This window comes from Pseudonocardia parietis, from assembly GCF_017876315.1.
Classification (GTDB): domain Bacteria; phylum Actinomycetota; class Actinomycetes; order Mycobacteriales; family Pseudonocardiaceae; genus Pseudonocardia; species Pseudonocardia parietis.
Genome location: NZ_JAGINU010000004.1, coordinates 342,095 through 396,679 on the forward strand (window position 1 = coordinate 342,095; position 54,585 = coordinate 396,679).

Sequence of the window (54,585 nt, forward strand, 5' to 3'; positions counted from 1 at the left end):
AGCCCAAGCCGGGGCCGTGGGCCGCCCCTCGCTGCTCCAACTCGCCGAGATCAACGCTGCCCACCACTGGTCATTCACTCTTTCCGGATGCCCGACCCTGCCCAGCGGATCCTCTGGCGGCTACTCGCCACGATCGCGCGGGCGCGACGATGAACCCTCTGCGACCCCATCGTTCCGTAGCCGGACCCCCGAATGGGTACCGGTGGCGTGTCCTGCCGTGGGGCGCCCGTTTGCCTCGGCGCCGCCTGCACTCGGAACGGGGGCAGGACGCGATGAGCGATGACGGTATGTGGGACCGCCGCGCCGTGCTCCGGGCGGCAGGCCTCGCCGCTTCGGGTCCGTTCCTGCTGGCCGGCTGCGGTGCGCAGGAGCCCGGCCTCCCGCACGGTGAACCCGGTCCGCCGGTGCCTCCCACTGAGGAGCTGATGCGCCAGCACGGGTTGCTGAACCGAATCTTGGTGATCTACGACGCGGTACGCCGACGGCTCGCGACCGATCAACCGGTACCCGCCACGCCGTTGAGCAGCAACTACGCCGTACGCCACGTCCCTGGACGCAACCGAGGGCGGTGACCGGCCCCGCTCACCTGAGGGTCTCAGCTACAGCCCGCGACCAATCGGTAGGAGCGCATCCGAGCCTCGTGCTCGAACACCGGTGTCGACACGATCAGCTCGTCAGCCTCGGTGCGCTCCTGCAGCGAGATAAGGGCTTGGCGAACCTCGCTCCCGGCGCCGATGACAAAGCCGGTGGTGGCCCCCTCGTACTCGCGGAGTAGCGCGGGGTCCGTCGGTCGCGCGCGAGCCGCGACGTCGGGCGAGGGCAGGTAGATACGGCGTTGGTGCACTCGGCGTTGCATTACCTTCATCCGGTGGGATTCGGCGAGGTGCTCGGCCTCGGCGCGAGTATCCGCAGCGATAACGCTGACCGAGACAGCGAGATACTTTCGTCCCGGGGTGTGCCCGGCCGCGTTGTGATAGGCCGCGATCCCGTCGTCGAGGTCGTTGTAGTTGAGGTGGCCTCCGAACGCGTAGGGCAGTCCTCGCTCTGCGGCGAGCGCTGCGCTGCTCGTGCTGGTGCCAAGAATCCAGAGTTGTGGTTCGTAGCCGTAGCCGGTCACGGACCGAACTCCGTCATGATACTCGTTGCGGAAGTACCCGGTGAGCGCGTCGATCTGGCGAGCGGCACCTGGCACCGAGTTGTCTCGGTCGTTTCTGATGGCATCGGCCGCGGTGCGCGGGCCCCCCAAGGAGCGCCCGACGGCGAGATCGATCCGGTCGGGGTAGATAGCTTCCAGCGTTCCGAAACGCTCCGAGACCAGCAACGGCGAGTGATTAGGCAGGAGTACCCCGGCTGCGCCGATTCGGACCCGCTGGGTAGTTCCGGCTGCCGCCGCGCAGATGACTTCGGGTGAACAGCTGGCAACGGCGCGCATTCCGTGCGTTTCTGCGGTCCAGTAGCGACCGTATCCGATTTCGTCGGCCAGCCGCGCCAGATCGATGGACCGCGATAATGTGTCGCGGACCGAGGCGCCGTCGACGATCGGGGCTGTGTCGTGGATGACCAGACTCTGCGGGGTGAGCTCCTTCATCAGTCAGACTTCGCTTGTGCTCTTGGGCAGCGAGCCCCGCTTGTCCAGTTCTCTCGTCAGGGCGGCCATCCAGTCCGCTCGTTCACGCCAGTTTCGAAACTCGGGCTCCCACTGCGGAAGAACCTCGATCGCGTGATCGGAATGTGCTGCGGCCTGGCGAGCCTGACCCGAGGAATGCTTGTTGGTCAGTGCAGCGGCTACCTCGTCCGGAACGGACGTGTCGTCCTCGGTGGACGACGAGGTGGCCCAGGGCGCGAGGTAGGCGAGGCCGTCTGAAACCTCGATCATCATGCGGTCGAGCTGGGGTCCAGGCGCGGAGATAGTCGACGCGGCCGGCAGAGCTACGTGCGGGAACTCGGCGGACAGCGTTCGCCAGAGGGGCCGGATCTTGCGAGCGAGGTCCCGCTTCTGTCGGCCCTGGGCCCTCTCGCGGATCGTGGTCGCGAGCGCGAGGAGTGGCGCGACGGACAGGGCGATAGCGAGGAGCGCCTGCCCGCCCAGCCGGCCGATGTTGTAGAGCGTAGTGAAGCCCGACCACCGCTCGCCCGCATTGAACAGGTACCACGCCTGGCGAGCGAGCGAGATGCCGTCGACTCCCCAAGCCATGAGGCCCGTTGCGATGACGACACCGACGACCGTCACGCGCGCCCAACGGTGAGTGAGCAGTTTGAGGTACCGAATGGCTCGCACCGTACCGACTCCCCAGAGGATCAGCACGAATCCGGCGTTGGTGAGGTAGTAGGCCCAGTTGCGAAACGATGCGTAGCGTTCGATCGACCGACTCGCCCACCACGATGAATCCACCCCACCGCGCAGCGCGATATAGCTGACAGCCACAAAGAATAGATAGATTGCGAACTCGATGCGAATACGGCGCCACACGGGGGCGGGGTCGAGCGAGGTGTCGGACAGCCGCGCCAGGAGGAAGAACACCGAGTAGCAGAAGAACAGAAATGCCCAGGTACCGTTGGTGATCTCGTTGGAGAAGGTGTGGATGTAGGTGAATGGTGGCGCGTCAATCCCGAGCGTGAGGAGCAGAGCGATCGCTGTCACGCCCAAAGCCAACGGACGGAGGGCGAGGTCCTTAGGGTGCCGGTAGAGCTGGCACCATTGCCAGATCGCGAGAGCCACCATGACGATCGTCGTGGCCGCCTCGAGCCAGAACTTCATGTCTGCCTCCACCGTCGCTGGACAAGCCCAAACGTCGCAGCGATCCCCTGCTCGGCGCTCCACGTGGCGCTCAGCTGGTACTCGTCTGGCTTTTGACGAGTGGCACCGAGACGTCCTAGCTCCGTCGCGGCGGCCTCGGCCTCCCATTCCATGTCGTCGTCGTTGCCCGGGGCACCTTCGCTCGGGTCTTCGTCTTCACCCAATAGAGCGCCGCAGGTGAGGGGCATGGCGCCGGGCTCGAGATGGCCGAGGGCAAGATGCGCGAGCTCGTGATAGATGACGGCTTCCTGCAGCGGCCGTGGGGCCCGTGAGTCGTGAAGGATGCGGTCCTGAGTCGGCAGTGTGACCAGATGCCCGATCGCGGTGACGCCACCGAGGTCGGTGGCCGTGATCCTGATTGGCCGGCCTCGCCGGACGGCGATCTGAGCGCACAGCTGCCAAGCAGTGAAGGGTGGCGTCACGCCGGCGTCATCGAGTAGCTCTGCGCAGATCCGACGGATTTCTGGCATGGTCCGGCGAGCTCTCAACTCCTGGTTCCCAACCTCGTGCCATCGCTGCCCGGGAGCGTGATCATCCCATCGACATGCCATGAAGATGGTCGCGGTCGGCTGCCTCAGCTCGTTCGGGTGATCGCGGTGCTGGCCCACGGCGACCTACTGCTGCCCAGCAGACCCCGGATCGTCCTCGTCGTCGTCGAGTAAGGCGCGCGCGAGGGCGCGCATCATGTTGGCGCGTTCTCGCGCGTTCCCCCCTGCTCCGCGGTGCGCCACCCTGGTGACACCGGAGTACCGCAGGGCCCGCTGCAGCTCTAGTGCGGCCTCGCGCTCCTGCTCCTGAGCTTCTTTCGCCTCTGCGATCAGCCGTTCCAGCCGTTCCGCTCGCTCGATCAGATGCTGCTCGATCTCCATGGCGAGCTCATCATCGAGGAACCAGCCCACTCGGACCTCGAAGAACCACGCCAGCGCATCGAGCGTCTTCCGTGTTGGGTTGCTCTTGATGCCTCGCCGCAGCTCGCTCAGATGAGACTCGGACAGATCGAGGCCAGCGGCGCGACAGGCGGCGACCACCTCACTGTTCCGCCACATGCGGGCAGGTGCGTGCGGCGGTCGAGACACCTCGAAGAGGCGCTCAATACGACCGCTCAGTGTCGGCGGCGGCGATGCCATCCGTCCCACCTCGCCCTCATCCATGTCGCTGGCCTCCGCCGCTTGCGTCTGCATGTGCATCCAGCACTCTGCCACAGCGAAGAACTCACATCTACTAGATCTCAGAGTCTTCGCTGTAGCGGCGGGGTTGTGATACACAGTGCGAGCGCTGCTTCGGCAGACGTGGAGAGGTCGACTTGACTCAGATGAGAGGGGACGGTGGCCGTGCCGGGAGCTTGGTCATACCCAGCAGTCAGTACGTCCTGGCGCTCTACCCTCCGTGGTCGCAGAGTTGCTAGCTGGCGCCGCCGAGTAGCGGCGTTCGCCTGGGACGGCCGCCGATGACCGAGTCGGGCGGCGCGCGGGCCGATTCACCTCCCGCTTCAGTGTCGAGAGCAGCCGGATCGCAGACGGCTCCGAACGCGGGAGAGGCCCCCTCGATCGGACGCGTATGCGCAGCCGACCCCCCGGAGGGGCAGCGGATGCGCAATGACGAGCAGGCTCGGCACCACAGCGAGCTGACACAGACCGGCGAGCAGGTATCGACGTTGGCGGCGGACCCGCCCGACGCCTTGTTCGTGGCGCTCGACGATGATCTGGCTGCGGTGGCCCGGAGCGCGGTGGGGGCGATGTCTGCTCTGCGCCGCAACGCCGCCGGCGAACTTGCTGGCCCGGCAGGGGCGGAGATCAGCAGTGCTCTCGGGGTTTACCTGACCGAGCTGGCGCGATTGACCCGCTCGGCTCTGGCTCTCCATCTGGCTGTGGAGTCACGTCTGAACGCAAATCGGGATTAGCGGCGGGGTGGGCGCCGGTGCTTGGCGTGCAGACGATGGAGGTCTTCGATGATCCGGGCGAGCGAGGCACGGGTCTCTTCGGGGAGCTCGCTGGCCATCTCGAGGAGAGTCTCCAGCTCGGCCTGCCGCACGAGCGTGAGGATGCGCCGGTCCTCCTCGGTGGTCTCGGCGTACTCGTCGGCGAACAGATTCCCGACCGGAACGCGGAAGAAGCGCACGATGCCTTCGATGGTGGCCATCGTCGGGTTGGTGCGGCGTCCGCGCCGCAGGTGGTTGAAGTAGGCCACCGACATCGACGGACCGCCGGCCTCTCGGATGCCGTTGACGATCTCCTCGTCGGTGTAGGGGCCTCGGTCAGCGGGGTGGATCGTCGCAACGAGCCGGTTGATCCGATCTTTGAGTGCCTCGGGTACGTCCCCGGACCGCTCTCCCGTCACCGTGCCCCTCCTTCTTCGGTTGCCACGGCGAACCGTTCGAGGAACGTCGCGCTGCCGGGACGGGGCGACGGTAGCCCCAACGATCACGTGGAGAGAGCTGAGGTCGGGGTTCACGCAGCCGATCTCCCATCCAGCTGACCGCCAGGGCCAACGAAACGTCACAAAGAGCCAGGTCAGGGCGCCATTGACACCACGTAAGCATCTCAGGATAGTTACCCGTGCTGATTACTACTAGGAGTAGACCCATGATGCTAGGTCTACTACTGGAAGGGGTGTGCGCCGTGCCGGAGCGATGGGAAGGGGCCGCGCACACGCTCGGCCGAGGGATGGGGCGGTAGCGATGCCCAAGGCGAAGACCCGGTCGGGTCCGCAGTGGCGCACAGCGCCTGGTCTCGGCACGGGCCCCACGTATGCGGAGGGGCCTACTGCACCGGAACAGCCCGAGACCGCGCAGCGTGTGCTCGCTCCGGCGCGCCGCCGACCGTCGCCCCGCCGGCCGCAGACGGCGCGGGACTCGGCGCCAGTGCCGGACCCGAACGGCCTTGAGGTCGGCGACGCGTCGGACCACGCCCGCGGCGAGCAGCCGCTGTACACCCACACCGACATCGGTCCAGTCGGCGGATCACCCGCCCGCGGCCCGTCGGTCGCCGCACTGTCGGAGCTGTCGTCCGCCGAACGAGCCGACAACCCGGCTGCGGACCTGAGCTCACCATCGCCGGTGTCACACGCGCACGATGGGGAGCCTGAGCTGGCTGCACCGCAGGTTCCGCTGCATGTGGAGCTGCCAGGGCAGCCGCAGGTCGACGGTCGTCGACCGCGCGGCGACGCACCCCGGACCGAGCCGCCCCGCACGGCGGTGACCCGGTACGGGGCGGTCGAGGAGACCTTCACCCGGACGGTCCGGTCGTTGGAGCCGATCTCGGACCTGGAGGCGGCCGCGTTCGCGGCACGGTTCGCCGCGGATTTCCAGTCCTTCGACCAGGACCGGCCTTCCCGTCGTGCAGAGGTGTTGCGGCCTCTGCTCGCCGACCCCCAGGCGTGCACCTGGGGGTGGTCGGGCGAGGGCAGGCAGCGCGCCGACGCGCCACAGCCGAACCGGATCTACCGGCGCTCGGATGTCGTGGTGTTCGTCGAGGTGATCGTGCGTGTCACGCCGTATGCGCGCGCCTGCCCATCGTCTGACCCATCCGATACCGGGCCGGAGCCGGTCGAGCCGCCGGGGGTGCTCGGCCCGTCGAGCGCGCCCGCACCCTCGGATCCGAACTGGATCGCCGGGGGTTCGAGCTGGGTGCGGATGACCGTGCCGATCACCCGTTCCGCCGACGACGGCCGCCTGGTTGTCGATCCCCACCTGGTCCCCGACCCGTCCGCCTGACACGCGAGGTAGCTGCTCATGACATCGACGAACCACACCCGACCGGAGACCAACAACCACACACCGTGGACACCGGACTCCGCCAGCCTCGCGTGGATGTCCACCCCCGCCCCGCCCTCATCCGGTAGCGGTGCGGGGCGCAGTGAGGAGCCAGCGGACGCAGTCACCTCGTCCTCCTCCGCAGCATCTGAGCCGTCTCAGCCGAGGAACACGGCTGCGGCCCCGCCGGCTCCCGCCCCCGCCGCGGCGTCTGGTAGCGGTTCGCCGGACGAGCGAACTGAGCGGGCTGGACCGCGCCCCGCCGCGCCCGAGACCACTGCGTCGCCGTCGGTGCCGATCAAGCCGCGCGATGCGCGGGTGGAGGCCCCGGATCTCCCCGACCTGGGCGACGCTGTCACCGTCGGGGCCCCGGAGCCGTTCATCAACGCGGTCCGATCCCGGGCCAGCGCGCCACGACAGGGCTGGCGAGCCGCCTTCTACAACCTCACCGGTGGGCGGTTCAACCCCGGGTTATCGCCCGCGGAGCAGCGGTTGATCGAGCAGCAGCGCAAGATCCGCACTCCGATGGACGGCCCGCATTCGGTGGTCGTCAGCTCGTTGAAGGGCGGGGTGGGCAAGACCACGGTGTCGGCGTTGTTGGGGTCGTTCCTGGCCGAGGGCCGTGGCGAGCGGGTGGTGGCCGTGGATGCCAACCCCGACGCCGGAACGCTCGGCGACCGCCTGGTCGGGGAGAAGGAAGCCGCCCAGCTCACGGTGCGCAAACTGCTCAACAACCTCGATCAGGTCCGGTCGTTCTCGGACCTGTCGCGCTATGTGCACCTGGTCGACCGGCTGCAGGTGGTGACCTCCGAGCAGGAACCCGAGGAGTCCGAGGCGTTCTCCCAGCACGACTACGAAGCCGTCCTGGACGTACTGAGTCGGTTCGCGCAGGTGCTGGTGACCGATTCGGGCACCGGGATCACGCACTCGGCGATGCAGGGCGGGCTCACCCGCTGCGACTCGCTGGTGATCGTGGGGTCGTTGACCCAGGACGCGGCCTCGCGGGCGGCCAAGACGTTGAACTGGCTGGCCGGGCGGCGCTGGCGCCGCCTGGCGGAGAACGCGGTCGTGGTGCTGTCGCAGGACCGCAGCAGCTCGTTCATCGACGAACGCCCGATCCTCGAACACTTCCAGTCCCGCTGCCGCGCAGTGCTGACCCTGCCCGCTGACCCGCACCTGCATGCCGGGGGCCAGATCGACGTGGAGGCGCTCAAACCCGCGACGCGCGACGCGGCACTGGAGATCGCCGCCACCGTGGCCGAGGGCTTCTACGGCTGCCCGACCTCGCTCGGGCGCCCTGCAGGGGAACGCCGTCCCGGCGTGGCCTGGTAATGCCCTCCCCGCTCTGGGCGCGGTTCGGGACCGCGCTGTCGCTGTCGGCGTCGCTGGCCGCATCCGCGTTGTCGCCGGCCGCGCCGGCCGACCAGGACGTCGAGTGTGGGTGGCGGATCACCGCCACCCACGTACTCGCCGAGCTCGACGGGGACAACTCTGAGCGCGCGCAAGAGCTGCGCGACGCCCTGCTCGAGGTCGGGGCCGACGAACCGGACTTCGTGCCGGAGTCCTGCACCGATACCTCCGGTGGATCCGGCGACGACGACTCCGGTTCCGGTAGCGGGTCCGGTTCGGGCTCGGGCGGCGGGTCCGGTTCGGGCTCGGGCGGCGATTCCGGTTCGGGCTCGGGCGGCGATTCCGGTTCGGGTTCGGATGGCGGTTCGGGCTCGGGTTCTGGGGAGCAGGGGGCGACCGCGGCCGAGGCGTTCGGCTGGGGCGAACCCGATGTCATCGACGACTTCGAGTCCGCCGAGCTCGAGGGCTGGAACCTCTACGACGGCCCGGGTCACGCCGGAAACGGCGTGCGTTCCCCGGATGCAGCGTCGGTGGCGGACGGCGTCCTCACCATCAACGGCACCGCGGATGGCACCACCGGTGGGATGGCCTGGGGCGACTCCCAGCAGTACGGCCGGTGGGAGGTGCGGATGAAGGCCCCGCAGGGCGATGAGGCCTACAACGCGCTGGCGCTGCTGTGGCCGACCGCGGAGAACTTCCCGGTCGGCGGCGAAGTTGACTTCGCCGAGATCATGGATTCGAGTCGGCAGAAGGTCGAGTTGTTCCTGCACTACGGCGAGGACAACTCCCAGGTGCACGGCGAGGTCGAGGTCGATGCCACCGAGTGGCACAACTACGCCGTCGAGTGGACCCCGGACGGGATCACCGCCTTCCTCGACGGGGAGGAGTGGTGGAAGACCACCGATACCTCGATCCTGCCGCCGGGGCCGATGCACCTGTGTCTGCAGTTGGACTGGTTCCCCGACAACGGCGGCGGCGGGGGCGGAGGCGAGGTCCACTACGACTGGGTCAAGCAGTGGTCACTCGGTGAGGGCGAGGGTTCGTCGACCGATTCCGACGGCAGCGCCGGATCCACCGATGCCGATTCCAGTACCTCGCTGACCGAGGAAGAGAACAGCAAGGGCGGGCGTATGGCCGCAGTCCGCTGATGCCCCGGCGCGCCGCGCCTGACCCCGGTTCCAGTGAGCATCCCCGATCACGTCGGAGTCCTGCTATGCCCCGTAAACGAACACGGCGCCCGTCCTGGGCCACTCATGTCTCCCGCCCCTCCCACGCACCGGCGCTGCGCCGCTCCACCGTCGCGATGCTCACCGCCGGTGCCATGCTCGGGCTGACCGCCTTCTCGATCAGCCCGCTCCCGGCCGAGCTGGGCTTGACCGCCGAGTCGTGCAACACCGGCAAGGCGATGCGCCAGCTCGACGCCGCCCGCGAGACTCGCTCCCAGACCCGCGCCCTGTTGACCGATCTGGCGGTGAGCACCGACCCGCGCGCGCAGGGCCTGGCCCGCGACATCGCAGGCTTGGGGTTCACCCCGGCCACCCACGAGCCGGGGTGGCGGCAGAAGGCCGTGGACGTCTCCGACCAGCTCAACGGCACCAGTGATCCGCAGCTGCGCGAGGTCGCGGTCCGGCTGGCCAAGGCCGGCTACGGGCCGACCCCGGCCGATCTGCTGCCCAAACAACCCCCACCCCCCGACACCGATGGTGGGCCTCTGGAAGGGATCGGCCAGTCCCTCGGTGGTGCCGCGGACAGCGCGGTCGGCGCGGTGGAGTCCGCGGGCGAGGCCGCCCAGAACGCAGCCACACCGCCCCCGGCGGCGGTGAGCAGCTCCGGCTCCGGCGGCGGCCCGGCCGCGGCGAACCCCGACCGCCGCCCCGAGCCGCCGCTGCCGCAAACCTGCATGGACCAGGCCGAGGCCACCACCGCCCCGGCCGTGCACGCGCCGGCCCCGGCCGCAGCCCCCGCAGCACCGGCCCCCGCCCCGGCGGCGCCCGCGCAAGAACCGCCCGAGGACGAGGACGACTCGCAGCCCACCAGCAGCGAACCACCGACCGACAACGAGCCGGGCGGCCGGGAGGACACCTCCAGCTCCGGCGAGGGTTCCTCCGGGCCCGGTGGCGAGTCCTCGTCGTCGGACCGGGAGTCCGAGAGCAGCGCCGCCTCCTCCGGTGAGGACGAGGACTCCGGCCCCGGTGACGAGCCCGGCGGCGGTGGCGGGCCGGGTGGGTCGCGGGATCCCGACAGCGACGCGTCCGCAGACGACGCCACGTCCGGTGAGGACGAGGCCGGCGCCGGCTCTGAGGGGCCCGGCTCGGGGGGCTCGGATCCAGGTAGTGATCGCGACACCGACACCACCGGTGGCGGCGGATCGGCCGCGGAACCGGGCAGCTCCGGCGGCGGCCCGAGCCGCGATTCCAGCTCGTCGAACTCGGCGGACTCGGCGGACTCGGCGAGCGACACCGGCTCGTCGTCGCAGGACATCGAAAAGGCCCGTGCCGCGATCGACCTGATCGGCGAGCTCATGCAGACCCTGGGCGCCAGCCAGGACACCGAAGCGGGCAGCGTGCGGGACTCGGTGCTGCAGGTGATGGACCGTGACCAGCTTGAAAAGCTCGGCGTCGACCCGGCCGACCTGGACAAACTCGACGACCTCAACCTCGGCGACGCCGGGGCCGGCGACACGGGGCCCGCGGACTCGGCGGACAGTTCCTCGAGCCCCGCCGAGTCCAGCTCGGCGGACGCGGACCGGTCCGACCCCAGCTCAGCGAGCCCGGGCAGTTCCGACAGCAGCTCGCCCGGCTCGGGATCGGGTTCATCCGGCTCGGACTCGATCAGCCGGGACTCCGATGCCAGCGATACCTCCGACGCGGACGACTCGCCCGAACCCGGGGCGTCGGGGTCCGGGTCGGGCCAGGCCGACACCAGCACGTCCTTTGACCGTGACTCGGGCTCCGGGGCGGGTGGCTCGGGTGAGGGCTGGGAGTCCGGTGCCGAGAAGCTCGCCGAGCAGGTCAAGGAGGCCGCCAACGTCGACCCCGTGGCCGAGCAGCTCTCCGAGAAGCTCGACGCGATCGACCTCGACGCCGACGACACCAGCTCCAGCTCCAGCTCCGATAGCACCGGGCCCGATGACAGCGGGTCCGACGCCGGCGGGACCGAGGACAACACGTCCTCCGACCGTGACTCGGCCGCCGGTCCGGACTCAGCCTCGGAGGAGTCGCGCACGCCCGATGAGGGGGGCGGCTCCGACGAGGGCACCAGCGCCGGTAGCGACTCCGACATCAGCCGCGACAGCGAACCGACCGACGACGGCCCCAGCGAGGGCGGTGACCCCGGTGGCGAGGAGGAGCCGCCGGGCAGTGAGCAGGGCGGTTCCGGGGCCCCGCCCGAGGACACCTCCTCGGGCGGCCCAGCCGCCCCGGACGAGCAGGCCAACCCGGAGCCGGCTCAGGGCGGCGAGGGTGAGCAGCCACGCGACCCCGAGGGCACCCAGGCGACCCCCGCGGCCGCGGGCGGTGCGACCGGCGGGACCGACACAGCCACTTGGGACAAGCTCGCGCAGTGCGAGAGCGGTGGCAACTGGAGCACCGACACCGGCAACGGCTACGAGGGTGGTCTGCAGTTCAGCCCGTCGACCTGGAAGGCCTTCGGTGGGGAGGGTTCGGCGGCTGAGGCGAGCAAGGAAGGGCAGATCGCCGTCGCCGAGAAGGTCCAAGCCGAGCAGGGCTGGGGAGCTTGGCCCGCCTGTTCCGAGAAGCTCGGCATCCGATAGGGCCTGGGCATTCACTGATGACGATCCGCAGGGTGGGCACGGTGCCGGTGGCCGCGGTGGTGGCCGCGGCGTTGGCGTGCGTGCTGCTGGTCTCCGACTCCCCGCCCGGGGCGGGGGTGGTGGGGCTCGGGTCGGCCGCGACGTGGGGCGCGGCCGACCCGACGCCACCGCACGACGACGGGCCACCGGTGCGCGGGCAGGCCGGCCCGATCGTGGGCGGGTTGTCGGCCTCCTCGGTCGGGGTGTTGGTCGTCGATGGCGGGCGCCATCAGTGCTCGGCGGCGGTGGTCGCGTCCCGGTCGCGGCGGCTGCTGGCCACCGCGGCGCACTGTGTGTGGCTCGACGGCGCGTGGCGGGTCGACGGGGCGATGTTCATCCCCGGCTGGGCATCGGGCGAACAACCGTATGGGCGGTGGGCGGTCGACACCGCGTATCTGCCCCCGGCCTGGCAACAGGCCAACTCCCCCATCACCGACGTCGCCGCGGACACCGATTTCGCGTTCGTGTCCCTGCTCCCGTGTGACGGGCGGCTGCCCGAGCAGGTCCTGGGCGCCCAGGGGATCCGCTTCTCGACCGGCGAGCAGCTCGAGGTGGCCGCGCTCGGCTATCCCGCGCTGGGGAGCTACGACGGCCAGAGCTTGCGCGGTTGTGTCGGCGACGCCGCGGTCGAGGACTTCGCCCGCGACCCCGACCAACCCGCAGGCCAGGTGCTGGCCCTGGACTGCGACATGACCGAGGGCGCCTCCGGCGGCCCGTGGTTGACCGGCCCGGACGCAGCCGCCGGGCGCGGGCAAATCGTCGGGGTGGTCTCCGGCGGCGATGACACCGCCCTGGTCTCGCCGGTGTTCGGGCCCGCCGCCCGGCAGATCTATGACGCCGCCGACTCGGCCTCGCTACTGACCGCACCGGAATCGAGCGCGCCATGACCGACCGGACGCACCCGCCACGACGAGGAGGTGGCTGCCGATGACCGCGGCACCCCAGCACGATCGGCCTGCGGCCCCGCGCACGCCGTACGAGCTCAACCACGCCCTCGGCACGGCGGCACGCGAGCGCGCCCCTCATCTGGGCCTGGCCGACAACGAGGCGATCGTCGATGTCACCAGCGCGGCCGCTGCCGCTGATCACCCCGGTGATCGGGACCCGGGCGAGGTGGCGGCCCAGCTCGGAGCGGCCACCGAGAACGTCCAACAGCGCGCCCGCCTGCTGTTCCCCGAGACCCGCCCGGTGCAGTGGTCGCCGTTCGGGGCGCTGATGCCGGTACTGGCCGGCTCGTCCGGCGCCGGGGCCTCGTCGATCGCCGCCGCGATCACCGATGCGCTGCAGCAGGACGAACGCTGTGTGCTGCTGGTCGATGCCGATGATCCGTCCCGTTCCGGGCTGGCGTGTGCGTTCACTGCGGAAGGGCCGTGGACCAAGCCGGTCGACGACCGGGTCTCGGTGCGCTACAGCTGGCGCGACGACGCGCTGGTCGCCCGGCTGGAGTCACAGCTGCCGACGATCACCCCGGGGATGGTCCCGGCCCCACCGGACTGGCTCCCGAACCCGCCACCGGATCCGTTGCACGCCACCGTGGTCGACCTCGGCCACGGCGGCTGGCGAGCCGGAGCGTCCCCGCTGTACGGGGCCGGGGGGTGGCTGCGCCGTGGCCTGCCCGCGCAGCGCCCGATCCTGGTGGTGCGCGCGACGCGCCCAGCACTGCGGCAGGCCGAGCAGCTGCTGGCCCGCCTGGACCCGTGGGTGGAGCGCGGTGTGGCCACTCCGGTGTTCCAGCTCGTGGTCAACGGCGTCCGTAAATGGCCTGCCGGGGTGGCCGGCGCGGCCGGGCCCCGGGTCGCCGAGCTGCTCGACGAGGCCCTGTTCGTGCCCCACCACGGCGGCTGGGGTTTGGCCGGAGTGACCGACGAGCCCAGCCCGGCGCGGGTGGTCGACGCGCTGCGCCCGCTGCTGGCGGCGTGGGGGCTCATCGCGTCTCCCCGCCGCCGCTGACCCCATCCCAACTCCAGGTTCTCGCTTCGCGCGGAGGTCGTCATGTCCCTGTCCCACCTGCTGCTTGAGCTGCAGCAGTCCTGGCCTGCCCAGGACATCCCGAACCCGGGCGCGGAGGCCCCGCCCGGGTCGGAGGCGATCCAGCGGGTGGTCGGCTACCTGCGGTGGATCGCCGGTATCTCGGTGCTCGGGTTGTTCTTCGGCGGCATCGTCGCCGCGACCGCGGGCCGGTTGTGGGATCACCACGGTTCCGGGCGCCTGGGCGCCCGGCTGATCGTGGGCAGCCTGGCGCTGGCGCTGCTGTTCGGGCTCGGCTACACCCTGGTCTCCCAGTTCGCGGGCGGAGCGGCCTGATGGGTGGGGCTGCGGGCTCGCCGCTGGCGCCGCGTGACGCGCCCTCGTCCGGTGGCCGGACCCGGGCGCTGGCGATCCTCGGCGGGGTTGCCGTGCTGGTGCTCGCGGCGATCGTCTGGGGCGTCATCTCGCTGATCGGGCTGTTTACCGCCGACGAACCCGGGCCTGTCGGCGACCCCGGCGCGGCCGCGACTGCGCCGCCCACCTCGGGGTCGGGCTCCGAGGCCGAAGCGGCGCTGGCTCGGGCCCCGATGCCGCCGGTGCCGGCGCAGGCGTCGATGCCGCACACGCTGTCCACGCGCAGCGCGGGCCCACCGATCACGCTGCCGCAGCCCACGCAGGTGTCCGGGGTCCCGGTACCGACCGGCTTCCCGGACACCCCGGAGGGGGCGCTGGCGCAATTGGCGGAGCTGACCAAAGCCGGGATGGCCGGGGCGGACCCACAGGTGTGGGCCCAGGCCTACACCGCGATGGCTGAACCGGGCGCCGCACCGCCGGAGGCGACACCGATCAACAACGAGCTGGTCGCGATGCGCCGCTCGGCGAACATGGCCCCGACCGGGCCCCGGGCCGGGATGAGCTTGTCCTGGTCACCGACCTCGGCGCTGGTCAAAGGCAGCACCGACGACGGCTCGTATGTCGTGGGCTGCGTGCTCGGCGAGATGGTCGCCGACTACAAGGGCCGGGTCGCCAACGCCGGATGGGGCAACTGCCTGCCGATGCGCCGGGTCGGTGACCAGTGGCGTGTCGCGTCCGGCCCGACAGCCTGGGCCGGCCCCTCTCTCTGGCCGGGCAGTGACGAGGCGGTCTCGGTCGGCTACCGGGACATCACCCGATGACCGGCCGCCTGGTGACCAGGGCCGCGGCAGCGTGGCCGGCACAGCCCACCCCACCCGGTGGCGGCGGCGGCGGTGGCGGCGGTCTGTTCGGCGACACGATCGGCTCGATGGCCGCGTCGGCGTTCGACGCCGCCATGCAGAAGGTCTGGGACGCCGGGGTCTGGGTGCTGCGCGGCGGGTTCACCCTGGCCGATGACATCTCCGGAGTCGATGCGAACTCGGTGATGGGCGGCGAAGGCGCCGGCGCGTTGTGGCCGTCGCTGCTGTGGCTCTCGGCGATGATCGCGCTGGGGCTGTTCTTCTACCAGCTCACCGCGGTCGCGCTGCGCGGCGGCCGCGGCATGTTCCGGGCCTTCACCGGCCCCGCCCAGTTCGGCATCGCGATCGCGGTCACCACCGGCACGGTGGCCACCCTGCTCACCGCCGCCGACGAACTGACCACCATGGTCCTCAACCAGGGCTTGGACGCGGCGAACTTCGCCACCGTGCTCGACAACCCCGACGTCGCCGCCCGGGTCGGGGAGAACCCCGAGCTCGGCGACGTCGAGGAAGGCGTGCGGTCGATGCTGCTCGGCCTGGCCGCGGTGTTCGGCATCATCCCCGCGGGGATCGGCTTCGCCCTGCAGATGATCTTCCGGCAGGCGGCGATCCTCGTCCTGGTCGCCACGATCCCGATCTGCGCGGCCGGCCTGGTCGCCGACAGCACCGCCTCCTGGTTCTGGAAAGCGACCCGCTGGATCATCGCCGCGATCGTGCTGAAACCGGCGCTCGCGCTGGTCCTGGTCATTGGGGTCAACATCATGGCCCGCTCCGAAGGCGTCGCCGGACTCCTGGCCGGCACCGCCGTGCTGTTGGTGGCGCTGTTCTGCCCTATGGCGCTCTACCGGCTACTGGCCTTCGTCGACCCGGGCACCGGCGCGGGGATGGCGATCCGCTCCGGTGGTGGATCGCGCGGATCCAGCGAGCCGGGCAGCGACAGCGGCACCAGCGAGGCCATGAACATCGCCCGCCAGAGCGAGCAGGCCTACCGGATGGGCAGTGGCGGCCAGAACAGCTCGGCCACCGGAGGTGGTGGCGAGCTGGGCGGGACCACCGCCAGCCCGGCCACGGCCGGGGGTGCCGGGGCGAGCAGCAGTGCAGCCGGCGGCGGCACCAGCGCCGGTGCCGGTGCCGGTGCCGGTGCCGGTGCGGGCGCGCTGGGCGCGGCTGGTGGTGTGGCCGCGGCCGCGGTGGTCGGTGGCTATCTCGCGACGAAGGCCGCTGGGCAGGCCGCCGGGGGGTTCGCCTCCGAGCAGATGGCCCAGATCGGGGTCGGTAACCCCGGCCCGGCCCCGGCCGCCGGGGCCAGTGCCGGGCAGATCAGCTCCTCGGCCGGAGCAGCGGCGGGGACGGTCCAGAACTGGGGCCGCTCCACCGAGAGCGGCTCGGGTGAGAGCGACTCGCCCCCTGCCGGTGACGGGCCCGATGCGCCCCCGGTCGACTCCGGCCCGCCGGAGGCCGGGCCTCCCGACAGCGGCCCCACCACACCCGGGGCGGACGGGCAGGAACCGCGCCGCCCTGAACAGGCCCCACCGGTCGCAGCCGGGCCGGACGGGGCCGACCCACCCACGGCAGCACCGGGCCCCAACGCCCAGCCACCACCGGATCCCGGACCACCGACCCGCCCTGACCACACAGGAGAGGAGTCTTGATGAGCGTCGAATCCGCCGCGCGGGGCCCGCGCGTGTATTGGGGACTCAACGACAAGGAGGGGATGGGCTGGATCGCCGGGATGACCCCGGCCCAGGCGTTCCTGATCATCGCCGCCTGCGCCCCGGCGATCCTGGCGATGTCGCGCAACCAGTGGTCTCAGACCCTCGGGTGGGGCGCGTTCGCCGCGCTGCTGGCCTTTCTGATTCTCGTCCCGATCCACGGCCGGCCCGCGTTTCGGTGGCTGGCCGACCTGGTCGTGTTCCAGACAGGAGTGCTGATGCGCTGGTCCCCGTGGCAATCCCGCGCCGCCGCCGGGTTGGCCGGGCCCCGCACCGAACCGGACCTGCCCGGCGTGCTCTCGCGCATGCAGTTCCCCGACGGCCCGGAGTTCCACGGCTCGCGGATCTGCCTGCTCCACGACACCGCCGAAGGGCGCTGGGGCGCCACCGCGAAACTGACCCATTCCGGGGTCGGGATGCTGGCCGACGACGAGTGCGAGCGCCTGGCCGCCCGCCTGGGCTCGATGCTGGTCGGGCTCGGGCACCGCGAGGTCATCGACCGGATCTCGCTGCTGGTGCGCACCGTGCCCGACGACGGCACCGAGTACGCGGTGTGGCGCGAACGCCACCAGCGCCCCGACGCCCCGCCACTGGCGCATCAGGTGACTGCCGAGATCGACCGCGACGTCGCCTCGGTCAGCGTGCGCACGGAGTTGTTCGTGACCGTGTCCGGCACCGAGGAATCACTGCGCCGCCCGGCCAAGGCCGCCGGCGGCGGCGTCGCCGGGCGCGCCTATGCCCTCTACCGGCTCCTCGAAGGAATCGCGGACGGGCTCAAGGCGCTCGACGTGCAGTCGGTGACCTGGCTGACCTCGACCGGGGTCGCCGAGGCCATCAAGACCGGGTTCAACCCGGCCACCGCGGCCTCACTCAAGCACCAGCACCTGGCCCACCCCGACGCCGACGGCACCGTCGGATTGCCGATCTCCCAAGCCGGCCCGGCTCTGGCGCCGACGCCGGCGGCGCGGGCGTATCACCACGACGGATTCTCCAGCGTCAGCTATGCGGTGCAGCCTCCCGAGTCCGGGACGATCTTCGGGTCGCTGGGGCCGCTGCTGGCCGTGCGCACTGCCGGGGAACGCCGGAGTCTGCAGATCCACTACGAGATCCTGTCCCAGGCCGCCGCGGCCCGGGAGGTGCGCTCCAACCGGTTCCGCAACAACGTGCTGATCGACGCCAAAGCCCAGCGCGGGTTCAACACCACCGCGATCGACACCCGCCGCCAGTCCGGGGCCCGCGACCAGGAGGCCGCGGTCGCCGCCGGGCATGCCCTGGTCCGGTTCACCGTTGCCTCCGCGCTCACGGTGCCCGCGGACTGGAACGTCGAGGACCACGCCGCCCGGCTGGAGAACGACTCCTCGGGCCGGTTCCGGCTGCTGCGCCTCGAGCTGGCCCAGGATTCGGCGTTCGTCGCTGCCGCTCTCCCGGTCGGGATCGGGCTGCCGCGGCTGACCAGGGCGTTCGACTCATGAGGCCCTTCGGGAAGCGGCGTCGTCCCGATCCGCGTGGGCCCGGTGAGCTGCTGAGTCAGTTCACCGACCTCGACGGCATCCCGGTGTCCACACCAGCCCCGGACAGCACGAACGACGGCCCCGACGACGGTGGCGGGCGTCGTCGTGGCCGCCGCGAGCGGGTCAACCGGTCCACCGCCGCCCGCCAGGGCCACCGCGAACCCGGCCGCGGCTGGGCCCCGGTCGAGGCATCCCGCCGGACCCCGGTCTACCGGGCCACGACCGCGGAGGTCGGCGGGCTGTTCCCGCTGCTGGCCTCCAACGGCGTCCCGGCGATCGGGGCCCGGTTGGGCTATGACACCCAGTCCGGGGGCGCGTTCTATGTCCATCCCACCGAGTGGGTGCTGCGCAAGATGGTCACCAACCCGAACCTGGCCATCTTCGGTGAACCCGGGCGCGGGAAGTCGTCCACGGTGCTGGCCACGATCCTGCGGCTGTCCCTGTTCGGGGTCCGCACCCTCATCAGTGGTGATGTGAAGGGTGAGTACACCCCGCTGCTGCGCGCGCTGGATATCACCCCGATCGCGCTCGGGCGGGGTAGCCCGCACCGGCTCAACGCTCTGGATCTCGGCCCGATCCGCGCCCACTGGCACATCTGGTCGACCGCGCGCCAGCGCGAGGAGCTCACCGGGATCCTGGCCCGCTGGACACGACTGCTGACCGCGCTGGCCGAAGCCCAGGGCTACGCCCCGACCGTGACTGATGAGCTGGTCCTCTCCACCGTGCTCAACCGACTGGTCGGCGCCGAGCACGGCGCCGATGAGCTGCGCCCGATCACCATTCCGCAGGTCGTGGCCCAGCTCGCCGACCCCGACGACGACCTGTGGCAGCAGACCCGCTTCGCCTCGTATCGCCAGTTCGTCGACCACACCCGTCAGATCACCGACGCCCTGTCGAACTTGGTCGTCGGCGCGCTGAGTGGCTTGTTCGATGAGCCCACCAATTTCGACCTCGACTGGCACGCACCGGTGCAGTCGATGGACCTGTCGCTGCTTTGCAGCAGGAGCGATCAGGCGATCGCGGTGGCGCTGACCTGCCTCGGCTCGTGGTCGTCGATGATCACCGACCTGCAGGACGACGGCGACGTCCGCCTGGTCGTGCGGGACGAGGTGTGGCGCCAGATGCGGCTCGGGCTACGCGCGGTCCAGGCCGTCGACTCCGACCTGCGGCTGTCGCGGGCCGAACGCAAGATTCAGCTGCTGGTCATGCACAAGCCTTCTGACCTTCTGTCGGTCGGCGCGGTCGGCTCCCAGGAGGTCTCGATCGCCAAGGACCTGCTCGCGCTGTGCAGCACGCGGATTCTGCTGGGCCAGTCCACCCGCGTCGGTGACGAGCTCGCCACCGAACTCGGCCTGTCCGACCGCGAGCAGGCCGTGCTGACCGGGTGGGCGATGGAAGGTCAGGGCCGGGCGCTGTGGAAGCTGGAGAACTCGCCGGGCATGAAGATCCAGACCGTGCTCTCGGCCACCGAACGGTCGATCTTCGACACCAACGCCGGCCTGCGAGAAAAAGTTCTGGAGTTCAGCAATCCTGAAGGGTCTGACGGCTCGAACCGACGGTTGCGGGCCGTATGACCCGGCTACCTCGACCCTTGGGTTCACGAACCCCATGGTGGCCGCGGCCAGGGGCTCGACGCGAAGCTCCGGCGCTTCTTGAGCTTCCGACAACGTCGGTTACCGCGCTTGACCCCGCCCCGAGAGTCGACCAGCAGCTACTGGACGACCCCGCGGAGCGGCGGACGGCGGACCGCTGCCGACGTCTGAAGCTGCCGGCTGGGACCGGCGTGGGCTCATGCCGCTCGACGGGCGAACAGGAGCGCCTGCGGGAACTCGCTGTCCGGGTTCAGGACCATGTGCGCTTCGACCTCGAACCCGGATTCGCGCAGCCATCTGGCGACGAGGTGGGGTTGGCGGCGGTAGACGGGCACGTTCATCGGGTGGCCGCCGTAGCCCTGCGTCTTCACCCAGGAGTCATTGCCGGCGTGGAACAGGAGCTGCGCCGGTCCGCCGGTGCGAAGCACCCGGCGGAAGTGCTCGAGCGCTACCGGGACGTCCTCGTCGGGCATGTGGATCAGCGACTGCCACGCGATGAGCCCTCCCATCGACGCATCGGGCAGCTCTGGGGCGGCGAGAGAGCCCACCTCGAAGTGCAGGCCAGGATGGTCACGGCGAGCGACCTCGATCATTCGAGGGGACAGGTCCACGCCGAAGGCGTCGACGCCGAGCTCGTTCAGGTGGGCCGTGATGTGGCCGGGCCCGCACCCCATGTCCGCGACTGGTCCGCCGCTCCGCCGCACGCTGTCCGCGAACAACGCCAGTGCGCTGCGCAAGTACGGCTGTTCTGCAAGCGCGTGTCGTACTTGGTCGGCGTAGCTGTCCGCGACCGTGTCGTACGACGTTCGGGTCTCGGCATTCCAGTCGGTGGTGCCGGTTTCCGTATGTGCGCTGCTCATGTCCCACCCCCAGGTTCACGACGAGCCGCGGACTCTAACCACGGCCGGGGTGATCAGATCCCACCGGTTGCCGGCGATGTCGCGGAACACGGCATATCGACCATGCGGTGCGGTACGGGGCTCCACGACGAACTCGACGTTCTGAGCACGCAGCCGCAGGTACTCCTGGTCCACATCGTCGACCTCGAGAAAGAAGCCGACTCGGCCGGCGACCTGGTGCCCGACGGCCGCGGACTGCTCGGGCCCGTCTGCACGAGCGAGCAGCAAGCCGGTCTGGCCATCCGTTGGCCGGACGACGACCCATCGCTTGGGGCGGCCGTCGTTGGTAGTAGCAGGAGAGTCCTCGACGAGCTCGAAGCCCAAGATGTCTCGGAAGAACTCGATGGCTGGGTCGTAATCCTCGACTACGACTGTCACAAGCTGCACGAACACCTTCGAGAGGATGGCTTCCGAAGCCGCACGACCGCCACCGCCCGAACTCCTGGCACCCAGTCATGCTGCTCCTCACCGGTCCTCAGGATCAGAGGTCGTGGAGCGGCCGGAGCTATCGTCGCCTTGAGCCCCGCCGTTCCCGGTCGCGCCCGGCTCGACATGTTCGCCGATGTACCGCATGGCTGCGCTGACGCTGAGTCCGAACAGCTCGCAGACGCGCCGGACGTCGCCGCCGGTCGCGAAGACCTCGTGCAGGATGCGGTCCTCGCGCAGCGAGCGGGAGTCGACGGTGAGCTTGTGCCATGGGTGGCGCGCGTCGACCGGCGCGGTGCGAGGCGCGGTGCGGCGGTTGACCAGCAGGTGTGGGTTGCGGGTCTGAGGCCACCGTCGTGCTCGCTCGTCCAGGTAGGCACGAAGCCGTACTCGCACGGGGCCCGCGAGTGGGATCGGGTGAACAACTGGCGCTGTTGGGGCTGCCGGAACTGGCGTAACCGCCACCCCGTTGGTCGCCGTGCCGAACACACCCTCACCCACCGCCGGCACGGCGTCAACGGGCCCCGGCGAGCCGGAACCGGCACGGGTGAACGGCACGGCCGCGCGGCGGTGAGCTCGAGGTGAACCAGCCCAAAGGCACGGTCGCGCTCGCCGCGGCGGCCGCGGTGGTGATGTTCGTGGCCGCGACGGTGACGATCGGGATGGCGATGCTGACCGCGGTCGTGTCCGGGGCGCTGCCCGGCGGAGGTTGTGGCGGCGACGGCGGTATCGGCGGCGGCTCGCAGTCGATCGGCGGCCAGGACTGGAACGCCGAGCAGACCGACAACGCCGCGACGATCGTGAGCCGGGTCGTCGAACGCGGCCTACCCAAGCGGGCCGCGGTGATCGCGATCTCCACGGTGATCGTCGAATCCCGGCTGGTCAACGTCGGCCACGGCGACCGCGACTCGCTCGGGCTCTTTCAACAGCGGCCCTCGCAGGGCTGGGGTACACCCGCGCAGGTGCTCAACCCCGGCGCGGCCACCGACACCTTCCTCGACCGGCTCGTCGCGCTGCCCGGCTGGGCCACCATGGCGCCGGGGACCGCGGCCCAGGCCGTGCAGCGCTCCGCGTTCCCGGACCGCTACGCCCCCCAGGAAGGCCCGGCCGCGGCGCTGGTCGACCGGTTCTGGGTCGGCCCGGACAACCCCATCCCCGCCCCCGCCGTACCGGGCGGGCCGAACGTGCAGCTGGCCTCATCGGTGTTCGCCTGCCCCGACCAGGGCGGCGCCGGCGTACCGCTGGCACCGTCGGACATCGACCCCGGCCAGGTCCCACCCGGATTCACCCCGCCCACGGACCCGGCACAGCGCGCCGCGGTCACCTACGCGCTCGCCCAGCTCGGCAAACCCTACGTCTGGGGCGGAAGAGGTCCCGACGGGTTCGACTGCTCCGGACTGATGCTCGCCGCGTGGTCCGCGGCCGGCGTGCCGATCCCCGCCGGAACGGTCAGCCAGAAAAGCGCCGGCAGCCCGGCCAGCACCGCGACCATCGCGCCGGGGGATCTGGTGTTCATTCCGGGCTCGCTTGGCTCGCCGGGCAACCCGCGCCACGTCGGCATGTATGTCGGGCACGGCATGGTCGTCAACGCCTACGACTCCTCCACCGGCGTCATCCTCCAGCCCCTCTCGGCCTGGGCCGACGAGATCACCCACATCCGTCATATTGCCGGGCCTCCTGGTCAGCCCGCACCGGATGCCGCGCTCGCGCAGTCCGCCTCGTGACCGGCTGCCGCGTCCACCCGCAATCTGTCAGGGGAGGTGCTCACCGGTGACCATGCCGGAGCCTGAGCGTGACCTGTATGCCGACCTCGGTGTCTGCTGCGACGCGAGCGCCGAACAAGTGCGTCGTGCCTACCGGGCGCTGGCCCGCCCGCGCCACCCCGACCTTAAACCCGAGCTGGGCGCCGCCGATCGGTTCGGCCGCGTGGCGGCCGCGTTCGCGGTGCTGTCCGACCCGGTGCGCCGCGCCGCCTACGACCTGTCCCGCACCGCGTCCGATATCCAGGACGGCGACACCGACGCGGCGGCCTCGGCCCGGGTCTACGGCGACTACGCGCCGGCCGGTGAGCCGGCGGCCTTTGACGACTACGCGCCCGTCCCCGACTACGCGCCCGATCCCCCGCCGCCCCTAGCACCACAGCCGGCGCCGCCGCGGCCCGCGCCACCACCCCGGTCGGCGGCTCCTGCGATGGGCCCGCCGTGGGCGGCGAGCCGGTATGTCTCGCGCACGGCCGCACCGTTTCCGGCGGGGTGGGCGGCCGGGCGGATCGACCACCGCCGCCTCGGTGGGCGGCTGCTGCTCAAGGTGTGGCGCCTCGCGCCCCTACCGGCCAACCGCGTCGGTATCGGGCGCACATCGTCGTCGACGGCCCGGCGCTCGGGTGCCGCGGGCGGGCAGGCCACGGGGTCGACGCGGACGTCTGAGACGACGGGCAGCACGAGGAGCACCGCATGACTCGCCCGCACGGCCCCCGCTCGATGTCCGCGGAGCTGGTCCTGCCGGTGACCGCGCTGGGACTGATCGGCTTCGCGATGGTGGTGGTCCAGGCCGCCGCCGCGCTGACCGGGTTGTTCACCGCCGGCCCGGGTGCCGTGCTGGGGTTCGACGACGTCGCGATGCTGACCCGGTCCTGGCTGGGTGCCCCGCTCCCGGCCGGGTCGGTCGCGGCGCACCTGAGCGAGCATGTCGCGGTGTTCGTGGGGTGGCTGGTGGCGGTGGCGGTGACGCTGCTCGTGGTCGGGGTTCTGGGCGCGCGGTGGTGGTGGCGGCGGTGGGGCCCGACCCCGTCCGGTCACGCCACCCGGGCACAGTTGTCCCGCGAGTTATCCCTGGACGCGGCGCGGCGCAGCGCAGAGCGGACCCGCCCGGGTCTGAGTTCGGCCGAGCGGCGCAGCGCGTTCGGCACCGAGGTCGGGATCCCGTTCTACCGCTATCGCGGAGCCGAGCTGTGGGCCTCGTTCTCTAATCTGACCGGCACCCTGGCTCCGACCCAGTCCGGGAAGTCGCGCATGGATCTGGTGCACAAGGTCCTCGGTGCACCCGGCGCGCTGCTGTGTTCGACCACGAAGCTCGATCTCGTCGAGTTCGCGGCGCTGGCGCGCTCGCGGCGCCCCACGGCCGGGCCGGTGGTGGTCTACGACACCACCGGCAGATTGGCGTGGCCGTCGCCGTTGCGCTGGTCGCTGATCGAGGGATGTGAGGATCAGCAGGAAGCCAGCCGCCGCGCGTTCACCTTGGTCGAGGCCGCCGCCGTGCGGGTCGAGGCCGGCGGCGTCGGCGGCGCCGGAAACGACCGGGTGTTCCGGGAACGCGCGGTGGTGGTGCTGACCGCCTACCTGGTCGCGGCCGCGGTGTCCGGGGCCGGTGTCGACGACATTCGCGCTTGGGCTACCGAGCCCCCTGCCGTCGACGACGACCCGGCCGTGGCCAACGCTGCAGGACCAAGGTCGGGTCAGGGCACCGTGCCCAGCGCTAAGCCACGCCGCCGGCTCCCGGCCGACCCGCGGCCGGTGAAGATCCTCCGCAACGCCGGGCGCACGGAGCTGGCCGCGAACCTCGGCGCGGAGATGGCGCTCGACCCGCGCACCGCCTCGGCGGTGTGGATGTCGGTGCGCCGCGTCGTCGGTGCCTGGACCGACCCGCGGCTACGGCAGATGCTCAGCCCGCCGCGGGGCCGCGGACTGGATGTGCGCCGGTTCATCGCCCAGGGCGGGTCGCTGTTTCTGATCGCCGATCAACAGCAGGCCGCTGAAGCCGTCCCGGTGCTGACTGCGCTGGCCGAGCACTGGATGCGCACCGCGCAGGAGATGGCGCTGGACTATCCGGCCCGCCGCGTCGACCCGCCGGTGAGCGTCGTGTTCGACGAGCTCGCCAACGGCACTCCTGTGCCCGGCCTCGCCCAAGTGGTCAGCGACGCTGCCGGGCGCGGGGTGGTCATCCACTGGGCGGCGCAATCGTTGGCCCAGCTCGAGCGCATCTTCGGCTCCGTCGGGTACCGGGAGGTCCTCGACAACACCACGAGCCTGAGCGTGTGGGGCGGCATCAAGGACGACCGCACGCTGCAGTGGATCTCCGAGCTGTGCGCGACCCACGAGCGCCCACGCCGCCAGGTCCAAGTCGACGGACTGTTCAGCCCGCAACGGCACAGCATCGGCACCGAGACCAGCCCGGTGATGCGGGTCGGAGACATCCGCAAACTTGCCCGCGGCAAGGTCCTGGTCCTGCATGGCGGGCTGCCCTGCTTCATCGCTGAGGTCCTCGACGTGTCCCGCCGCCTGGACAACGCCGAGATCAGCCACGACGTGAACACCGTCCGCGAGCACGGCTCGATCCCGATCGACGAGCGCGGCTACCGCACTCCGCCCGACGCTGTGGAGGCCGTCACCCGATGAGCACCCACCTCAGCACCACCACCGCGTGCGGTCGAGCGGTACCCCCTGGCTCGGTGGCGTCGGGCTCGAGACGAGCTGGCCGTGGGCCGGGCCGGGCCGGGCCGGTCTGGTCTGGTCCGGGTCGCGGTGGCGGTCGGTGCCGTGGTGGGGCTCGGGCTCGGCCTGCTGCACCCCCACGGCGACCGGGAGGTGGTTCGGGCCGCAGACCAGACGAGCACCACCTCGCAGGATCCGCTGTATCTGACGGCAGCCGGGTGGTTCCTCACCGCCGGCGGTGAGCCGCTCTTCTGGATGGCTGACACCGCGTGGGCGCTGCTCGGCAAGCTGGGCGAGGGCGAGGTCACCGAGTACCTCGATGTCCGCGCCGCGCAGGGGTTCACCGTCATCCAGACGGTGGCGATGTTCCCTCAGGCCGGCGCCGAGTCGCCGGGCGACACCGTGGAAGCCGCAGCGGAGAACGATGAATTCTGGGACCGGGTCGAGTTCGCGATCGATGCCGCGGCCGCGCGCGGCATGTATGTGGCGATCCACCCGGTCTGAGGAGACAAGCAGACCGGGTCTTTACTGCAGTTGATCTTGAGCTTCCGGGAGCCGGAGGGTGTTCCGGTCAGAGATCGGGGGCGGCGGTCAGCAGCGGCCCGGGGAGACTGTCGAGAAGCTGCTGGACCTGGTCGCGTTTGTCGCGCAGGTTCCGGACGGTGAGGTGGAGCTGTTCGACGTCGCCGAGCCAGGAGTTGCTCTCGGCCTCCGCGATGCGGGCGTGCAGGTTATCTTCGATGGCGTCGAGCTGCGTGATCTCACCGGGGTCGACTTGGAGGAAGTTGCATCGCAGGCAGGCGTGTTCGTGTGCGCAGTCGGAGCCATAGGGTCGGCGGCAGGAACCGAGGGCGATACGGCGGCGGGAGAAGTGCTCGTGGAATTCGCCCCACTCCTGCTGGGTAGGTTCGCGGTACTCAGCGGCCGGTCGTAGCTCGCGGCAGGCGGTGATGAACCGGTCGTAGGCGGCGAAGACTTCGTGCTGGTGCCCGGCGAGCTGGGCAGCTAGGTGGATGGGGAACCCCTCGGTGACCAGGTCGGTGATGAACAGGCGGCGGAAGTCGTGTGGGGTCAGCCGCAGTGGGGAGCCGTCGGTGTCGAGCAGGCCGGCGTCGGTGGCCAGGTCGGCGACGTAGTCCTGGATGGTGGCGCTGCTCATGGCACGGGGGCGGGGACCGCGCCGGATCTGGAACAGGAACGGCATCGGTGCCGAGTGCTCCCTCTCGTAGTGGTCGTAGCGCACGCTGAGCGGGATGGTGCCGTCGGTGCTGAGCAGGCGGGTGACGATCTGGGCGAGCACGGCGGTGAGCTGGGGACTGCAGGGGATGATCCGTTCGCAGTCAGTCTTGCTGGGCGCGATCTGCAGTAGTGGAACGGTCTCACCGTCGGGTTTGGTGAACTGGCGGATGCTCAGGTGGGTGAGCTCTTTGAGCTCCTCGAACCGCATCCCGGAGTGGCGCAGCGTCTCCACGATGGCCCAGGTCCAGAACGCGCGTTCCTCGTGCAGGATCGGATCGATCCGCTTGTCCTGACCGACGACGCTGACTCGGATGGCGCCGGGCTGCGCTTGCTTGGTGAGTCGGACGCGGCGATACCGGGTGTTGTCGTGGTCGAACTCGTCGCCGGGGACGGCCGCCCGGGCCTGGGCGAGCAGCCGCTCGGCTTGGTCGCGGCGGCGGCGGGCATGCTCGACCAACCGGGGCATGTGCGGTGCCAGGGTGCGGGTGCGGGCCTGCATCCGGGCCGTCGCTGCGCGCCGGGCGGGTGTGATTCCGTGCAAGTCTCGGGGGCTGATGGGGCACGGGACCGCCCAGGGCGTCCAGCGAGGCTGCTCGTGTGCCCAGGCGGCGATGTCGAGATAGAAGGTGCGGACGCTTCCCAGCACGGAGAAGTAGTCGCGGCGCACGCGACCCCCGCTCTTGGTCTTGACCCGCTGTTTCCAGCCGGCGGCTTGGTCGGTGCTCAGGGCGATCGTGTCGATCCCGGGATGGTGGTCCTCGAGGTCCTTCCAGAACACGTTGGCCAGCATCCGAGCCAGATTGTCCCGGGTGGCGTAGTCGTGGGTGGGCTCCAGCTCGGTCAGGTAGTCGATCAACAGAGCGCGCACCGGTGCGCTGGCTACCTGGTAGCGGTCGACGAGTTCGGTCGCAGACTGTTTCCCGGAGCGGAGCAGCACCTCGATGGTGTCCGGTTCCCCGGCCAGCAGGCCCGCTGCGCGGGCATGATGCCAGGCCATCGCACTCTGCCGCGGGAGGTGCTGCGGCCGGTGGCCTCGAGGAAGTCGCGGTGGTGCAGCATATGCTCGGCACGGATCTGTTCGACGCCGATACCGTGCCGGATACAGATTCGGACCAGCACTGTTGCGCTGGACCGCAGCAGCTGCTTCGACGCGTTCGTTGCGGCCCCGGCGGCGAAGAACCGCTCCCAGACCTGCCGATCGTGGCAGTCGGTCCAGTCCCACCAAAGCTTGGTCAGATGTGCGGTCAGCAACCATTCGTCGCTGGGACGAATCACCCCGAGCAGGATCAGCGCGCTGGCCGCGACGCGGATGCCCGGGCGTTGGCGCGGGTTGGACAGCCCCGGCGCCCAGTCCGGCCCACCCTGGTCCGCGCCGCTGGCCACCCACCGCTGCTGATAGGAGCTCCCGTGAAAGGAATCCAGCCAGTCCAGGAACAGCAGCACGTGCCGGCGTGCCGCCGCGACGGTGTCGGAACGGTGGTCCAGGCCGAGAAAGTTGCGGGAGAGCTCACCAGCGGCGACGGCGATCCGCTCGCGTTCCTGCTCGGTGGCTGGTCGATCAAACCAGAGGTGCGGCCGGTCGCGGTCCGGCACGCGGTGAGGAGCGCCAGCGGCACGATCCGCGGTGGCGGCCATCGTTCGCGTGCGCAGGCCGCCTGCGGCTACTCCGGCTTCGGTTCCGGTGTCGGCGTCGGTTCTGCTCATGCGTCGGGTCCGGTGACCGTGTCCTGGCCGAACAGAACCGCCAGATCGGCCGGGTCGTAGCCGGCGGCCGGACGTGGCGGTGGTGCGGGCGGACGCGCGTAATGCGCCAACAGCCGCTCGACCAGGTTTTCCATCCGGGTTCGCAGATAAACCTGCGTCGTGCTCAATGATGCGTGCCGCATCAGCTCCTGCACATCGGTGATCAACAGTGTCGGGTCGGCTGCTAACCGGTAGGCATACGTGTGCCGTAGGTCGTGGAAGGTGATGTTCGTGCCCAGTGCGGTGTTGGCGCGCTCGAGCACCTGCCGCAGCGACCAGTAGGTCATCGGGCGCGGTTGCCCGCGCAGGGTCAGCCACAGTGGATCTGCCGGGCCGAACCCGCCCGGGCGGTCCCCCAGGTACAGACTGATCCACATCAGTGAGTCCGGGGAGGTCCGGACCGGTTGGTACTCCCGACGGCCCTTACCGATCACTTCGATCGTGTGGGTATCGACCTGCACCCCACACGGGCGCATCGACAGCATCTCCGCCGCCCGTGCCCCGCTGGAGACCGAGGTCGACACGATTGCCCGGTCGCGCACCGTGGGGAGCTGGGCGAAGAACTCGTTGAACAACTCGTCCGGGATCGCGCGGGCGCGCGGGGCGCGCGCTGCTCGCGCTTCTGTCGATACGGCGCCCGGCGTTGCGGCTGCGGAGTCTCCATCGGGCCCTGCCGGGTCCGCAGCTCCCGCGCGCGCCGCGCCGGTGACCTGGGCACCGGATTGGTCAACGGCCCCAGCCCGGTTGCTACGGCGAACTCGTAGAACTCGCTGACCACCGACAACAGGTGATCAATCGTGGCCGGGGCGTACTCGTTCCGCAGGTAGGGCTTCGCGGTCCGGGGATTCACCGACCCGGCCGGCGGACGCGCCCCAGCCTGCCGGGCGCTCGACCGCCGCCGCTGCGGATTGTCGGCCATGCGGTACCACCGCACGACATCGCGGACGTCGGCGCGGGTGGCACCCGCCCAGCCGACGTGCATCGCATCCAGCAACCTGTACCAGGCAAGCAGGTCATAGGCATACGAGCGCAACGTCCCCGGCGAGTAGTCACTCGCCGCCAGCTCGGTCAGCCACCGCGACACCGCATCGATCTCGACACCGTCGGCGTCGAGGAGCGCCCACGCCTGGTCAGGCCTGCCCGTGGCCACCACCCGGCCGATTGGTAACACCACAAGATCAGTGGCCTTCCGAACCCGATCCCTGTCGCCCACTTCCGACCGCCCTCTCTGCCATGACCAGCCGATCCGGACCGTGGCGGCCCTGGCATAAGGGGTAACGAGCGCCAACGCGTCTTGTTATGCCCGTCACAGATGCCCCCTATGGTCGGCATGGAGTCGACCGAGACGTCCGAGCGGATCAGGCCGCCGGCGTCGGCCTAACGATCCTTGGTCGCTAGGGGTGTCGGCCGCCTTCTGACGGCGCCTCGATGATCTGGCAGACAACGGCGTTCTGGCCGTGCCGGCGCGCGCTGGTGGCAGTGGCGCGGGCACGGGAGAGTGACTGGCGCAAGCGATTGAGGTCGCGGAATCGTTGATCGATGTCGGCGAGGTGCGCATCGAGCAACGCCAGGACGCGGCCGCAGGGTTGCTCGCCGCCACGCTGGAGATCAAGAATTTCCTTGATCTCATCGAGATGCAGGCCGAGGGTCTTCGCTTGGCGTACGAAGCGCAGCACGTCGAGATCGTTCTCGGTGAAGACCCGGTATCCGGCCTCGGTCCGCTCGGCGGCGGGCAACAGCCCCTTGGCTTCCCACAGGCGGACCGCCTTGGCGCTCACACCGGCGGCGTCGGCCGCCGCGCCGACCGTCATTCGCATGACAGACCTCCTCGCATGATCACTCTTGACCTTACCCCTGGGGGAAGGTCCTAGCGTCCGGTCGGGCGTCGAGCCGTCCGACCCGACCGGAAGCGAAGTGCAGTGTTCGTTCAGTCAGAGGCCCTGATCGCCAGGGTGCTCGCCATCGCCCGCAGGAGGGTTCCTGCGCACCTCGCGTCGACCCCTGCAGGCGCCGCCGGGCCTCGGCAGCACCCCTCGGGCAGGTGCCGAGTGAGCGCTACGCCCCGCCGGGTCGGGATGCGCACGGTGTTCGCCCACCCCGGCTACCGGCGCTTGTGGTCGGCGCGCACGGTGTCGCAGTGCGGGGACATCTTCGCGACGGTGGCATTGGCCCTGTTGGTGTTCGACCTGACCGGCTCGGCGCTGGGCGTGAGCGCGGTGGTGTTTGCTGAGATCCTTCCGGTCCTGTTGCTCGCGCCGCTGGCGGGCACCCTGGTCGACCGGCTGCCCCGGATCCGGATCATGATCGCCGCGGACGTGTGGCGTGCCCTGCTGGCCGGGTCGCTGATCCTGCTCGGCGACCACGTCGTCGCGGTGTATGTGATCGCGTTCGGGCTCTCTGTCGGGGCAGTCCTGTTCAACCCCGCAGCCAACAGCGCCGTGCCCGCGCTGGTCGACGACAGCGAGCTCGTCGCGGCCAACAGCGGCATCTGGACCGCCGCAGTACTGAGCCAGATCGCCCTGGCCCCGCTCGCCGGGCTGCTCTACACCGCGCTCGGCCCCGCCCCGGCGTTCGGGATCAACGCGGCCAGCTTCGTGGCCAGTGCAGTCCTGCTCACCGGGCTGCGGTTACCGGCCACGCCCCGCTCGACCGCACGGCGCGGTTTCTTTGCCGACGCCGTGGACGGGGTGCGGGTACTGGCCTCGGACCGGTTGCTGCGGGCACTGGGCGCGGGCCAGCTCCTCGCGGCCCTGTCGGCCGGTGCAACGAGTGCCTTGCTGGTGGTGCTCGCCCGGGAGCACCTGGCCCTGCCGCCGTCGGGCTACGGGCTACTGCTGGGTGCGATCGGCGTCGGCGCAGTCCTGGGCCCGTTGGTGGTGAGCCGGCAGCTGAGCGATCCGCGACGCCCGGCGTTCGTGTTCGGCCCCTACGTGCTCCGCGGCCTGGTCGACCTTGTGCTCGCGACGTTCACCGCGTTCCCGGTCGCCCTGGTCGCCCTGGCGGTCTACGGGCTGGGCACCTCCACCGGCGCGGTCACCTTCAACTCCCTGCTGCAAGCCCACACCCCCGCACACCTGCGCGGACGGATCTTCGCCGGCTTCGACGTGTTCTGGCAGCTGGGCCGGCTCGTGTCCCTGCTCCTGGGTGGTCTGCTCGCCGCCGCGCTCGGTATCCAGGCCGTCTACCTCCTCGGTGGGCTCCTGCTCCTGGCGGCCGCGGTGATCGGCTGGTTCGGCATCCGAGGCAACGCCCTGAGCTCGCCGACCGGGTAGCTATGTCCGGCCCGAGCGGCTGGTGACGCTCGTTGCACGCGGACACGAGGCTCGTCCCAGCACGGCCATGCACCGGATGCAGGGGCTTACGACTGGGCTGGCGGCGCCGCGATGGTGAGCTGGCGCCGATGGTGGTCGAAGTGCTGGGTCCCGAAGTGGTAGACGTCGAGCACGCTCATCGTCGGGGTGAAATAGGGGTCCCAGTCCGTCGGCACATACATGCTCAGGGCCAGACTTTGTTCGGTCTCGGTGGCGAGGCGACGTCGCAGCGAGGCGATGACGGCGTCCAGCAGTACGATCATGACGCGCGAGGGCAGTAGCCGCGCGGTGACGCAGGGGCCGAGGTAGTTGACTAGGTGAAAGGGACGGCGGGCCGCGTTGAGGGCGGTGGCGAACCCTCGGCTGTAGCCGAGGCGGCCGAGGGTTCGGACCAGAGGAAGCAGCGTCCGGACGACCCCGTATCCGAGGACCATGTGGATCAGCAGCTGCCGGTTCGTCCAGCGCGTGCCGCGCGTCGAGCGATGCAGATCGTCGAGCGAGGCCGTGGCGATGAGCTGGTGGAACTCGGCCTGGGCTCGCTGCATCTCCTCGCCGATGTCGTACGGTTCCATGCGACCGCCTCCGGCAACCGATGCTACTGCCGCCGCGACGGGACGGGTGCATACTGGTGTGATGCGGGTGGAGCTGCTGGTGGTACCGAACTGCCCGCACGAGGACATCGCCTCCACACGTCTCCGCCAGGCCCTCGACGACACCGGAAATGCCGGTACCCCTGTCGAAGTCCGGACCGTGATCGCCGAGACCGTCGACGCAACCCCGCAGTTCGCGGGATCACCCACCATCCTGATCGACGGAGCAGACCCGTTCGCCGAGCAAGCCACCGGGCCAGGCGCATTCGCGTGCCGCGTCTATCGCTGCGAGGCCGGGTTATCGGGCGCCCCGTCGGTGGAGCAGCTGCGGAGGGTGTTGCGTCGCTGAGACCTGCCGTGGCAACGCGCTGCCGGCACGTTCATAGTTGCTTGGTCAGCTGCTCGCCGGTGCTCCGGCGCGCGCTTTCTCCTCGACGGAGGCGTTGACGACCTGAACCTTGTCGCCGTCGGCGAGGTCGTTGAAGAACGCTTCTGCCTCGGGTAGGTCGAGCTTCACGCACCCGGCCGAGGCGCGTTCGCGATCTCCGCCGTGGAAGGCGACTCCACCGTCGGCGAAGAAGACAGCCCACGGCATCGGTTCGGGGTTGCCGTCGGGGCCGGTGAACTCGCCACTGACATGGTCCTTGTTCTTGCGGTACACGCGGAACGAGTGCCCGAGCGGGGTTTCCTGCCCGGCTCCGCCCGAGGCGATCGGGACCGGGCCTCGGGTGACTCGGCCGTCGCGGATCAGCCATGCTCGCTGCGATTCGAGATCGACACACGCGCGGGCCGAGACCGAGCACGGAGTGCCGGGCGCCACCGGCTCGGCGTGCGCCTGGGCGGCGACGTCACTGTTCTCGGTATCGGCGAGCGCGGTACCGGCGAGGCCGATCCCGGCCGCCGTCACCAGGCCCGCCACCACGAGCCGGCCGAACCGGGTCCGCAGCGTCGCCGTGCTCCGCATTCGCACTCCTCATCTTTGGTCGCGCTACACCACCGGGCGTGACGGGGGCGAGCGCCCTCCTGTCACGTAAGACGTCCGGAAGCGTCCGAGGTTGTCACGCAGCGGTGCCGTCCCTGTCGCTGTCCGTGTCTCCACCGGAGAAGACGACATCCGGGCGCAGATCGACGACCTCGGCGCATGGCCGTTGCACGCGCTGGGCGATGTCGGCGCGGCCGGGGCGGATCTACGTGCCCGACCGCGTCCGCCGGCGACGGTCATCGTCGGCGAGTCCATCCGCACTCGGCGCCGTCACCGACAATGGCGAGCGGATCGTCGGGCACGCCCCCCGATGCCGCGCTCCGGCGTGCCGATCCCCGTTGGTACGGTCCGGTTACTGTGAGCGACACCGTCGGCGAGCTGAAAACCCGAGCACCGGGTTTCGCTATTCGCCGGTTCGTCCTTTTTGTCGCTCTGGCCGCAGTCGCGCTGATTTGTGGACTGCACCCGGTCGCGTCGGCGCACGGGCCTGAGCTCATGGTCGGAGGGCCACCGGCGCAGTCGGCGGATCAGCAGCTGTTCGCGAGTGCCGCGGTCGATCAGTCGTCGTCGCACCAACACGACGAAGCCGGGACCGAGGGCTCCGGTGCGCCGCATCCGGATCACGATGCTCCGGTCTGCCATGACGCCGGCAGCCATGACGAGTCGACTCTGACCGCTCGCGGGGATCGCCCCGTCCTGCCCGATGTCGTCGCGGGAGCGGGCATCGACGTCCGTGTGGTGGCTGCACCTCGTGCACCCCCGTGGATGGTCGGCGCGGTCGAGACCGCGCCCGCTCGCCCGGAAGGCGGGCGGCACCACCTGACGCTGGCACAGATCTCTCGGACGTAGAGGCCAGGCGACCTCGGACTCTCACCCCTGGTCGCCGTCTCCTCCCGTCCCATCACCGCTCCCTGGCGCGGCGTGTCGCCGCGCCTGAATGAGGTCTGTCGTCATGTCTCTACCCTTTACGACCCTCCCCCTCGATGGCCCAGGCGTCGCGCCCCGGCGCTGCGTGAACTTGACCGACGTCGTCGGTTCCACCCCGACGGTGTGGATCGACGCGCCGTTCGCCTCCGGCGGGCGGGGCTTCTGGGCCAAGCTCGAGGGCACCAACCCCGGCGGGATCAAGGACCGCCCCGCCCTGCACATGGTCGAGCGGGCACGCGAGCGCGGTGACCTGCAGCCGGGTGGCCGGATCGTCGAGTCGACCAGCGGAACCCTGGGGCTGGGCCTGGCCCTAGCCGGGATCGCCTACGGGCACCCGGTGACGCTGGTGTCCGACCCGGGAATGGAACCGCTGATGTACCGCCTGCTGTGTGCCTACGGCGCAGAAGTGGTGACCGTGCAGAGCCCGGCGGCGTGCGGTGGGTGGCAGCAGGCCCGCCGCGAGCGCGTCGCCGAGGTGCTCGACCAGCATCCCGACGCGTGGTGCCCGGACCAGTACAACAACCCCGACAACGTGTCCGCCTACGCCCCACTGGCTGACGAGCTGCGCAGCCAACTCGGCCACATCGACGTGCTGGTCTGCTCGGTCGGCACCGGAGGACACTCGGCGGGCATCTCCCGCGCGCTGCGCCGGCATCTGCCCGACCTCGAGGTCGTCGGCGTCGACACGGTGGGGTCGACGATCTTCGGACAGCCCGCGCGGCCGCGGCTGATGCGCGGGCTCGGTTCGAGCATCCATCCGCGCAACGTCGACCACAGCATCTTCAGCGAGGTGCACTGGATCGCCGCTCACGAGGCGGTGTCGGCGTGCCGGGCGATGGCGTGTGCCAGCTACTCCAGCGGAGGCTGGAGCGTCGGTGCAGTCGGCACGGTGGCCGGCTGGCTGGCCCGGACCCGACCGCAGGACACCCGGATCGCCGCGATCTTCCCCGACGGGCCGCAGCGCTACTTCGACACCGTCTACAACGACGAGTTCTGTGAGGCGCAGGGGCTCACGATCAGTGGCGCGCCCGTGCACGAGCCGGACGAGATCGACCGATCGGACGCGGTCGAGGTCCACCGCTGGACCCGCTGCACCAGCGTGTTCGCACCCACCGGACCGGAGAGCTGATGCGGGTGCTCGACAGGTACCGGTCGTTCGATCGGCCGGTCCAGCTGCTGCTGCTCAACCAGCTGACCATCAACCTCGGCTTCTACATGCTCATCCCGTACCTGGCCGATCACCTGTCCCAGGGCCTGGGGCTTTCGGTGCTGCTCGTCGGGGTGATCCTGGGGGTGCGCAACTTCTCCCAGCAGGGCATGTTCCTGGTGGGGGGCAGCCTGGCCGACCGGTTCGGCTACAAGCCGATGATCGTGGCCGGGTGCGCCTTGCGGACCGGCGGGTTCGCGCTGCTCGGTCTGGTCGACAACGTGACGACCCTGGTCGTGGCTTCGGCCGCGACCGGGTTCGCCGGGGCGCTGTTCAACCCGGCCGTGCGCGCCTACATCGCCCGCGATGCCGGGGAACGCCGGGTCGAGGCGTTCGCGCTGTTCAGCGTGTTCTACCAAGCGGGCATCGTGGTCGGCCCGCTCGTGGGTCTGCTGCTGACCGGGATCGACTTCACTGTGACCTGCCTGGTGGCGGCGGCGGTGTTCGCGGTGCTCACGGTGCTGCAGATCCGGGCGCTGCCGGCCCGTGGAGGCGACGCCGACGGGGGGACCGAAGCGGATCGGCGGCCGGTCCTAGGCCAGTGGCGCGACGTCGCCGCGACCCGCGGGTTCCTGCCGTTCTCGGTGGCGATGATCGGCACCTACGTCTTGTCCTACCAGGTGTATCTGGCGCTGCCGCTGCACGCCCGGACACTGGCCGGGCAGGGCGACCTGGGCACGGCGCTGGTGACCGCGCTCTACGTCGTCTCCGGCGGTGTCACCATCGCCGCGCAGATGAAGGTCACCGCGTGGTGTCGTGCGCGCTGGGGCCCGGCCGGTTCGCTCAGTCGTGGCCTCGTCGTGCTCGGTGCGGCGTTCGTGCCCCTGCTGCTCGCCGATGCCCTGCTCGTCGTGCTCCCCGAGGTCGGCGCGGTGGCCGCGACGGTGGTGGGGGTGGCGGCGTTGCTGGCGACGGCGGCGCTGCTCGCGATCGGGACCGCCGTGGTCCTGCCGTTCGAGATGGACACCATCGTCGGGCTCGCGCGCAACCGGCTCGTCGCGACCCACTACGGCTTCTACAACACCGTGTGCGGGGTGGGGATCCTGCTCGGGAACGCGGGGACGGGCTGGGCGATCGATCTCGCCCGCTCCGCCGGGGCCCCCTACGCGCCGTGGCTGGTGCTGCTGGTGATCGGGCTGCTGTGTGGGCTGGCCCTGGCCGTGCTGTATCGGCGTGGCCTGCTCACCGCCCCCGACGACGACAGTGGGGCGGCGCCCACCGGGTCGGCTGCCGATCCGGCGACCATCCGGCTGCGGGTGGTCGACCAGCACGACGACCGGCCGACGCACCCGCTGCCACGCGTCCGCCCGGGCGAACACGGAGCGGCTGCAGCGTCGACGCAGACACGCCCCCTGGCTGATCTGCCTGGCGCCGTCCGGCGTCGGTGACCACCTGCCGGGGGTGGGGTCCACGACCCCACCCCCGCAGAGTGACAGGACGACGACATCCCGTGGCGTCTCGCCGATGGGCGAATGCCGGTCAGGCGAGTCGCTGCAGTGTCGCGCCGCCGTCGGTGGACTGCTCGACGCCGTCGTCGGTCACGACCGTCAGTCGGCCTCCGGGCTCGGCGGTGATCGCCTGCGGTGGGCTCGCGGTGCCGCCACGACGCTGCCAGGTCACGCCCTGGTCGGTGCTGGCGTGCACCGTTCCGTCCGGTCCGATCCCGTACACGGTGCCGTCGTCGGCCCATGCCAGGTAGGCCAGCAGCGGGCTGTCGGCGACGGTGGTGAAGGTGGCGCCGCTGTCACGGCTGGCCACGACTCCGTCCTCGGTGGTGGCCAGGATCCGGGTGCCGTCCCCGGGGGCCAGGGCGACGTCAAGGGCGGCCAGCGGGGTGCGTTCCTGCCAGGTTCGTCCGCTGTCGCTGCTGGTCATCAGGAGCCCGCGGGTGGCGTCGAGGCCGACGACGGCCGTGCCGTCGACGTCGAGAGCGTGGAAGTCGACCTGGCCGTGCAGGCTGACCGGCTCCCACGTCGCACCGCCGTCGGTGCTGCGGACCAGGCCGAGCGGGTTCGGCGTGCTGGTGTCCTGGGGGGCGGGGTGGCCGCTGGCCAGATACGCCGCCGGCCCGGCGACGGTGAAGCCCATCAGATCCGGCCCGCCGGTCTGTGGCGAGTCCTGGCGCGGGGCCAGTGTCCCCTCGCCGGTGAGGCCGAACAGACCGTGGTGGCCTGCGATGACGATGCCGCCGTCGGCGGGGTCGACCCCGACCCCGTGGACGTGACCGACCTGGTCGAACAGGCTCGTGGTGTCGGCAGCGGCGGGGGAGGTGTCCGGCTGAGCCGGTCCGCCACAGCCGGCCAGCAGCACGGCGATGCCGGCGGTGAGCAGGGCATGGGCGGGGCGGTATCGAGTCCTGCGGCGGTGGGGGTTCGGGTGGGGTACGGGTTGTCTGTCGATCATCAGCAGCGGTGGTTCCTCTTCAGCCGGGTCGTGCTCCGGCAGCGCGGTGAGCTCGGCGGGCCGAGCCGTGAACAGGATGGGGAGACCGTCCTGGCTGCGCGGTCATCGACCGTCGCCACATGTCGTGCGGCGCTCGGCAGCGGGCGTGCGGGCAGACAGCGCTCGCACCGCGCACCCGAGCAGACAGCGCAGAACCGCACGACCGGGCTCGGACGTGGCGACCGCGATCACGGCAGACAGCGGACCTCGGGCAGCGGGCCGACTCGCGCTCTTCGCCATCGGACAGCCTCCATCGTCGATACGGGCGGGGGGTATGCTACGGCCCACGGTACATACCCCCCGCCCGTATCGGCCAGGGTGAGAGCGACCGTTCGGCGCCGGCTCACCCCGACCGGGTGTCAGCCGAGGAGCTCGCGCATCTCGGTGATCTCGGTTTCCTGGGCGTCGACGATCTGCTGGGCCAGTGCCGTCGCCTCGGGGTTGGCCCCGTTGGCGAGTTCGGTCTGGGCCATCTGCACCGCACCCTCGTGGTGGGCGATCATCATCTCGAGGAACATGCGGTCGAAGGCGGCGCCGTTGGCCTGCTTGAGCTGGCCCATCTGCTCGGGGGTCATCATCCCGGCCATGCCGCCCTGCCCCATGCCGTTCTGGTCGGGGCCGTGGCCCATCGACTCGTGGTCCATCCCGGGCATGGCGCCGGGTGCGGGTGCGCCCCAGGCGGTGAGGAAGGCCTGCATCTGGGCGATCTCCGGGCCTTGGGCCTGCTCGATCTCGGTGGCGAGGCGGCGGACGTCGTCGCTGCCGGCGCGGTCGGTGGCCAGCTTCGACATCTCCACGGCCTGCTGGTGGTGCGGGATCATGCCCTGGGCGAAGGCGATGTCGGCCTGGTTGTGCTCGGCCGAGATCGCCGCGCTGGGAGCGGCGGCGGCGCTGGTGGGGGCGGGTGCCGGGTTTGCGGGCGCGGCGCTGCCGGCGGGATCCGGACCGCCGCAGGCGGTCAGGACGAGGGCAGCAGTCAGTGTCGTGGCCGCGGCGGCCACGTTGTTGATCTTCATGTGTGGTTCTGGCTCTCCGTGTCGGTGTGATCGGGCCGGATCCGGCGCTCTGTCGCGCCGGGGGCCGATCAGGTCCGCATCACGCAGAGCTGGGCGAGTCTTCGGGGGACGGGCGGTGGCCGCTGGGCCGGCATGCCGTGGGCCAGCTGCCGGGCCGGGGTGACCGAGACCGGGAGCGCCAGGCGTCCGAGGAACAGCCACGCCGCGAGCAGAGCGAGCCCGGCGGCGGCCAGCACCGCCAGGCACAGGTGCAGCAGGTGGGCGTCGTGCTCGCCGTGGTCGGCCGGCATCGGGCCGTGGTCGGCCGCGGCCGACACCGGAGCAGACGGCGGCGCGGAGGCCGCGTCGGCTCGGAGGTCGGTGTGTCCGACTACGGACGTAGCGACCGCAACCTGATGCCCGGTGCCCGTTGCGGGGGCGGCAGCCGGGGCGACGAGCGCGTGCATCCCCACGAGCCCGAGCAGGACAGGCAGGACCAGCAGCACCAGCCGCAGTCCGTGTCGCCTGTTGCCCATGCCGGCCACGGTACCGGCGTGACTGCGGGCACTGTGCGGTCAGTAGGACGACGGTGCCTGGGCGCCACGGAAATGGCAGTGCTTCCCGGGCTGGCGCGCGGGTGCATCACCCCGGCCCGCCTGGAAGCCGTTACCGGCCGAGGCAGAGTGGTCTGCGGACCTGTTGAGCGTCGAGGATGGTCAGCTCAGTGAGTCGAGGGCGGTGCGTAGCCGTTTGCCGGCGTCGGCCGCGGTGTCGGCGAGTTCGGCTTGGCCGCCGGCGGCGATGCCGAGCAGGGCGCCGGGATCGACGGCTTGGACGATGGTGCGGCCCTCGGCTCGTCGGATGGTGACATTGCAGGGCAACAATAAGCCGACCTCTGGGCTGGCCGAGAGCGCGGCATGGGCGAGGCTCGGATTGCAGGCGCCGAGGATGGTGTAGTCGTCGACTTGCTCGCCGAGCTTTGCGGCGAGGGTGGCCTTGATGTCGATGGTGGTCAGCACCCCGAAGCCCTGCTCGGCGAGGGCGGCGGTGACGGCGTCGATGGCCTGTTGGTGGTCGAGATCGACCTCGACGGTGTGGGCGATCTGCATCGCTACTGACTCCCTGTCATGTGCGGGTGCGAGCCCGGGTGGACGGGCTCACGACACTCCGGAATACCCCGGGGGGTACGGTCGTTGTGCGGACGGCGAGCCCACGGACCCACCGTGGGATGCCCGGGAACGGAGACCGCCATGCAGGTTCAGGCCAAGGAACTCAGTGATGTGGTGAGCCGGCTGCGCCGTGTGGAGGGTCAGATCAGCGGGATCATCCGCATGATCGAGGACGGGCGTGAGTGCAAGGACGTGGTCACCCAGCTCGCCGCCGCGGCCCGGGCACTGGACAAGGCCGGCTTCAAGATCATCGCGACCGGCTTGCGGCACTGCATGACCGAGAACGACGAGGGGGAGCGCGCGGTCGACGTGGCCGAGATGGAGCGACTCTTCCTGTCCCTGGCCTGAGCGCGCCGGCCCCCGCGCCCCGGCCGGACCGACGTCAGGAGCGGCGAGAACGCTGCTCCTGACGGACCATCGAGAAGAACGACGACCGATCACACGGTAGGGCATACCCTACCGGGTAGGGAATCTGATGATCGACATTCGAACGATTGCGACGTCCGGCCTCGGTGATCGCAGCTACCTGGCCACCGACGGCGAGGTGGCCGTGGTGATCGACCCGCAGCGTGACATCGACCGGGTCCTGGACCTGGCCGCCGACCTCGGCGTGGCGGTGACCCACGTTGCCGAGACCCACATCCACAACGACTACGTCACCGGCGGGCTCGACCTCGCGCAGCGCACCGGCGCGGCGTATCTGGTCAACGCCGCGGACGAGGTCGGTTTCGACCGCACCCCGATCGCCGACGGCGAGCAGGTCACGACCGGGACGATGGGTCTGCGGGCGATCGCCACGCCGGGACATACCCACCATCACCTGTCCTACGCCCTGCTCGACACCACCGCCGACACAGGTGGCGAGGTGTTGGCGGTGTTCACCGGCGGGTCGATGCTCTACGGCACCACTGGGCGCACCGACCTCGTCTCGCCCGAGGACACCGTCGCGCTGACCCACGCCCAGTTCCACTCGGTGCGCCGGCTGGTCGCCGAGCTGCCCGCCGAGGCCGCGGTCTACCCGACCCACGGATTCGGCAGCTTCTGCGCCAGCACCCCGGCCAGCGGCGCCGACGGCTCCACCGTCGGACAGGAGGCCACCACCAACCCGGCACTGACCCAGGACGAGCAGGACTACGTCGACACGCTGATCGCCGGACTGGGGGCATTCCCGACCTACTACGCCCGTATGAGCCCGGCGAACACCGCCGGCCCCGCCCCGGTCGACCTGTCGGCCCCGGAACCGGTCGACCCCGCCGAGCTGCGACGCCGCCTCGAGGCCGGCCAGTGGGTGGTCGACCTGCGTGAGCGCACCGCGTTCGCCGCCGGTCACCTGCCGGGCTCGCTGGGCTACGAACTCGCGACACCGTTCGTCACCTACTTCGGCTGGACATTCGAATTCGACGCCGAGCTGACCCTGATCGGCGACGACCCGCAGCAGGTCGCCGACGCCCAACGGGAACTGGTCCGGATCGGCATCGACCGCTTCGCCGGCGCCGCGACCGGCCCGATCGAGTCCCTCGATGCCGGGCAGGGATTGCGTTCCTACCCGGTCTCGGACTTCACCGGCCTGGCCGCGGCCCGCGCCGAGCGCGGCCAGGATGCACTGTTCGTCGTCGATGCCCGCCGCGACGAGGAACGCGCCGCCGGTGGGGTGCAGGGATCAGTGCACATTCCGCTGCACGAGCTGCCGGGCCGCCGCGACGAGGTCCCCGACGGCCAGGTGTGGGTCTACTGCGGCTCGGGCTACCGCGCCTCGATCGCCGCCTCGATGCTCGACCGCCCCGGCCGCGACCTGGTCCTGATCAACGATGACTGGCCGCGGGCCGCCGCGGCCGGGCTGCCCATCACCGACCAGTCCACCACCGGCAACTGACCCCTGCCCCCGGCGCCACGCACGGGCACCTCTTCAGGAGCCCGTCCAACAGCCGGCACAGCTCCACGGAGGCCATCGCCTCGACATAGAACGAGAGGACCCCTTCTCCCATGACCACGACCTCCCCGCCCGAAACCTCCCCGACCGGGCACACCGCCGACGCCGACACCGTCATCGCCTGGCACCAGGCCGCCGCGCGCGGCGGGTCCGATACACCGGTGGTCGTCGACGTCCGGAGCGCGGCCGAATACCGGGCCTCCCACATCCGCGGCTCCTACCACGTGCCGCTGGCCACACTGGCCGCACACACCCGTGACATCGCCGCCCACATCGAGGGCCCGGTGGTGCTGGTGTGCCAGTCCGGGATCCGCGCCGAGCAGGCCCGACGCCACCTCGCCGCGACGGGTCTGGAACACGCCCACGTCCTCGACGGCGGCCTGGCCGCCTACACCGCCGCCGGCGGTGACATCGTCGTCGGCCGCCAGAGCTGGGCGCTGGAGCGCCAGGTCCGGCTCGTCGCCGGAGCCCTCGTGCTCGCCGGGCTGACCGCGGGGCGGCTCGTCTCACCGAAGGCCCGACTGCTGGCCGGCGGGATCGGCGCCGGGCTCACCTTCTCCGCGCTGAGCAACACCTGCGCCATGGGCGCCGCCCTGGCCCGGCTCCCACTCAACCGCGACGTCGCCGAGCCCGAGGTCAGCCAGACCCTCGCCGCACTGCGAGCCCGCCGGCACGAACGCCCCCGGGACACGCAACGGTGATAGTTCTCGCGGCAGGGTTCGGGCTGCTCATCGGCGCCCTGCTCGGCCTCGTGGGCGGCGGTGGCGGCATCCTCGCCGTGCCCGCCCTCGTCTACGGGCTCGGGCTCCCCCTGGCCGAGGCGGTCCCCGCATCGCTGGTGGTGATCGGGTTGGCCTCGGCGGTCGCGGTCGCCCCGCGCGCCCGCCGCGAGGTCGACTGGCGCCTCGCCGCGATCATCGGCGCCGCGGGCATCCCCACCTCTGTGGCCGGCGGGATCGTCCACCAGCAACTCGACGGCCGATGGCTGATGCTCGTGTTCGCCGCACTCATGGTCACCGCCGGACTGCGGATGCTGCGCGACACCGACGAGACCGGCGGGGTATGCGAGCTTCCCGGCGGCGGCGTCGCCTGGCGCCACTGCCTGCCCCGCGCCGTCGCGACCGGGCTGCTGGTCGGGTTCCTGACCGGGCTGCTCGGCGTCGGTGGCGGTTTCCTGCTCGTGCCCGCCCTCGTCGTCGCCCTCGGGCTACGGACCCCGAACGCGGTGGCCACCTCGCTGGTCGTCATCGTCATCAACTCGATCGCCGCGCTGCTGCCCTACCTCACCGCTGCCAGCGCTGCCGGCACCGCAGGCGGGCTCGAGTGGTGGATCATCGGCGCGTTCGCCGCCGCCGCGATCCTCGCCTCGCTCCCGGCCGGCCGCCTCGCCCACCGGTTGTCCGCGAGGACGCTGAGCCGCGGCTTCGCCACGCTGGTCCTGCTCGTCGCCGCCGGCGTGACCGCCCAGACCGTCGTCGCCCTCGCCACCACCTGACTTGCAGCGAAACGACACGAAGGAGCACACCGTATGACCGTCCGTGAGATCTCCGTCGACGACCTCGCCGCCGCCCGCGACACCGGCGAGGCGACCGTGATCGACGTCCGCAACCCCGACGAGTACGCCGAGGGCCACATCCCCGGGGCCCGCCTGATTCCGTTGCCCGAACTCGGTGACCGCCTCACCGAGGTCCCCACCGACCGTCCGGTGCACCTCGTGTGCCAGTCCGGCGGACGCAGCACCCAAGGCGCCGAACTGCTCACTGCGGCCGGACTCGACGCGGTATCGGTCACCGGCGGCACCCAGGGCTGGATCGCCTCCGGGCACCCCACCACTACCGGATAGCGCGCCACCCCACCGGGTAGCCGAGCCGGATCACTGCACTGCACGAGAGCGACACCCGACGCCCCCCTGCACCGAGCAGGGCGCCGGGGCGAGGAGGTCATGACCATGATGGGTGGATCGATGATGGGCTGGGCCTGGGTATGGCCGGTCCTGGTGCTGATCGGGCTGATATTGCTGGGCTATGTCGTGTTCCGGCTCGCCCAGAGCCGCGCACGTGCCGGCGCGGCACCGGGCGAGGGAACCCGGTCGGAGGGATCGCCGCAGGCTCGCCCGTCGGCACGGCAGATCCTCGACGAGCGCTACGCCCGCGGCGAGATCGACGAGGACGAGTACCACCACCGCCGCGACATGCTGGGATGAACCCCGATCAGCCGGCGCCGCGTTGGGGCTGGCCGGGCGGCTTGGCACCGCCGCTGTTGTGGCCTGGGACACCGACAGGCTGGCTGAAGTGAATCGAGCGCAGCGGGGCTACGCGGGCCGGTCCAGGGTGACCCGGTTGTTGCTGGTTGACACGCTTGAGGGTGTGGGTCGTCGGCGGAGGCCGCGTCGATCCTGGCGGCCGTGTTCTGCTTCGCCGTCGTCGGCCATGCGGCCTCTCGACCGGCGTGGCCGGGGTTTGGTCCACCGCTTCCTCGACGCACGCCGGCTCGTGCTCGGCTTTGTCGCGCTCATGGGCAGCTGGCCAGGAGCTGTCCGACGTGCGGTTACTCAGGGGGCGGCTGCTCGGATCAGCGTGTCGATCGCGTGGACGGTCCGGCCCTCCTGCTCGACCGGGCGGCGGATCCGCTCCGCTGTCGTGACCCGCAGACCGCCGAGTGCCCCGGCCACCTGGGTGGGTGTCTGTAGGACCGCGGGGTCCTGCGGTCCGCCCGCCCCTTCTGCGAGGTTGGTGAGGTCGTGGGCGACCAGGAGGAACACCCCGCCTGGGGCTACCGCCGCCGCGGCCGTGGCCAGTACCGGGCCCAGCTGTTCCCACGGGAGCTGGAGGTAGGCCACCAGCACCAGGTCGAAGGACCGCTGCGGCCGGTAGGTGGTGACGTCGGCGGTGACCGCGTCGATCGTGACTGCTCGCGCGCGGGCGGCGGCTAGCGCCTTGTCCGTGGCGACGCGGGAGAAGTCCACGGCCGTGACCATCCATCCCTGTTCGGCGAGCCACACGGCGTTGCGCCCCTCCCCCGATCCGAGATCGAGCGCTGTACCCGGTTCCAGACCGGACACCTGCTCGGCGACCGTCGCGTTGGGACCGGCGGACCACACCAGCTCGGTCGCCTCGTACCGTTCGTCCCAGTGGCGTGCGTCCACGCTCGTCCGCCTCGTTGAGATCGCTGACCGGCTGGTCACCGCGTCCCATCCATCCTGCCCGCCAGGGCGAACTGCCGGACGTTCGTCGCTGACGTCCGCGGGGCTGCGGGCCCCGGTGGGGCCGTCCCGGGGGAAGGCCGGCCCCACCGGGTGGGCCGGGCGGCGATGGTGCAGCAATCCCGCCCGGCCCGGTCACTACTGCGGCGCGTGTTCGCCGCGGACCTGGACCTGGTCGCCGACCCCGAGCGCGTCGAAGAAGGCGATCGCGTCCGGGCGTTGCAGGTGCACGCAGCCGGCCGACAGGTTGTCCAGGGAGCCTTCGTGGAAGGCGATGCCGCCGGGGGCGAAGAACACCGAGAACGGCATCGGGGCGTCGTACTCGCGGCTGTGGTAGTTCTGCGCCTTCCAGTCGACGGCGAAGGTGCCGGGCGGGGTGGGAGTGCGGGGGTCGCCGTCGAGAAACGGGACGGTGCGGGTGATCTGCCCGTCGTCCAGGAGCCAGGCGGTGTGCGAGGTCAAGTCGACGCAGGCGTCGGCCGAGGTCGTGCACGGTGTGCCGGGGACCGGGACGCCGGACGGGGTGGCCGTACTCGCCGGAGGTGGGGTCTGCGGCGAGTCGGTGTCGGCGAGCCCGAGGCCGGCGCCGCCGAGCAGCGCGCCGGCGAGCGCGAGGGCCACCACTCCGGGGCGTCGCCAGCGTGCTGGGATGGTTGTCACGAGTCCTCCCTGACCGGGTGTGGTCCTGTTGCGTCGAAGGCGCGCGGCGTGGCGGTGCGCCTGGTATCGGTGGATCCGCTGTCGCTGGAGGTGCCGGGTAAGGGGCAAGCGGTGGCGCCGCGCAGCCGGGCCCGCAGTGCGGCGGCGAGCCCGACCACGGCCAGTACGGCCAGGACCGGCTGCACGGGTTCGAACCAGGTGATGGCGCCGGTGTAGCCGAGGACGAGCAGGACGAGTTTGTTGCAGACCGGGCAGCCGACGGCGAGGAAGCCCAGCAGTGCCCCGGCCGAGGCGCGGCGCCCGCCCGGCCCGTCGGGTGCGCGGACGTAGGTGGCCGCGACCAGGCCGGACAGGATGGCGACGAGTCCGAGTACCGGATAGGCCCAGCCCGGGGTGGGGATTTCGCGCCAGAACCACGGAGTCGGTAGCACCGCGGTGGGGACCGCGACGAACACGACCGTGGCCAGGGTGGTCAGTACCGCGACCGTCCAGTGCCGACCTGTCCAGGCCCGCAGCGCGTCGAGGGCGGTCACCGGGCGTCCTCCTGCTCGCGTTCGCCGTCCCGGGTTCGGGTGGCCCGGCGGCGCAGCAGCCGTACCGCCATCGCGGCCAGGGCGAGCAGCACGACCCCCAGCAGGACCGCCGTATCAGACACCCCGCCGAACAGGCCGGTGATCGCGCTCTGCGCGTCGGCCTGCTGGTCGACCGTGGTCGGCGCGATGATCCCGGCGGTGCCGTCGGTGAGCAGGAACAGCAGCCCGATCCCGATGAACAACACCCCGGAGATCAGGCTGGTGGAGTGGGTACGCAGCGGCCCGAGGTGTACCTCGCGCCCGCGCAGCCACGGCTTACGTGAGAGCCCGAAGCGGTCCCACAGCAGGGCGAGCACGAACAGCGGGGCGGCCATCCCGACCGCGTAGGCGCCCAGCAGCACGGCGCCGTAGCCGGGGTCCGAGCCGACCGCGGCGACGGTCAGGATGCTGCCCAGCAGCGGCCCCGAGCAGAACCCGGCCAGGCCGTAGACCGTGCCCAGGGCGTAGGTCGACACGGGCCCGGAGATCCGGACCCGACCGGCGAGCCGGCCCGCGGTGGCACTGCCGAACCCGATGCCCAGCACGCTGAGGACACCGAACCCGATCAGTAGCAGCCCGCCCGCGGTGGTCACGACACCGCGGTACTGGGTGATCAGCGCGCCGACCAGCGCCACGCCGGCGCCGAGGGGCACCAGCACGGTCAGCAGGCCGGCGAGGAAGGTCAGCGTGCGTCCGATAAGGGTGCCGACCCGGTCGAAGGCGTAGGCGAAGAACGAGGGCAGCAGCAGCGCCGCGCACGGGCTGAGCAGCGACAGCAACCCACCGAGGAACGCCGTGAGCAGGCCGGCCCCGCTCACGGCGCGGTCTCCAGCGCCTGGTCGATCTGAGCGCGGAACGCCTCGACCGGCTGCGCACCCATGATCGGGTAGCCGTTCACCACGAACGCCGGGGTGCTCGGCACCCCGAGCGCGCTGCCCTCGGCCAGATCGGCCGCGACCGCCTCGGCGACCTCGGGTGAGTCCATGTCGGCCCGGAACCGCGCCGTGTCGGCGATGCCGGCCTGCTCGGCGTAGGCGAGCAGCGTGTCCTCGGGCAGGTCGGGCTTGGTGCGCTCGGGGGTGTCGGCGTAGACGGTGCGGTTGTACTCCCAGAACTTGCCCTGCAGCGCCGCGGCCCGCCCGGCGTGCGCGGCGACGGTGGATTCCGGCCCGAAGATCGGATAGTCGCGCCACTCCAACCGCAGCCGTCCGTCGTCGACGTACTCGTCGATCAGCTGCTGTTCGGTCTCCCGGGAGAACTTCGCACAGAACGGACACCGGTAGTCCGAAAAGATCGTCATGATGACCGGTGCATCAGTGCGGCCGAGCGCGAGCGGGTCGCCTTCCTGGCGACGAGCGAGATCGCCCAACGGCCCGATCGCGGCGGTCTCCCCCGCCGACGGAGTCCCGGCGGCTTCCCCGTCCCGGCCCGAGCCGACCGCACCGGCGATCAGATACCCGACCAGACCAACGGCCACGACCGCCAAGGCGACGACGATCGCCACGTCCCGGCGCCGACCCCGCCGTTCGAGCGTTCCCGCTGTGCGTCCCACCCCAACCCCTTCTACTAACGTCATAGTAGTGATCTACGACGACGGTAGTAGACGGGTGTGAAGGGCCGGTCAACCGGGGGGCGGCGCCCGAGGGAGCGGGTCGCTCAGGCCGACAGGCAGACCGCGAGCACCAGCATGGTTGCGCCGGTCGCGGGCAGCAGCGCGGGCACCAGCGCGAGCGCACCGGTCGCGGCTCGGGCGAGCACACTGTCGCCGCGCACCAGCGCCGGGCGCGGCGAGCTCAGCCAGGATTGGCGGGCCTCTGGGAACGCGTCGAAGCCGACGGCGCCGCGCGGGGCGCCCTGCCCGGCCGCGATCTCCTGCAGGGCCCGGGTCAGCGCCTCCGGGCCGCACCGGCGCACGGCGGCCGCGTCGGCGGCGAGCTCGCACAGCACCCCGACCGCACCCGGTGCCTGCCGGCACAGCGGCACCCGCGGCAGCGCCGCCGCCGCCGCGCGGGCGAGCGCGACGGCCAGGTGGTGACGTCCGCGCAGGTGCGCCCGCTCGTGGGCGAGCACCGCCTCGACCACGCCGACATCGAGCCCGTGCAGACCTGTGGAGGCGACGACGATCCCGCGCCGGCCTCCGCCGATGGAGAACGCGATCGGGTCGGCACACGGGATCCACCAGACACCGTCACGGACTGCGGCGACCGCGCGCAGCGCCCCTACTCGTTCGATCCGGTGCCGGCGCTCGGCTCGCAGCGAGCCGGTGAACAGCACCGCGACCCGGGCCAGCAGCACCAGCAGGGTGGTTCCGACGACGAGCCGGACCAGGAGCAGCCACGGCAGGTCGGTGCCGCGTGCCACGGCCTGCCAGCACACCACCGCGATCCCGAGCATGCCGTCGGGTACCGACGGGTCGGGCAGCACCAGCACCGCGGCGGCGGTGACCGCTGCCGCGGCAGCGGCGAGCAGTGTCACCACCCAGGCCGAGAGCGCGAGTGCCGGATGCACCCCCGGTCGCCCGACCGGGCGCAGGTAGGTCGGCCCGATCACCCCGAGCGCGACCGCGGCGAACAACAGCGCGACCGCGACCGTCACTCGCCGTCCCTCGACAGCGCCCGGCGCAGGAACTCGCTCTCCCGTTCGTCCATACCGCGGGCGAAGTGCAGCAGCACACCCTCCGGGTCCCCGAGCGAATCGAGAACCTCCCGCAGCATCTCCGCGCCGGCCTCCTCCCGCTCCCGCGCCGGGACGTACGCCCAGGCCCGGCCGACCCGCTCGCGGTGCACCCACCCCTTGCCGTGCAAGTTGTCCAACACGGTCATGACGGTGGTGTAGGCCAGCGACCGCTCCCCGGACAGCGCCGAGTGCACCTCCCGCACGGTGCGCGGGCCGTCCGCGTCCCACAATGCGGCCATCACCCGACTTTGCAGCTCGCCCAGACCCGCCACCGGCACCTCCCTACTCGCAGAGCGAGGGTACGCACGGTCAACAACGAGGCCACCGCGCCCAGGGCGATGCGTGAAGCGCGTTCGGTTCGCGGAGGTGCTGGGTGTGTCCAGACAGGCCGTACACAAGAGGCTCAGTCGCCGCTTATCGGCCCGACCTCGCTGAGCACGCGGTCGGTGGCGGTGAAGGCATCGGAGAGCAGCCGGCGCTCGTCGAGGGTCAACGTGTTGGCGGTCCGGACCATGTCGCGCAGCTCGTCCTCGCTGACCTGGTCGTCGGGGGTGCGCGGGTCGATGCCCAGCAGCCGGACCACCGCGCGCGACAGCAGCCAGATCAGCGGCCGGGCCGCGGTGGCGAGCCGGTCGAGGGGCCCGGCGGTGGCCTGGGCGACGGCCTCGGGTCTCTGCAGGGCCAGGCGTTTGGGCACGAGTTCGCCGACGACCAGCGACAGGCAGGACACCAGGGCGGTGACCAGGATTAGCGCGGCGGTGGAGGCGATCGCCAGGGGCAGTCCCCAGCCGGCCAGGACCGGCTCGAGGCGCACGGCGATGATGGCGCCGCCGTAGCTGGAGGCGAAGAACCCGGCAAAGGTGACCCCGATCTGGACCGCGGACAGGGACCGGTTGGAGTCGCTGCGCAGCCGCGCCACCCGTGCGCCGCGCCGGCCGCGTTCGGCCATCGCGGACACCTGCCCGGCCCGCAGGGTGACCAGCGCGATCTCGGCGGCGGCGAAGAAGCCCCGATGAGCACGAACACCAGCACCAGGGCCAGGTTCAGCGCGACGTCCACCCCGACGACTCTGGCAGTACGGGTATTTCGGCCCCGGGCGCGGCCGTCTCCGATGGCGGTGAACGCGGCCGGGCTGGTGCTGGCCGACCAGGCGTCGTAGGTCACCACCGGCCGTCACGATCTCGCTGCGTAGGGTTACCGTTCCTGCGGGCTCGCTCGGCGGCAGCCCACTGGCTGCGTCCCTGCCCATCCCCCTCGGGGCGGGGGCGTAGCCCGCCGGCGCAGGGTCTGCCCGACCGGCTCGCCGACGCCGAACTCGCTGAGACACCCCGGGGCACCACAGGCACAGCGGTCGGTCGTTTCCACTTCATCGAGCGTTGTCGCTCCAGGCTCTGTCGAGCAACGTTGATCCGTTGCTTGGCGCGGAGCACGAGTACGCCGTCGCCGAGACTGCAGTGGGTTCAGCTCTGCAGGGCGTCGTCCATTTCGCGGAGGCCCTGGGCGGCGCGCCAGAGGTGGTCCTCGGGATCGACGCCGAGTCCCTTGTGGGCTGCGCGCCAGTCCCGGTCGTGGTAACGATCGATCACCTCGCGCAGATGGCGGCGGGCCAGGGCCCGTTCCTCGTACAGCTGGGCGTGCCACTCCGGCACCGACGGCTCCAGGACGGGGACGGCGTCGTTCGCGCAGCGCATCGAGAACAGCGGCTTCTGTGAAGCGACGGTAGGACGACAGCGGCGCCGCGCCACGAGGAGGAGCGTCCGCCATAGCGATCTTGGTGGCGTGCTCACGCCCATCGACCATCCGCCGCCAGCGGCGCCTGTTAGCCCGGGGTGAGCTCGGGGCGCAGGTAGGGGTCGAGGTTGCGCATCGCGCGGGCGATGTACTCGTCCTTCTCCCCGACCGGGGCGACGTAGTGCAGGGCGCTCTCGGCGGCCTCGAGGCCCTCGAGCCGGGCGATGGCCCAGGCGCCGAGGTAGTGCGCGGCGAGGCACCCGCCACCGGTGGCGACGTTGCCCTTGGCGAAGAACGGCTGGTTGAGCACCGTGATATCGGCAGCCTGAACCCACGGCCTGGTGGTGAGGTCGGTGCAGGCTGGCACGTCATCGAGCAGCCCCAGTTTGGCGAGCACCAGGGTGCCCGAGCACTGCGCGGCCAGCAGCTGACGCGCGGGGTCCAGCGAGCGCAGCGTGCCCATGATGGTGGGGTCCTCGACCACCTCACGGGTGGCGATCCCGCTGCCGACGATCACCGCGTCGGCGGTGACGGCCTCCTCAAGGGTGCACATCTGTTCGATGACCACCCCGTTCATGACCATGATCGTTCAGTTCGTCATGTCCTGAGCCGACACCGCACACGTGAGCTCACCGGCCGGCCGTCGACGGCGGTAGGACGTGCGCTCGGACTCCTGCGGAAGGGGCATACACCGATGCAGACCACACAGCAGGCTCGGCACCCGGTAGGGCCCGGCGACTGGGCTACCGGTGTCATCTACGTCGGCACCATCGCCGCCGCTCACCGCTAGCAACTCAGCTGTGGAGCGACGGCAGGACGACAGCGCTGGCGCGCCACCAAGATGTCAGCGCCCTCGGACCGACCCGGACGCAGCCCAACCGGGGCATTGGCCTTCTGGCTCCGCGACGGCACAGCCCGCCGGTCTGCCGACCGCGTCGAGTCCTCTGGCCGATCACGTTCGTGTTGGGTCCACGGAGGTGGAGTCGTCGTGTCCGGTCGTGCGGATCAGCCGGTCCGCGACCTCGACGAATGCGGCGAGCTGGGTCGGGTCGACCTCTCCCAGCAGTGCCTGCGCTGCCCGGTCGCGGTGGGTCTCCATCCATTCGGTGTGCTGGCGGCCCTGTGGTGTCAGTTCCACCATCGTGGCGCGCCGGTCTGCGGGGTGGCGTTGTCGTTCGGCCCAGCCGTGCTGCTCCATGGTGTCGACCAGGGCGGTGACGTGTCGGGGGCTGCAGCGCAGGTAGGTGGCCAGCTGCCGCTGCACCAGCGGCCCGTGGCGGTGCAGCATCAGCAACGCCTCCGCCCGGCCGGGCGTGAGACCACGTTCCTCCAGTGCGGTGCTCATCAGCGTCGACACGTGATCGGCCAGCTCGAACGCCTTGTCCAGCACCGCGCGCGCATCCACGAGGGCACTGTACTTCACCATGAGTCGTAAACATGGTGAACTACGTTCACGGCTTCATGGAGAGGGGCAGGGATGGCAGCGGAGAACGTCAGCGGTGTGCAGGACCGTCCTCGGGGACTGTTCAGTCGCTTCTACGCGTCGATGAGTCCACGGTTGGATGAGGAGGGGCTGGCCGAGCTGCGCGAGGAGTTGCTCGCACCGCTGGCCGGCGCTGTTGTCGAGGTCGGTGCGGGGCCGGGTGGCAACTTCGCCCGCTACCCGTCGGGTGTGGTGTCGGTGATCGCGGTGGAGCCGGAGCCCTACCTGCGCGGGCTCGCCGGTGCGGCGGCCGGGGACGCCTCGGTTCCGACGACGGTGCACGCCGGGGTCGCCGAGGCTCTGCCGCTCCCGGATTCCTGTGCCGACGGGGTCGTCTTCTGCCTGGTCCTGTGCTCGGTTCCGGATCAGATCGCGGCCGCGACGGAGGCCGCGCGGGTGCTGCGCCCCGGCGGCATCGTCCGGTTCCTCGAACACACCCGGGCTGAGATGCGCGGGCTGCGCACGGTGCAGCGCGTCGCCGACGCAACCGTCTGGCCGCTGCTCACCGGGGGCTGTCACACCTGCACCGACCCGGTCGCGGCGCTGCGCGAGGCCGGCTTCGTGGTCGACGACGTCCGTCGGCTGCGGTTCCCCGCCGACCGCTTCACCCAGCCGTCCACTCCGCACGTTCTGGGCACTGCGCGCCTACCCGGCTGAGCGCCACGTCGAGGACAGTCCGCCGGGCCGATCAGCGGCTTCCGCGGGGCTTGCCCGCCGGGCGCGCCGCGCGGCACTCGGATTGATCCGAATTCGACGCGAGTTCGGCCCGCCCGTCTGCTCCCGTGCGCAAGCACCGCCTGCTGGGCTGGGTGTGGTCAGGATGCGGCTGCGGCGACGACGGGTTCACCGGCCAGTCGCCACTCGAGGATGCCGTCTTCGAGTCGCCGGGCGCGGTGGCCGCGCGCCCGGAGCAGCCGTACCGCGTCGTGGGAGAACACGCAGAATGCGCCGCGGCAGTAGGCGACGATCTCCAGGTCGTGGGGCAGTTCGTCGAGCCGCTCGGCCAGCTCGTCGAGGGGGATCGACACAGCGCCGGGGATATGGCCTGCGGCGAACTCGGTGCCGGGGCGCACGTCGATGACGACCGCGTCGCCGTGTGCGACCCGGCTGAGTAGCTCCTCGCGGCTGACCTGCTCGGTGTCGGCGGGGCCGAGGTAGTCCCGTGCTGCCGGGGCGACGTCGGCGACCCGGGTCGCCGCCACGTCGCGCAGGTGGGCATACAGCGCGGCGATGTCGTCACCGGCCAGGTCGTAGAAGATCGTCGTGCCGGCGCGCGTGGCGCGGACCAGGCCGGCGTGCTTGAGCACCTGCAGGTGCGCCGAGGTCGTCGTCACACCCGCCCGGGCAGCTTCGGCGAGTTCGGCGACCGAGCGCGGGCCCTGGGCCAGCAGGTCGATGAGCTCCAGGCGTTTCCCGTTGCCCAACGCCTTACCCACCCGCGCGAGGTGCGTGAACAGCTGTTCCTTCGTGCTCTCGCCCATCACCTGGTCCTCCACAATATGATGGAATACGGTATCACGGACGGTGGCGCCACCTCCGAACCCAGCCTGCACCGCGAGAGCCGATGCCTGTGTCGTCGTCGCTGGGGAACTTCCGCCCATGCTATCCTCCAAAATAGCATGGAATAGTCGAAGACTGTTGCTGGTGTGGTTGGGAGGTCGAGATGAACACGTCCGCGTCCGCTGCCGTGGCACCGATGACGATCGTCGACGAGGGGCTGGGTAACACCTGCTATCTGGTGGATCTCGGTGACGGGTCGGCGCTGGTGGTCGATCCCCCGCGGGATCTGCGCACGGTGCTGGCCACCGCCGGCGAGCACGGGCTGCGGATCCGCTTCGCCGCCGATACCCATCTGCATGCCGACTTCCTCTCCGGCGCCGTCCAGCTCGCCCACGAGTTCGACACGACCGTGCTGGCCTCTGCCGCGGGCGAGCGCACCTTCCCGCACCGGGGGCTGGGCGAGGGGGATCAGGTCGACCTCGGGGGGCTGCGGTTGACCGCGCTGGCCACGCCGGGACACACCGACGAGCATCTGAGTTTTCTGCTCGGCGACGGTGAGCGGCCGGTCGGCGTGTTCACCGGCGGGTCGCTGATCGTCGGATCGGCCGCGCGGACCGACCTGCTCGGCCCGGACCGCACCGACGCGCTGACCCGTGCTCAGTTCCACTCGCTGCACCGGCTGGGGCAGCTGCCCGCCCGCACCGCCGTGTGGCCCACCCACGGTGCGGGCTCGTTCTGCTCGGCGCCACCCGGGACGGCCCGGAC

General features: G+C 71.1%; 60 protein-coding genes and 1 pseudogene (2 of these 61 only partly in view). 30 read left to right on the forward strand and 31 right to left on the reverse strand.

Annotated features, from left to right (window positions below):
• Nucleotides 1–283: the 3' end of a cupin domain-containing protein gene (locus tag JOF36_RS41575; RefSeq protein ID WP_210037013.1), read on the forward strand. Its footprint begins 314 nt before the window's first position; the window shows 283 of its 597 coding nt (coding positions 315–597); its start codon lies off the left edge, out of view; it ends in the stop codon at nucleotides 281–283.
• Nucleotides 284–595: 312 nt separating this feature from the next.
• Here the strand turns inward: JOF36_RS41575 and JOF36_RS37805 are convergent, their stop codons facing one another.
• From JOF36_RS37805 to JOF36_RS37820, 4 genes are all read right to left on the reverse strand, one after another.
• Entirely contained in the window at nucleotides 596–1,588 is a 993-nt protein-coding gene (locus tag JOF36_RS37805; protein ID WP_210037014.1) for an MsnO8 family LLM class oxidoreductase, read from the reverse strand.
• Between the two features lie 3 nt (nucleotides 1,589–1,591).
• Nucleotides 1,592–2,758 carry a DUF6545 domain-containing protein gene (locus JOF36_RS37810; RefSeq protein WP_210037015.1) on the reverse strand — a complete coding sequence of 389 codons (1,167 nt, stop codon included), beginning with the start codon at nucleotides 2,756–2,758 and terminating at the stop codon, nucleotides 1,592–1,594.
• Nucleotides 2,755–3,219 carry an ImmA/IrrE family metallo-endopeptidase gene (locus tag JOF36_RS37815; protein ID WP_210037016.1) on the reverse strand — a complete coding sequence of 155 codons (465 nt, stop codon included), beginning with the start codon at nucleotides 3,217–3,219 and terminating at the stop codon, nucleotides 2,755–2,757. Before JOF36_RS37815 ends, JOF36_RS37810 begins: the two co-directional genes overlap by 4 nt.
• A gap of 192 nt (nucleotides 3,220–3,411) precedes the next feature.
• The gene (locus JOF36_RS37820; protein WP_210037017.1) at nucleotides 3,412–3,978 is read right to left on the reverse strand and encodes a hypothetical protein; all 567 of its coding nucleotides are present in this window, start codon (nucleotides 3,976–3,978) and stop codon (nucleotides 3,412–3,414) included.
• A gap of 407 nt (nucleotides 3,979–4,385) precedes the next feature.
• Between JOF36_RS37820 and JOF36_RS37825 the strand changes: the two genes are divergently transcribed.
• Nucleotides 4,386–4,697, forward strand: a complete 312-nt coding sequence (locus JOF36_RS37825; protein ID WP_210037018.1) for a hypothetical protein — start codon at nucleotides 4,386–4,388, stop codon at nucleotides 4,695–4,697.
• Here JOF36_RS37825 and JOF36_RS37830 read toward each other — a convergent pair.
• A complete protein-coding gene (locus tag JOF36_RS37830; RefSeq protein ID WP_210037019.1) occupies nucleotides 4,694–5,134 on the reverse strand; it encodes a hypothetical protein in 441 nt (146 codons plus the stop codon). The genes JOF36_RS37825 and JOF36_RS37830 overlap by 4 nt on opposite strands.
• Nucleotides 5,135–5,909: 775 nt before the next feature.
• Here JOF36_RS37830 and JOF36_RS37835 point away from each other — a divergent pair.
• The 11 genes from JOF36_RS37835 (at nucleotide 5,910) to JOF36_RS37885 (ending at nucleotide 19,688) form a co-directional block, all read left to right on the forward strand.
• Nucleotides 5,910–6,509, forward strand: a complete 600-nt coding sequence (locus tag JOF36_RS37835; protein ID WP_210037020.1) for a hypothetical protein — start codon at nucleotides 5,910–5,912, stop codon at nucleotides 6,507–6,509.
• A gap of 330 nt (nucleotides 6,510–6,839) precedes the next feature.
• A complete protein-coding gene (locus JOF36_RS37840) occupies nucleotides 6,840–7,880 on the forward strand; it encodes a MinD/ParA family ATP-binding protein (RefSeq protein ID WP_307862828.1) in 1,041 nt (346 codons plus the stop codon).
• Nucleotides 7,880–9,046, forward strand: a complete 1,167-nt coding sequence (locus JOF36_RS37845) for a glycoside hydrolase family 16 protein (RefSeq protein WP_210037021.1) — start codon at nucleotides 7,880–7,882, stop codon at nucleotides 9,044–9,046. Before JOF36_RS37840 ends, JOF36_RS37845 begins: the two co-directional genes overlap by 1 nt.
• Before the next feature lie 65 nt (nucleotides 9,047–9,111).
• On the forward strand, nucleotides 9,112–11,670 hold the full coding sequence (locus JOF36_RS40610; protein ID WP_281072852.1) for a transglycosylase family protein: 2,559 nt from the start codon (nucleotides 9,112–9,114) through the stop codon (nucleotides 11,668–11,670).
• Between the two features lie 17 nt (nucleotides 11,671–11,687).
• Entirely contained in the window at nucleotides 11,688–12,596 is a 909-nt protein-coding gene (locus tag JOF36_RS37855; protein ID WP_210037022.1) for a trypsin-like serine peptidase, read from the forward strand.
• 40 nt (nucleotides 12,597–12,636) lie between these two features.
• Entirely contained in the window at nucleotides 12,637–13,659 is a 1,023-nt protein-coding gene (locus JOF36_RS37860) for a hypothetical protein (RefSeq protein ID WP_210037023.1), read from the forward strand.
• Between the two features lie 42 nt (nucleotides 13,660–13,701).
• On the forward strand, nucleotides 13,702–14,013 hold the full coding sequence (locus JOF36_RS37865; RefSeq protein ID WP_210037024.1) for a hypothetical protein: 312 nt from the start codon (nucleotides 13,702–13,704) through the stop codon (nucleotides 14,011–14,013).
• Nucleotides 14,013–14,852 (forward strand): hypothetical protein, encoded by an 840-nt coding sequence (locus tag JOF36_RS37870; protein WP_210037025.1) that lies wholly within the window; start codon nucleotides 14,013–14,015, stop codon nucleotides 14,850–14,852. Before JOF36_RS37865 ends, JOF36_RS37870 begins: the two co-directional genes overlap by 1 nt.
• Complete coding sequence (locus JOF36_RS37875) at nucleotides 14,849–16,543, forward strand: ICP22 family protein (protein WP_210037026.1); 1,695 nt, start codon at nucleotides 14,849–14,851, stop codon at nucleotides 16,541–16,543. The genes JOF36_RS37870 and JOF36_RS37875 overlap by 4 nt, the downstream gene beginning before the upstream one ends.
• Nucleotides 16,543–18,075: an SCO6880 family protein gene (locus JOF36_RS37880; protein ID WP_210037027.1), complete on the forward strand. Its 1,533-nt coding sequence runs from the start codon at nucleotides 16,543–16,545 to the stop codon at nucleotides 18,073–18,075. The genes JOF36_RS37875 and JOF36_RS37880 overlap by 1 nt, the downstream gene beginning before the upstream one ends.
• A complete protein-coding gene (locus tag JOF36_RS37885; protein ID WP_245353260.1) occupies nucleotides 18,072–19,688 on the forward strand; it encodes a putative type IV secretion/conjugal transfer ATPase in 1,617 nt (538 codons plus the stop codon). Before JOF36_RS37880 ends, JOF36_RS37885 begins: the two co-directional genes overlap by 4 nt.
• A 215-nt stretch (nucleotides 19,689–19,903) precedes the next feature.
• On the opposite strand, the gene JOF36_RS37890 is transcribed toward JOF36_RS37885, so the two are convergent.
• From JOF36_RS37890 to JOF36_RS37900, 3 genes are all read right to left on the reverse strand, one after another.
• Entirely contained in the window at nucleotides 19,904–20,566 is a 663-nt protein-coding gene (locus JOF36_RS37890) for a class I SAM-dependent methyltransferase (RefSeq protein WP_210037028.1), read from the reverse strand.
• Nucleotides 20,567–20,581: 15 nt separating this feature from the next.
• The gene (locus JOF36_RS37895) at nucleotides 20,582–20,998 is read right to left on the reverse strand and encodes a VOC family protein (RefSeq protein ID WP_210037029.1); all 417 of its coding nucleotides are present in this window, start codon (nucleotides 20,996–20,998) and stop codon (nucleotides 20,582–20,584) included.
• Nucleotides 20,999–21,070: 72 nt separating this feature from the next.
• Nucleotides 21,071–21,427, reverse strand: coding sequence for a hypothetical protein (locus JOF36_RS37900; protein WP_210037030.1), 357 nt, complete (start codon nucleotides 21,425–21,427; stop codon nucleotides 21,071–21,073).
• Between the two features lie 185 nt (nucleotides 21,428–21,612).
• On the opposite strand from JOF36_RS37900, the gene JOF36_RS37905 reads away from it, so the two are divergent.
• The 4 genes from JOF36_RS37905 (at nucleotide 21,613) to JOF36_RS39875 (ending at nucleotide 25,965) form a co-directional block, all read left to right on the forward strand.
• Nucleotides 21,613–22,755, forward strand: a complete 1,143-nt coding sequence (locus JOF36_RS37905; RefSeq protein ID WP_210037031.1) for a C40 family peptidase — start codon at nucleotides 21,613–21,615, stop codon at nucleotides 22,753–22,755.
• A gap of 52 nt (nucleotides 22,756–22,807) precedes the next feature.
• The gene (locus tag JOF36_RS37910) at nucleotides 22,808–23,488 is read left to right on the forward strand and encodes a DnaJ domain-containing protein (protein WP_245353346.1); all 681 of its coding nucleotides are present in this window, start codon (nucleotides 22,808–22,810) and stop codon (nucleotides 23,486–23,488) included.
• On the forward strand, nucleotides 23,485–25,425 hold the full coding sequence (locus JOF36_RS37915) for a type IV secretory system conjugative DNA transfer family protein (protein ID WP_210037033.1): 1,941 nt from the start codon (nucleotides 23,485–23,487) through the stop codon (nucleotides 25,423–25,425). The genes JOF36_RS37910 and JOF36_RS37915 overlap by 4 nt, the downstream gene beginning before the upstream one ends.
• Before the next feature lie 144 nt (nucleotides 25,426–25,569).
• Nucleotides 25,570–25,965: an apiosidase-like domain-containing protein gene (locus JOF36_RS39875; RefSeq protein WP_210037034.1), complete on the forward strand. Its 396-nt coding sequence runs from the start codon at nucleotides 25,570–25,572 to the stop codon at nucleotides 25,963–25,965.
• A 67-nt stretch (nucleotides 25,966–26,032) separates the two neighbouring features.
• Here the strand turns inward: JOF36_RS39875 and JOF36_RS37925 are convergent, their stop codons facing one another.
• The 5 genes and pseudogenes from JOF36_RS37925 to JOF36_RS37945 form a co-directional block, all read right to left on the reverse strand.
• Complete coding sequence (locus JOF36_RS37925) at nucleotides 26,033–27,697, reverse strand: tyrosine-type recombinase/integrase (RefSeq protein WP_210037035.1); 1,665 nt, start codon at nucleotides 27,695–27,697, stop codon at nucleotides 26,033–26,035.
• A complete protein-coding gene (locus JOF36_RS37930; RefSeq protein ID WP_210037036.1) occupies nucleotides 27,580–28,404 on the reverse strand; it encodes a hypothetical protein in 825 nt (274 codons plus the stop codon). The genes JOF36_RS37925 and JOF36_RS37930 overlap by 118 nt, the downstream gene beginning before the upstream one ends.
• Entirely contained in the window at nucleotides 28,401–29,018 is a 618-nt protein-coding gene (locus tag JOF36_RS37935) for a tyrosine-type recombinase/integrase (RefSeq protein WP_245353261.1), read from the reverse strand. The genes JOF36_RS37930 and JOF36_RS37935 overlap by 4 nt, the downstream gene beginning before the upstream one ends.
• Nucleotides 29,019–29,335: 317 nt before the next feature.
• A pseudogene (locus JOF36_RS41580) lies at nucleotides 29,336–29,656 on the reverse strand (site-specific integrase); the annotation flags it as partial.
• A gap of 181 nt (nucleotides 29,657–29,837) precedes the next feature.
• Nucleotides 29,838–30,260: a MerR family DNA-binding protein gene (locus tag JOF36_RS37945; protein ID WP_210037039.1), complete on the reverse strand. Its 423-nt coding sequence runs from the start codon at nucleotides 30,258–30,260 to the stop codon at nucleotides 29,838–29,840.
• Nucleotides 30,261–30,491: 231 nt separating this feature from the next.
• Here JOF36_RS37945 and JOF36_RS37950 point away from each other — a divergent pair, with 231 nt between their 5' ends.
• Nucleotides 30,492–31,715, forward strand: a complete 1,224-nt coding sequence (locus JOF36_RS37950; RefSeq protein WP_307862829.1) for an MFS transporter — start codon at nucleotides 30,492–30,494, stop codon at nucleotides 31,713–31,715.
• 86 nt (nucleotides 31,716–31,801) lie between these two features.
• Here JOF36_RS37950 and JOF36_RS37955 read toward each other — a convergent pair whose 3' ends face one another.
• Nucleotides 31,802–32,326: a DinB family protein gene (locus JOF36_RS37955; RefSeq protein ID WP_210037040.1), complete on the reverse strand. Its 525-nt coding sequence runs from the start codon at nucleotides 32,324–32,326 to the stop codon at nucleotides 31,802–31,804.
• A gap of 61 nt (nucleotides 32,327–32,387) precedes the next feature.
• Here JOF36_RS37955 and JOF36_RS37960 point away from each other — a divergent pair, with 61 nt between their 5' ends.
• Nucleotides 32,388–32,693 (forward strand): hypothetical protein, encoded by a 306-nt coding sequence (locus JOF36_RS37960; RefSeq protein ID WP_210037041.1) that lies wholly within the window; start codon nucleotides 32,388–32,390, stop codon nucleotides 32,691–32,693.
• Between the two features lie 45 nt (nucleotides 32,694–32,738).
• Here the strand turns inward: JOF36_RS37960 and JOF36_RS37965 are convergent, their stop codons facing one another.
• Nucleotides 32,739–33,308 carry a L,D-transpeptidase gene (locus JOF36_RS37965; protein WP_210037042.1) on the reverse strand — a complete coding sequence of 190 codons (570 nt, stop codon included), beginning with the start codon at nucleotides 33,306–33,308 and terminating at the stop codon, nucleotides 32,739–32,741.
• A gap of 375 nt (nucleotides 33,309–33,683) precedes the next feature.
• Between JOF36_RS37965 and JOF36_RS37970 the strand changes: the two genes are divergently transcribed.
• The 3 genes from JOF36_RS37970 (at nucleotide 33,684) to JOF36_RS37980 (ending at nucleotide 36,848) form a co-directional block, all read left to right on the forward strand.
• Nucleotides 33,684–34,175 carry a hypothetical protein gene (locus tag JOF36_RS37970; RefSeq protein ID WP_210037043.1) on the forward strand — a complete coding sequence of 164 codons (492 nt, stop codon included), beginning with the start codon at nucleotides 33,684–33,686 and terminating at the stop codon, nucleotides 34,173–34,175.
• A gap of 169 nt (nucleotides 34,176–34,344) precedes the next feature.
• Nucleotides 34,345–35,382 (forward strand): PLP-dependent cysteine synthase family protein, encoded by a 1,038-nt coding sequence (locus JOF36_RS37975; protein ID WP_210037154.1) that lies wholly within the window; start codon nucleotides 34,345–34,347, stop codon nucleotides 35,380–35,382.
• On the forward strand, nucleotides 35,382–36,848 hold the full coding sequence (locus JOF36_RS37980; protein WP_210037044.1) for an MDR family MFS transporter: 1,467 nt from the start codon (nucleotides 35,382–35,384) through the stop codon (nucleotides 36,846–36,848). Before JOF36_RS37975 ends, JOF36_RS37980 begins: the two co-directional genes overlap by 1 nt.
• A 91-nt stretch (nucleotides 36,849–36,939) precedes the next feature.
• Here JOF36_RS37980 and JOF36_RS37985 read toward each other — a convergent pair whose 3' ends face one another.
• The 4 genes from JOF36_RS37985 to JOF36_RS38000 form a co-directional block, all read right to left on the reverse strand.
• Nucleotides 36,940–37,863, reverse strand: coding sequence for a F510_1955 family glycosylhydrolase (locus tag JOF36_RS37985; protein ID WP_210037045.1), 924 nt, complete (start codon nucleotides 37,861–37,863; stop codon nucleotides 36,940–36,942).
• 398 nt (nucleotides 37,864–38,261) lie between these two features.
• Entirely contained in the window at nucleotides 38,262–38,918 is a 657-nt protein-coding gene (locus JOF36_RS37990; RefSeq protein WP_210037046.1) for a DUF305 domain-containing protein, read from the reverse strand.
• Between the two features lie 68 nt (nucleotides 38,919–38,986).
• Nucleotides 38,987–39,433 (reverse strand): DUF6153 family protein, encoded by a 447-nt coding sequence (locus tag JOF36_RS37995; protein ID WP_210037047.1) that lies wholly within the window; start codon nucleotides 39,431–39,433, stop codon nucleotides 38,987–38,989.
• A 180-nt stretch (nucleotides 39,434–39,613) separates the two neighbouring features.
• Complete coding sequence (locus JOF36_RS38000) at nucleotides 39,614–40,006, reverse strand: DUF302 domain-containing protein (RefSeq protein WP_210037048.1); 393 nt, start codon at nucleotides 40,004–40,006, stop codon at nucleotides 39,614–39,616.
• Between the two features lie 141 nt (nucleotides 40,007–40,147).
• Here JOF36_RS38000 and JOF36_RS38005 point away from each other — a divergent pair, with 141 nt between their 5' ends.
• The 6 genes from JOF36_RS38005 (at nucleotide 40,148) to JOF36_RS38030 (ending at nucleotide 44,199) form a co-directional block, all read left to right on the forward strand.
• Nucleotides 40,148–40,414 (forward strand): metal-sensitive transcriptional regulator, encoded by a 267-nt coding sequence (locus tag JOF36_RS38005; protein ID WP_210037049.1) that lies wholly within the window; start codon nucleotides 40,148–40,150, stop codon nucleotides 40,412–40,414.
• Nucleotides 40,415–40,541: 127 nt separating this feature from the next.
• Nucleotides 40,542–41,939: an MBL fold metallo-hydrolase gene (locus JOF36_RS38010; protein WP_210037050.1), complete on the forward strand. Its 1,398-nt coding sequence runs from the start codon at nucleotides 40,542–40,544 to the stop codon at nucleotides 41,937–41,939.
• A 110-nt stretch (nucleotides 41,940–42,049) separates the two neighbouring features.
• Nucleotides 42,050–42,697, forward strand: coding sequence for a rhodanese-like domain-containing protein (locus tag JOF36_RS38015; protein ID WP_210037051.1), 648 nt, complete (start codon nucleotides 42,050–42,052; stop codon nucleotides 42,695–42,697).
• Entirely contained in the window at nucleotides 42,694–43,491 is a 798-nt protein-coding gene (locus tag JOF36_RS38020; protein WP_307862830.1) for a sulfite exporter TauE/SafE family protein, read from the forward strand. The genes JOF36_RS38015 and JOF36_RS38020 overlap by 4 nt, the downstream gene beginning before the upstream one ends.
• Before the next feature lie 33 nt (nucleotides 43,492–43,524).
• A complete protein-coding gene (locus tag JOF36_RS38025) occupies nucleotides 43,525–43,839 on the forward strand; it encodes a rhodanese-like domain-containing protein (RefSeq protein WP_210037052.1) in 315 nt (104 codons plus the stop codon).
• 99 nt (nucleotides 43,840–43,938) lie between these two features.
• A complete protein-coding gene (locus JOF36_RS38030; RefSeq protein ID WP_245353262.1) occupies nucleotides 43,939–44,199 on the forward strand; it encodes an SHOCT domain-containing protein in 261 nt (86 codons plus the stop codon).
• 348 nt (nucleotides 44,200–44,547) lie between these two features.
• On the opposite strand, the gene JOF36_RS38035 is transcribed toward JOF36_RS38030, so the two are convergent.
• From JOF36_RS38035 to JOF36_RS38085, 11 genes are all read right to left on the reverse strand, one after another.
• Complete coding sequence (locus JOF36_RS38035; RefSeq protein WP_210037053.1) at nucleotides 44,548–45,141, reverse strand: SAM-dependent methyltransferase; 594 nt, start codon at nucleotides 45,139–45,141, stop codon at nucleotides 44,548–44,550.
• Between the two features lie 195 nt (nucleotides 45,142–45,336).
• On the reverse strand, nucleotides 45,337–45,858 hold the full coding sequence (locus JOF36_RS38040; protein ID WP_307862831.1) for a L,D-transpeptidase: 522 nt from the start codon (nucleotides 45,856–45,858) through the stop codon (nucleotides 45,337–45,339).
• Nucleotides 45,855–46,391, reverse strand: coding sequence for a hypothetical protein (locus tag JOF36_RS38045; RefSeq protein WP_210037054.1), 537 nt, complete (start codon nucleotides 46,389–46,391; stop codon nucleotides 45,855–45,857). Before JOF36_RS38045 ends, JOF36_RS38040 begins: the two co-directional genes overlap by 4 nt.
• Nucleotides 46,388–47,248 (reverse strand): cytochrome c biogenesis CcdA family protein, encoded by an 861-nt coding sequence (locus JOF36_RS38050; RefSeq protein ID WP_210037055.1) that lies wholly within the window; start codon nucleotides 47,246–47,248, stop codon nucleotides 46,388–46,390. Before JOF36_RS38050 ends, JOF36_RS38045 begins: the two co-directional genes overlap by 4 nt.
• Complete coding sequence (locus JOF36_RS38055) at nucleotides 47,245–47,982, reverse strand: DsbA family protein (protein ID WP_307862832.1); 738 nt, start codon at nucleotides 47,980–47,982, stop codon at nucleotides 47,245–47,247. Before JOF36_RS38055 ends, JOF36_RS38050 begins: the two co-directional genes overlap by 4 nt.
• A gap of 104 nt (nucleotides 47,983–48,086) precedes the next feature.
• Complete coding sequence (locus JOF36_RS38060) at nucleotides 48,087–49,025, reverse strand: M56 family metallopeptidase (protein WP_210037057.1); 939 nt, start codon at nucleotides 49,023–49,025, stop codon at nucleotides 48,087–48,089.
• Nucleotides 49,022–49,378 carry a BlaI/MecI/CopY family transcriptional regulator gene (locus JOF36_RS38065; protein ID WP_210037058.1) on the reverse strand — a complete coding sequence of 119 codons (357 nt, stop codon included), beginning with the start codon at nucleotides 49,376–49,378 and terminating at the stop codon, nucleotides 49,022–49,024. Before JOF36_RS38065 ends, JOF36_RS38060 begins: the two co-directional genes overlap by 4 nt.
• A gap of 131 nt (nucleotides 49,379–49,509) precedes the next feature.
• Nucleotides 49,510–50,355, reverse strand: a complete 846-nt coding sequence (locus tag JOF36_RS38070; RefSeq protein ID WP_245353263.1) for a CNNM domain-containing protein — start codon at nucleotides 50,353–50,355, stop codon at nucleotides 49,510–49,512.
• A gap of 211 nt (nucleotides 50,356–50,566) precedes the next feature.
• Nucleotides 50,567–50,797, reverse strand: a complete 231-nt coding sequence (locus JOF36_RS38075) for a DUF7711 family protein (protein WP_210037059.1) — start codon at nucleotides 50,795–50,797, stop codon at nucleotides 50,567–50,569.
• A gap of 128 nt (nucleotides 50,798–50,925) precedes the next feature.
• On the reverse strand, nucleotides 50,926–51,414 hold the full coding sequence (locus JOF36_RS38080) for a type 1 glutamine amidotransferase family protein (protein ID WP_210037060.1): 489 nt from the start codon (nucleotides 51,412–51,414) through the stop codon (nucleotides 50,926–50,928).
• Nucleotides 51,415–51,789: 375 nt separating this feature from the next.
• Nucleotides 51,790–52,242, reverse strand: a complete 453-nt coding sequence (locus tag JOF36_RS38085; RefSeq protein WP_210037061.1) for a MarR family winged helix-turn-helix transcriptional regulator — start codon at nucleotides 52,240–52,242, stop codon at nucleotides 51,790–51,792.
• 72 nt (nucleotides 52,243–52,314) lie between these two features.
• Between JOF36_RS38085 and JOF36_RS38090 the strand changes: the two genes are divergently transcribed.
• Complete coding sequence (locus JOF36_RS38090; RefSeq protein WP_210037062.1) at nucleotides 52,315–52,977, forward strand: class I SAM-dependent methyltransferase; 663 nt, start codon at nucleotides 52,315–52,317, stop codon at nucleotides 52,975–52,977.
• Nucleotides 52,978–53,135: 158 nt separating this feature from the next.
• Here the strand turns inward: JOF36_RS38090 and JOF36_RS38095 are convergent, their stop codons facing one another.
• Complete coding sequence (locus tag JOF36_RS38095) at nucleotides 53,136–53,801, reverse strand: ArsR/SmtB family transcription factor (protein WP_210037063.1); 666 nt, start codon at nucleotides 53,799–53,801, stop codon at nucleotides 53,136–53,138.
• Nucleotides 53,802–53,983: 182 nt separating this feature from the next.
• Here JOF36_RS38095 and JOF36_RS38100 point away from each other — a divergent pair, with 182 nt between their 5' ends.
• Nucleotides 53,984–54,585, forward strand: the beginning of a protein-coding gene (locus JOF36_RS38100) for an MBL fold metallo-hydrolase (RefSeq protein WP_245353264.1). The gene runs 799 nt beyond the window's last position; only the first 602 of its 1,401 coding nucleotides appear in the window; the start codon lies at nucleotides 53,984–53,986; its stop codon lies off the right edge, out of view.

What these genes read in the sequence shown, in the direction of transcription:
- JOF36_RS37845 (WP_210037021.1), top strand. Translation starts at nt 7,880, where the DNA reads ATGCCCTCCCCGCTCTGGGCGCGGTTCGGGACCGCGCTGTCGCTGTCG.
- JOF36_RS38010 (WP_210037050.1), top strand. Translation starts at nt 40,542, where the DNA reads ATGATCGACATTCGAACGATTGCGACGTCCGGCCTCGGTGATCGCAGC.
- JOF36_RS37875 (WP_210037026.1), top strand. Translation starts at nt 14,849, where the DNA reads ATGACCGGCCGCCTGGTGACCAGGGCCGCGGCAGCGTGGCCGGCACAG.
- JOF36_RS37915 (WP_210037033.1), top strand. Translation starts at nt 23,485, where the DNA reads ATGACTCGCCCGCACGGCCCCCGCTCGATGTCCGCGGAGCTGGTCCTG.
- JOF36_RS37995 (WP_210037047.1), bottom strand. Translation starts at nt 39,433, where the DNA reads ATGGGCAACAGGCGACACGGACTGCGGCTGGTGCTGCTGGTCCTGCCT.
- JOF36_RS37820 (WP_210037017.1), bottom strand. Translation starts at nt 3,978, where the DNA reads ATGCAGACGCAAGCGGCGGAGGCCAGCGACATGGATGAGGGCGAGGTG.
- JOF36_RS37825 (WP_210037018.1), top strand. Translation starts at nt 4,386, where the DNA reads ATGCGCAATGACGAGCAGGCTCGGCACCACAGCGAGCTGACACAGACC.
- JOF36_RS38090 (WP_210037062.1), top strand. Translation starts at nt 52,315, where the DNA reads ATGGCAGCGGAGAACGTCAGCGGTGTGCAGGACCGTCCTCGGGGACTG.
- JOF36_RS37855 (WP_210037022.1), top strand. Translation starts at nt 11,688, where the DNA reads ATGACGATCCGCAGGGTGGGCACGGTGCCGGTGGCCGCGGTGGTGGCC.
- JOF36_RS38000 (WP_210037048.1), bottom strand. Translation starts at nt 40,006, where the DNA reads ATGCAGATCGCCCACACCGTCGAGGTCGATCTCGACCACCAACAGGCC.
- JOF36_RS38025 (WP_210037052.1), top strand. Translation starts at nt 43,525, where the DNA reads ATGACCGTCCGTGAGATCTCCGTCGACGACCTCGCCGCCGCCCGCGAC.
- JOF36_RS37885 (WP_245353260.1), top strand. Translation starts at nt 18,072, where the DNA reads ATGAGGCCCTTCGGGAAGCGGCGTCGTCCCGATCCGCGTGGGCCCGGT.
- JOF36_RS38095 (WP_210037063.1), bottom strand. Translation starts at nt 53,801, where the DNA reads ATGGGCGAGAGCACGAAGGAACAGCTGTTCACGCACCTCGCGCGGGTG.
- JOF36_RS37955 (WP_210037040.1), bottom strand. Translation starts at nt 32,326, where the DNA reads ATGGAACCGTACGACATCGGCGAGGAGATGCAGCGAGCCCAGGCCGAG.
- JOF36_RS37960 (WP_210037041.1), top strand. Translation starts at nt 32,388, where the DNA reads ATGCGGGTGGAGCTGCTGGTGGTACCGAACTGCCCGCACGAGGACATC.
- JOF36_RS37865 (WP_210037024.1), top strand. Translation starts at nt 13,702, where the DNA reads ATGTCCCTGTCCCACCTGCTGCTTGAGCTGCAGCAGTCCTGGCCTGCC.
- JOF36_RS37990 (WP_210037046.1), bottom strand. Translation starts at nt 38,918, where the DNA reads ATGAAGATCAACAACGTGGCCGCCGCGGCCACGACACTGACTGCTGCC.
- JOF36_RS37985 (WP_210037045.1), bottom strand. Translation starts at nt 37,863, where the DNA reads ATGATCGACAGACAACCCGTACCCCACCCGAACCCCCACCGCCGCAGG.
- JOF36_RS37870 (WP_210037025.1), top strand. Translation starts at nt 14,013, where the DNA reads ATGGGTGGGGCTGCGGGCTCGCCGCTGGCGCCGCGTGACGCGCCCTCG.
- JOF36_RS37965 (WP_210037042.1), bottom strand. Translation starts at nt 33,308, where the DNA reads ATGCGGAGCACGGCGACGCTGCGGACCCGGTTCGGCCGGCTCGTGGTG.
- JOF36_RS37930 (WP_210037036.1), bottom strand. Translation starts at nt 28,404, where the DNA reads ATGAGCAGAACCGACGCCGACACCGGAACCGAAGCCGGAGTAGCCGCA.
- JOF36_RS38015 (WP_210037051.1), top strand. Translation starts at nt 42,050, where the DNA reads ATGACCACGACCTCCCCGCCCGAAACCTCCCCGACCGGGCACACCGCC.
- JOF36_RS37810 (WP_210037015.1), bottom strand. Translation starts at nt 2,758, where the DNA reads ATGAAGTTCTGGCTCGAGGCGGCCACGACGATCGTCATGGTGGCTCTC.
- JOF36_RS38075 (WP_210037059.1), bottom strand. Translation starts at nt 50,797, where the DNA reads ATGCGCTGCGCGAACGACGCCGTCCCCGTCCTGGAGCCGTCGGTGCCG.
- JOF36_RS38005 (WP_210037049.1), top strand. Translation starts at nt 40,148, where the DNA reads ATGCAGGTTCAGGCCAAGGAACTCAGTGATGTGGTGAGCCGGCTGCGC.
- JOF36_RS37945 (WP_210037039.1), bottom strand. Translation starts at nt 30,260, where the DNA reads ATGCGAATGACGGTCGGCGCGGCGGCCGACGCCGCCGGTGTGAGCGCC.
- JOF36_RS37860 (WP_210037023.1), top strand. Translation starts at nt 12,637, where the DNA reads ATGACCGCGGCACCCCAGCACGATCGGCCTGCGGCCCCGCGCACGCCG.
- JOF36_RS40610 (WP_281072852.1), top strand. Translation starts at nt 9,112, where the DNA reads ATGCCCCGTAAACGAACACGGCGCCCGTCCTGGGCCACTCATGTCTCC.
- JOF36_RS37925 (WP_210037035.1), bottom strand. Translation starts at nt 27,697, where the DNA reads ATGGCCTGGCATCATGCCCGCGCAGCGGGCCTGCTGGCCGGGGAACCG.
- JOF36_RS37880 (WP_210037027.1), top strand. Translation starts at nt 16,543, where the DNA reads ATGAGCGTCGAATCCGCCGCGCGGGGCCCGCGCGTGTATTGGGGACTC.
- JOF36_RS38080 (WP_210037060.1), bottom strand. Translation starts at nt 51,414, where the DNA reads ATGAACGGGGTGGTCATCGAACAGATGTGCACCCTTGAGGAGGCCGTC.
- JOF36_RS38070 (WP_245353263.1), bottom strand. Translation starts at nt 50,355, where the DNA reads ATGGGCAGGGACGCAGCCAGTGGGCTGCCGCCGAGCGAGCCCGCAGGA.
- JOF36_RS37910 (WP_245353346.1), top strand. Translation starts at nt 22,808, where the DNA reads ATGCCGGAGCCTGAGCGTGACCTGTATGCCGACCTCGGTGTCTGCTGC.
- JOF36_RS37890 (WP_210037028.1), bottom strand. Translation starts at nt 20,566, where the DNA reads ATGAGCAGCGCACATACGGAAACCGGCACCACCGACTGGAATGCCGAG.
- JOF36_RS38030 (WP_245353262.1), top strand. Translation starts at nt 43,939, where the DNA reads ATGACCATGATGGGTGGATCGATGATGGGCTGGGCCTGGGTATGGCCG.
- JOF36_RS37980 (WP_210037044.1), top strand. Translation starts at nt 35,382, where the DNA reads ATGCGGGTGCTCGACAGGTACCGGTCGTTCGATCGGCCGGTCCAGCTG.
- JOF36_RS37805 (WP_210037014.1), bottom strand. Translation starts at nt 1,588, where the DNA reads ATGAAGGAGCTCACCCCGCAGAGTCTGGTCATCCACGACACAGCCCCG.